Annotated in this window: 55 protein-coding genes, 2 tRNA genes and 1 pseudogene (1 of these 58 only partly in view); 31 read left to right on the top strand and 27 right to left on the bottom strand. The window is 61.8% G+C overall.

Annotated features, from left to right (window positions below; translation table 11 throughout):
• Window positions 1-95 precede the first annotated feature (95 nt).
• On the bottom strand, window positions 96-947 hold the full coding sequence (locus ABEI27_RS06235; protein ID WP_375798542.1) for a polymer-forming cytoskeletal protein: 852 nt from the start codon (window positions 945-947) through the stop codon (window positions 96-98).
• A 146-nt stretch (window positions 948-1093) separates the two neighbouring features.
• On the opposite strand from ABEI27_RS06235, the gene ABEI27_RS06230 reads away from it, so the two are divergent.
• A complete protein-coding gene (locus tag ABEI27_RS06230; protein ID WP_375798541.1) occupies window positions 1094-1291 on the top strand; it encodes a DUF5800 family protein in 198 nt (65 codons plus the stop codon).
• A 44-nt stretch (window positions 1292-1335) separates the two neighbouring features.
• On the opposite strand, the gene ABEI27_RS06225 is transcribed toward ABEI27_RS06230, so the two are convergent.
• Together ABEI27_RS06225 and ABEI27_RS06220 are read right to left on the bottom strand one after the other, a co-directional pair.
• Window positions 1336-2019, bottom strand: a complete 684-nt coding sequence (locus ABEI27_RS06225) for a dolichyl-phosphate hexose transferase (RefSeq protein ID WP_375798540.1) — start codon at window positions 2017-2019, stop codon at window positions 1336-1338.
• A 78-nt stretch (window positions 2020-2097) separates the two neighbouring features.
• Window positions 2098-2883: a ribonuclease H-like domain-containing protein gene (locus ABEI27_RS06220; protein ID WP_375798539.1), complete on the bottom strand. Its 786-nt coding sequence runs from the start codon at window positions 2881-2883 to the stop codon at window positions 2098-2100.
• Between the two features lie 103 nt (window positions 2884-2986).
• Between ABEI27_RS06220 and ABEI27_RS06215 the strand changes: the two genes are divergently transcribed.
• Complete coding sequence (locus ABEI27_RS06215; protein WP_375798538.1) at window positions 2987-3700, top strand: SOS response-associated peptidase; 714 nt, start codon at window positions 2987-2989, stop codon at window positions 3698-3700.
• A gap of 29 nt (window positions 3701-3729) precedes the next feature.
• On the opposite strand, the gene ABEI27_RS06210 is transcribed toward ABEI27_RS06215, so the two are convergent.
• The 3 genes from ABEI27_RS06210 to ABEI27_RS06200 are packed head-to-tail and all read right to left on the bottom strand — an operon-like array spanning window position 3730 to window position 6860.
• Window positions 3730-4728, bottom strand: a complete 999-nt coding sequence (locus tag ABEI27_RS06210) for an ABC transporter ATP-binding protein (RefSeq protein WP_375798537.1) — start codon at window positions 4726-4728, stop codon at window positions 3730-3732.
• On the bottom strand, window positions 4725-5708 hold the full coding sequence (locus ABEI27_RS06205; RefSeq protein WP_375798536.1) for an ABC transporter permease: 984 nt from the start codon (window positions 5706-5708) through the stop codon (window positions 4725-4727). Before ABEI27_RS06205 ends, ABEI27_RS06210 begins: the two co-directional genes overlap by 4 nt.
• Before the next feature lie 24 nt (window positions 5709-5732).
• A complete protein-coding gene (locus ABEI27_RS06200) occupies window positions 5733-6860 on the bottom strand; it encodes an extracellular solute-binding protein (RefSeq protein ID WP_375798535.1) in 1128 nt (375 codons plus the stop codon).
• A gap of 63 nt (window positions 6861-6923) precedes the next feature.
• Between ABEI27_RS06200 and ABEI27_RS06195 the strand changes: the two genes are divergently transcribed.
• The 6 genes from ABEI27_RS06195 (at window position 6924) to ABEI27_RS06170 (ending at window position 14898) form a co-directional block, all read left to right on the top strand.
• The gene (locus tag ABEI27_RS06195) at window positions 6924-7610 is read left to right on the top strand and encodes a TOBE domain-containing protein (RefSeq protein ID WP_375798534.1); all 687 of its coding nucleotides are present in this window, start codon (window positions 6924-6926) and stop codon (window positions 7608-7610) included.
• A gap of 179 nt (window positions 7611-7789) precedes the next feature.
• Window positions 7790-8878 (top strand): putative sulfate/molybdate transporter, encoded by a 1089-nt coding sequence (locus ABEI27_RS06190; RefSeq protein ID WP_375798533.1) that lies wholly within the window; start codon window positions 7790-7792, stop codon window positions 8876-8878.
• 657 nt (window positions 8879-9535) lie between these two features.
• Entirely contained in the window at window positions 9536-9724 is a 189-nt protein-coding gene (locus ABEI27_RS06185) for a hypothetical protein (RefSeq protein WP_375798532.1), read from the top strand.
• A 2051-nt stretch (window positions 9725-11775) separates the two neighbouring features.
• The gene (locus ABEI27_RS06180; RefSeq protein ID WP_375798531.1) at window positions 11776-12216 is read left to right on the top strand and encodes a DUF5805 domain-containing protein; all 441 of its coding nucleotides are present in this window, start codon (window positions 11776-11778) and stop codon (window positions 12214-12216) included.
• Complete coding sequence (locus ABEI27_RS06175; RefSeq protein WP_375798530.1) at window positions 12209-13276, top strand: tyrosine-type recombinase/integrase; 1068 nt, start codon at window positions 12209-12211, stop codon at window positions 13274-13276. Before ABEI27_RS06180 ends, ABEI27_RS06175 begins: the two co-directional genes overlap by 8 nt.
• A 365-nt stretch (window positions 13277-13641) precedes the next feature.
• Window positions 13642-14898 carry an RNA-guided endonuclease InsQ/TnpB family protein gene (locus tag ABEI27_RS06170; protein ID WP_375798529.1) on the top strand — a complete coding sequence of 419 codons (1257 nt, stop codon included), beginning with the start codon at window positions 13642-13644 and terminating at the stop codon, window positions 14896-14898.
• Between the two features lie 103 nt (window positions 14899-15001).
• Here the strand turns inward: ABEI27_RS06170 and ABEI27_RS06165 are convergent, their stop codons facing one another.
• A complete protein-coding gene (locus ABEI27_RS06165; protein WP_375798528.1) occupies window positions 15002-15151 on the bottom strand; it encodes a hypothetical protein in 150 nt (49 codons plus the stop codon).
• A 188-nt stretch (window positions 15152-15339) separates the two neighbouring features.
• Between ABEI27_RS06165 and ABEI27_RS06160 the strand changes: the two genes are divergently transcribed.
• From ABEI27_RS06160 to ABEI27_RS06145, 4 genes are all read left to right on the top strand, one after another.
• A complete protein-coding gene (locus ABEI27_RS06160; protein ID WP_375798527.1) occupies window positions 15340-16272 on the top strand; it encodes an SDR family NAD(P)-dependent oxidoreductase in 933 nt (310 codons plus the stop codon).
• A 181-nt stretch (window positions 16273-16453) separates the two neighbouring features.
• Window positions 16454-17065 carry a class I SAM-dependent methyltransferase gene (locus ABEI27_RS06155; protein WP_375798526.1) on the top strand — a complete coding sequence of 204 codons (612 nt, stop codon included), beginning with the start codon at window positions 16454-16456 and terminating at the stop codon, window positions 17063-17065.
• 264 nt (window positions 17066-17329) lie between these two features.
• The gene (locus ABEI27_RS06150) at window positions 17330-18415 is read left to right on the top strand and encodes a galactokinase (RefSeq protein ID WP_375798525.1); all 1086 of its coding nucleotides are present in this window, start codon (window positions 17330-17332) and stop codon (window positions 18413-18415) included.
• A 68-nt stretch (window positions 18416-18483) separates the two neighbouring features.
• The gene (locus tag ABEI27_RS06145; protein ID WP_375798524.1) at window positions 18484-19002 is read left to right on the top strand and encodes a phosphopantetheine adenylyltransferase; all 519 of its coding nucleotides are present in this window, start codon (window positions 18484-18486) and stop codon (window positions 19000-19002) included.
• Between the two features lie 30 nt (window positions 19003-19032).
• On the opposite strand, the gene ABEI27_RS06140 is transcribed toward ABEI27_RS06145, so the two are convergent.
• A complete protein-coding gene (locus tag ABEI27_RS06140; protein WP_375798523.1) occupies window positions 19033-19341 on the bottom strand; it encodes a transcription initiation factor IIB family protein in 309 nt (102 codons plus the stop codon).
• Between the two features lie 81 nt (window positions 19342-19422).
• On the opposite strand from ABEI27_RS06140, the gene ABEI27_RS06135 reads away from it, so the two are divergent.
• A tRNA-Leu gene (locus tag ABEI27_RS06135) sits at window positions 19423-19505 on the top strand.
• Window positions 19506-19857: 352 nt separating this feature from the next.
• Here the strand turns inward: ABEI27_RS06135 and ABEI27_RS06130 are convergent.
• The 6 genes and pseudogenes from ABEI27_RS06130 to ABEI27_RS06105 all read right to left on the bottom strand — a co-directional run bounded on the left by ABEI27_RS06130 (window position 19858) and on the right by ABEI27_RS06105 (window position 28490).
• Complete coding sequence (locus tag ABEI27_RS06130) at window positions 19858-20274, bottom strand: sensor histidine kinase (protein WP_375798575.1); 417 nt, start codon at window positions 20272-20274, stop codon at window positions 19858-19860.
• Window positions 20275-20304: 30 nt separating this feature from the next.
• Window positions 20305-21879: pseudogene (locus ABEI27_RS06125) on the bottom strand (PAS domain S-box protein); the annotation flags it as partial.
• A 12-nt stretch (window positions 21880-21891) separates the two neighbouring features.
• Window positions 21892-24324 carry a PAS domain S-box protein gene (locus ABEI27_RS06120; RefSeq protein ID WP_375798522.1) on the bottom strand — a complete coding sequence of 811 codons (2433 nt, stop codon included), beginning with the start codon at window positions 24322-24324 and terminating at the stop codon, window positions 21892-21894.
• A gap of 646 nt (window positions 24325-24970) precedes the next feature.
• Window positions 24971-26335: a hypothetical protein gene (locus ABEI27_RS06115; RefSeq protein ID WP_375798521.1), complete on the bottom strand. Its 1365-nt coding sequence runs from the start codon at window positions 26333-26335 to the stop codon at window positions 24971-24973.
• Window positions 26336-26466: 131 nt separating this feature from the next.
• Window positions 26467-26919, bottom strand: a complete 453-nt coding sequence (locus ABEI27_RS06110; protein WP_375798520.1) for an SRPBCC family protein — start codon at window positions 26917-26919, stop codon at window positions 26467-26469.
• A 116-nt stretch (window positions 26920-27035) separates the two neighbouring features.
• Window positions 27036-28490 carry a DHH family phosphoesterase gene (locus ABEI27_RS06105; protein ID WP_375798519.1) on the bottom strand — a complete coding sequence of 485 codons (1455 nt, stop codon included), beginning with the start codon at window positions 28488-28490 and terminating at the stop codon, window positions 27036-27038.
• Window positions 28491-28617: 127 nt separating this feature from the next.
• On the opposite strand from ABEI27_RS06105, the gene ABEI27_RS06100 reads away from it, so the two are divergent.
• Window positions 28618-28691, top strand: a tRNA-Lys gene (locus ABEI27_RS06100).
• A gap of 149 nt (window positions 28692-28840) precedes the next feature.
• On the opposite strand, the gene ABEI27_RS06095 is transcribed toward ABEI27_RS06100, so the two are convergent.
• Window positions 28841-29326, bottom strand: a complete 486-nt coding sequence (locus tag ABEI27_RS06095) for an Lrp/AsnC family transcriptional regulator (protein ID WP_375798518.1) — start codon at window positions 29324-29326, stop codon at window positions 28841-28843.
• 110 nt (window positions 29327-29436) lie between these two features.
• Here ABEI27_RS06095 and ABEI27_RS06090 point away from each other — a divergent pair, with 110 nt between their 5' ends.
• A complete protein-coding gene (locus ABEI27_RS06090) occupies window positions 29437-29769 on the top strand; it encodes an FUN14 domain-containing protein (RefSeq protein ID WP_375798517.1) in 333 nt (110 codons plus the stop codon).
• Window positions 29770-29793: 24 nt separating this feature from the next.
• On the opposite strand, the gene ABEI27_RS06085 is transcribed toward ABEI27_RS06090, so the two are convergent.
• Window positions 29794-30519, bottom strand: coding sequence for a ribosome assembly factor SBDS (locus ABEI27_RS06085; RefSeq protein WP_375798516.1), 726 nt, complete (start codon window positions 30517-30519; stop codon window positions 29794-29796).
• A gap of 198 nt (window positions 30520-30717) precedes the next feature.
• Here ABEI27_RS06085 and ABEI27_RS06080 point away from each other — a divergent pair, with 198 nt between their 5' ends.
• Window positions 30718-30897: a hypothetical protein gene (locus ABEI27_RS06080; RefSeq protein ID WP_375798515.1), complete on the top strand. Its 180-nt coding sequence runs from the start codon at window positions 30718-30720 to the stop codon at window positions 30895-30897.
• Window positions 30898-30916: 19 nt separating this feature from the next.
• On the opposite strand, the gene trxA is transcribed toward ABEI27_RS06080, so the two are convergent.
• Both trxA and ABEI27_RS06070 read right to left on the bottom strand, forming a co-directional pair.
• A complete protein-coding gene (gene trxA, locus ABEI27_RS06075) occupies window positions 30917-31255 on the bottom strand; it encodes a thioredoxin (protein WP_375798514.1) in 339 nt (112 codons plus the stop codon).
• Window positions 31256-31321: 66 nt separating this feature from the next.
• The gene (locus ABEI27_RS06070) at window positions 31322-31990 is read right to left on the bottom strand and encodes a 2,5-diamino-6-(ribosylamino)-4(3H)-pyrimidinone 5'-phosphate reductase (protein WP_375798513.1); all 669 of its coding nucleotides are present in this window, start codon (window positions 31988-31990) and stop codon (window positions 31322-31324) included.
• Window positions 31991-32136: 146 nt separating this feature from the next.
• On the opposite strand from ABEI27_RS06070, the gene ABEI27_RS06065 reads away from it, so the two are divergent.
• Complete coding sequence (locus ABEI27_RS06065; protein WP_375798574.1) at window positions 32137-33162, top strand: glycosyltransferase family 4 protein; 1026 nt, start codon at window positions 32137-32139, stop codon at window positions 33160-33162.
• Between the two features lie 45 nt (window positions 33163-33207).
• Here the strand turns inward: ABEI27_RS06065 and ABEI27_RS06060 are convergent, their stop codons facing one another.
• Window positions 33208-33648: a hypothetical protein gene (locus tag ABEI27_RS06060; protein WP_375798512.1), complete on the bottom strand. Its 441-nt coding sequence runs from the start codon at window positions 33646-33648 to the stop codon at window positions 33208-33210.
• A gap of 226 nt (window positions 33649-33874) precedes the next feature.
• On the opposite strand from ABEI27_RS06060, the gene ABEI27_RS06055 reads away from it, so the two are divergent.
• A complete protein-coding gene (locus ABEI27_RS06055; RefSeq protein WP_375798511.1) occupies window positions 33875-34633 on the top strand; it encodes a GNAT family N-acetyltransferase in 759 nt (252 codons plus the stop codon).
• 148 nt (window positions 34634-34781) lie between these two features.
• Here the strand turns inward: ABEI27_RS06055 and ABEI27_RS06050 are convergent, their stop codons facing one another.
• A complete protein-coding gene (locus ABEI27_RS06050; RefSeq protein ID WP_375798510.1) occupies window positions 34782-35225 on the bottom strand; it encodes an acyl-CoA thioesterase in 444 nt (147 codons plus the stop codon).
• 373 nt (window positions 35226-35598) lie between these two features.
• The gene (acs, locus tag ABEI27_RS06045) at window positions 35599-37578 is read right to left on the bottom strand and encodes an acetate--CoA ligase (protein WP_375798509.1); all 1980 of its coding nucleotides are present in this window, start codon (window positions 37576-37578) and stop codon (window positions 35599-35601) included.
• A 346-nt stretch (window positions 37579-37924) separates the two neighbouring features.
• Between acs and ABEI27_RS06040 the strand changes: the two genes are divergently transcribed.
• Genes ABEI27_RS06040 through ABEI27_RS06025 form a run of 4 tightly spaced genes read left to right on the top strand, consistent with a single transcriptional unit; the run spans window position 37925 to window position 42291 of the window.
• Window positions 37925-38554 (top strand): nitrous oxide reductase accessory protein NosL, encoded by a 630-nt coding sequence (locus ABEI27_RS06040; RefSeq protein ID WP_375798508.1) that lies wholly within the window; start codon window positions 37925-37927, stop codon window positions 38552-38554.
• Window positions 38554-40599 carry a NosD domain-containing protein gene (locus ABEI27_RS06035; protein ID WP_375798507.1) on the top strand — a complete coding sequence of 682 codons (2046 nt, stop codon included), beginning with the start codon at window positions 38554-38556 and terminating at the stop codon, window positions 40597-40599. The genes ABEI27_RS06040 and ABEI27_RS06035 overlap by 1 nt, the downstream gene beginning before the upstream one ends.
• Complete coding sequence (locus ABEI27_RS06030) at window positions 40596-41372, top strand: ABC transporter ATP-binding protein (RefSeq protein ID WP_375798506.1); 777 nt, start codon at window positions 40596-40598, stop codon at window positions 41370-41372. Before ABEI27_RS06035 ends, ABEI27_RS06030 begins: the two co-directional genes overlap by 4 nt.
• Entirely contained in the window at window positions 41365-42291 is a 927-nt protein-coding gene (locus tag ABEI27_RS06025) for an ABC transporter permease (RefSeq protein ID WP_375798505.1), read from the top strand. Before ABEI27_RS06030 ends, ABEI27_RS06025 begins: the two co-directional genes overlap by 8 nt.
• A 44-nt stretch (window positions 42292-42335) precedes the next feature.
• Here ABEI27_RS06025 and ABEI27_RS06020 read toward each other — a convergent pair whose 3' ends face one another.
• Window positions 42336-42974 (bottom strand): FAD-dependent oxidoreductase, encoded by a 639-nt coding sequence (locus ABEI27_RS06020; protein ID WP_375798504.1) that lies wholly within the window; start codon window positions 42972-42974, stop codon window positions 42336-42338.
• Between the two features lie 286 nt (window positions 42975-43260).
• Here ABEI27_RS06020 and ABEI27_RS06015 point away from each other — a divergent pair, with 286 nt between their 5' ends.
• The 6 genes from ABEI27_RS06015 to ABEI27_RS05990 all read left to right on the top strand — a co-directional run bounded on the left by ABEI27_RS06015 (window position 43261) and on the right by ABEI27_RS05990 (window position 49873).
• Window positions 43261-45015 carry a 2-oxoacid:acceptor oxidoreductase subunit alpha gene (locus tag ABEI27_RS06015; protein ID WP_375798503.1) on the top strand — a complete coding sequence of 585 codons (1755 nt, stop codon included), beginning with the start codon at window positions 43261-43263 and terminating at the stop codon, window positions 45013-45015.
• Complete coding sequence (locus ABEI27_RS06010) at window positions 45012-45875, top strand: 2-oxoacid:ferredoxin oxidoreductase subunit beta (protein ID WP_375798502.1); 864 nt, start codon at window positions 45012-45014, stop codon at window positions 45873-45875. The genes ABEI27_RS06015 and ABEI27_RS06010 overlap by 4 nt, the downstream gene beginning before the upstream one ends.
• Before the next feature lie 115 nt (window positions 45876-45990).
• Window positions 45991-47076 carry a DoxX family protein gene (locus ABEI27_RS06005; RefSeq protein WP_375798501.1) on the top strand — a complete coding sequence of 362 codons (1086 nt, stop codon included), beginning with the start codon at window positions 45991-45993 and terminating at the stop codon, window positions 47074-47076.
• 414 nt (window positions 47077-47490) lie between these two features.
• Entirely contained in the window at window positions 47491-48726 is a 1236-nt protein-coding gene (locus tag ABEI27_RS06000) for a digeranylgeranylglycerophospholipid reductase (protein ID WP_375798500.1), read from the top strand.
• A 94-nt stretch (window positions 48727-48820) separates the two neighbouring features.
• Window positions 48821-49603: an aldo/keto reductase gene (locus tag ABEI27_RS05995; protein WP_375798573.1), complete on the top strand. Its 783-nt coding sequence runs from the start codon at window positions 48821-48823 to the stop codon at window positions 49601-49603.
• A 75-nt stretch (window positions 49604-49678) separates the two neighbouring features.
• Complete coding sequence (locus ABEI27_RS05990) at window positions 49679-49873, top strand: hypothetical protein (protein ID WP_375798499.1); 195 nt, start codon at window positions 49679-49681, stop codon at window positions 49871-49873.
• A 46-nt stretch (window positions 49874-49919) separates the two neighbouring features.
• Here the strand turns inward: ABEI27_RS05990 and ABEI27_RS05985 are convergent, their stop codons facing one another.
• Together ABEI27_RS05985 and ABEI27_RS05980 are read right to left on the bottom strand one after the other, a co-directional pair.
• A complete protein-coding gene (locus tag ABEI27_RS05985) occupies window positions 49920-51026 on the bottom strand; it encodes a DUF373 family protein (protein ID WP_375798498.1) in 1107 nt (368 codons plus the stop codon).
• Window positions 51027-51165: 139 nt separating this feature from the next.
• On the bottom strand, window positions 51166-52089 hold the full coding sequence (locus tag ABEI27_RS05980) for a coiled-coil protein (RefSeq protein ID WP_375798497.1): 924 nt from the start codon (window positions 52087-52089) through the stop codon (window positions 51166-51168).
• Between the two features lie 321 nt (window positions 52090-52410).
• On the opposite strand from ABEI27_RS05980, the gene ABEI27_RS05975 reads away from it, so the two are divergent.
• From ABEI27_RS05975 to ABEI27_RS05965, 3 genes are all read left to right on the top strand, one after another.
• The gene (locus ABEI27_RS05975; RefSeq protein ID WP_375798496.1) at window positions 52411-52848 is read left to right on the top strand and encodes a DUF371 domain-containing protein; all 438 of its coding nucleotides are present in this window, start codon (window positions 52411-52413) and stop codon (window positions 52846-52848) included.
• 67 nt (window positions 52849-52915) lie between these two features.
• Window positions 52916-53737 carry an endonuclease III domain-containing protein gene (gene nth / locus ABEI27_RS05970; RefSeq protein ID WP_375798495.1) on the top strand — a complete coding sequence of 274 codons (822 nt, stop codon included), beginning with the start codon at window positions 52916-52918 and terminating at the stop codon, window positions 53735-53737.
• Between the two features lie 173 nt (window positions 53738-53910).
• Window positions 53911-54096: a hypothetical protein gene (locus ABEI27_RS05965; RefSeq protein WP_375798494.1), complete on the top strand. Its 186-nt coding sequence runs from the start codon at window positions 53911-53913 to the stop codon at window positions 54094-54096.
• A 33-nt stretch (window positions 54097-54129) separates the two neighbouring features.
• On the opposite strand, the gene ABEI27_RS05960 is transcribed toward ABEI27_RS05965, so the two are convergent.
• The 3 genes from ABEI27_RS05960 to ABEI27_RS05950 form a co-directional block, all read right to left on the bottom strand.
• Window positions 54130-54627: a hypothetical protein gene (locus ABEI27_RS05960; RefSeq protein WP_375798493.1), complete on the bottom strand. Its 498-nt coding sequence runs from the start codon at window positions 54625-54627 to the stop codon at window positions 54130-54132.
• A 63-nt stretch (window positions 54628-54690) separates the two neighbouring features.
• A complete protein-coding gene (locus tag ABEI27_RS05955; protein ID WP_375798492.1) occupies window positions 54691-55062 on the bottom strand; it encodes a methylglyoxal synthase in 372 nt (123 codons plus the stop codon).
• Window positions 55063-55125: 63 nt separating this feature from the next.
• A protein-coding gene (locus ABEI27_RS05950; protein WP_375798491.1) for a beta-CASP ribonuclease aCPSF1 crosses the window boundary here: on the bottom strand, window positions 55126-55751 show its final stretch. It continues 1294 nt past the right edge of the window; 626 of the gene's 1920 nt are visible here — the last part of the coding sequence; the start codon falls outside the window, past its right edge; its stop codon occupies window positions 55126-55128.

Raw genomic sequence — 55751 nt, 5'->3', positions numbered from 1 at the left:
CTGGACAACCGCTGACCGACGCGGGGTACAGGTTACGTCACAGGGCGTCTGGTCCCAGGTTCGTATATAACCGTTCGCGACCCTTCGCAGATGCCTCACTCGGCGTCGCGTGAGCCGTTCGGACGGACGAGGCGGACGTCGCCCTGTGCCCGGATCGTCCCGTCGATCTCCGCGCCGTCGTGGAGTTCCAGTTCCGAACACGAGACGTCGCCGAGAATCCGCGCCCCGTCGGCAATCGTGACCGCCCCGTCGCGTGTGGTCACGTCACCGTGGATCCGGGTGCCGCTGCCGACGCTGATGTCGCCACGGGCGCGGAGGCTTCCGAAGATGTTGTTGTCCTCGCCGACGGTCAGTCGCTCCGCGCGGACGTTGCCGTGGAGCCGACACCCGTCTCCGACCGTCGCGGGCGTCGAAGCTTGCCAGGCATCGTCGGAGACAGTCGACCCGCGCGGGATCACGAGCGGGTCGTCCTCGCTGTCGCCAGAGAGCGCCTGCGCGAGTTCGTCGGCAGCGTCATTCTCCCCGAGTCGGAGCAACTGCGACAGCACCACGAAATAAAAAATAAGCGTCGGGACCGGGTTCCGGATGACGATCCAGCCGTTGGCCTCGAATCCCTCCTCAATGTCCACGTCGTCACCGATGTCCAGATCACCCGAGACCATCAGTCGGCCGGCAATGTGGACCCGTTCGCCGAGATACGCGTCCTCGCCGACAAGAACGTTGCCGGCGACGTCGCACCACACGTCGAGTCGGCAGTCGCCTTCGGCCTCGATGTCGCCGCCGAAGGTGACCCGTTCGCCCGCGAGGACGTTCCGACCGCGGACGCCGAACTCGACCGTGCTCTGACCGCCGACGACGACGTCACCATCGGTCACGAGGTCGTGCTCCTCGACGGTGGTCCCGTCCGGAATCTCGAGCGCATCGAGCGGGTCTTGACCGAGTGCCACACTCCGGATCAACACACGCGACCTATTAAACGGCGCGTCAGACGCTCGTCGGACGCTCCACGGAGGGGGGAGACGCCGAACCGAGGCCGCAATCGGGGCCGATCCGTACTGATGGGCTTTTACTCTGTCGTCGATTACGCCGAGGTATGACTGTACTTTCGTTCGACGAGAGCGGTGTCGACGTTGTCTACGAAGGGACCGAGTTCAGGTTGGGGAAAGACCTCATCGAGGAGGCCACAGAGAAGCCCTATCCGGATGTGACCGACCACGAGGTGTTGAAGATAGTCGAGGAGAGCCCGTCGCTGAACGGTGAGCCTCGACGGATCAAAGACATCATTCGCTGAGGACTACCGTCAGTCGGTTCCGGTCGTTCCGCTCGTCGGTGCGGTCACTGGAACCGCTCTTCGAGGCAGACCTTCACGATCGACTTCGCGATGGCCGCGCCGCCCTCGATGGGATCGAGTTTCGTCTCCCCCGCGCGCTCGCGGTACGGGATCGGCTCCTCTCGGACCTCGTAGCCGCGCATCAACGGTCGAATCAGGAGTTCCGCAGACAGTCCCGTGTTCTCGGTCCACTCGATGTCGTGCAGGAGCTCCCGCCGGTAAGCGCGCATCCCAGTCGTCGTATCGTGGACGCGCTCGCCCATCAGCCCCGAAGCCAAGAGGGCGAACGCGACGTTGCCAAGGCGGTTGAACGTGGGCATCGCCTCGGCCCCGTGGTAGAGCCGATCGCCGGAGACGACGTCGTAGCCCTCGTTAATCAACTCCAGGAACGCCGGGAGTTTCCCCATCGGATAGGTATCGTCGCAGTCAGTCGTGACCACGACCGGCCGGTCGGGAGCGAGAACCGCCTCCCGGACGGCGTAGCCGTACCCCATCGGCGGCTGTTCGATCACGGTCGCGCCGTGCTCGCGAGCGATTTCCGGCGTCCGATCGTCGGAACTGTCAACGCAGACGATCTCCGCGCGCCCGCCAGTGACCGACTCGATGTCCCCGAGAACGCTCTCGATGGCTGCCTCCTCGTTGTATGTCCCCATCACGACCGCCAGGTCGTCGAAGGTGTACGCGGTCATTGCCCGCCGTTTCGTCCGGGGGTATTTGTATTTTTAGGTTCGCCAAAAATAGCGGCGACGCGACAGGGGATCGATCGGTCAGGACCGGGGATCAGGAATGCCCGCAGGTTCGCCGGCGACAGCACCCAGTGAGTCGTCGTGGAGGCGTCTGGCGACCACGTCGGCCAAGTTCTGGAGGTTCTCCGTGTCCTCGCGGTTGTACGACACCAGCGTGTCGAGCGCGCCGTCGTCGTCGTCGCGGGCGTACTGGTGCCAGAGCCGCACGGCGTCTCTACCAGAGAGATCGGGTCTGTCGCGGTCGATCCCGACCTCCCGCTCGATGGCTTTCAGCCCGCCGGTCAGATCGACGCGACGGCAGGGATACATCAGATCCAGGTGTGGCGCCTCGATGGATACGTCGAAGTTGTCCTCGAGGAACGGCACATCGAACTGCTTACCGTTAAACGAGACGACGAGCGGGGCGTTGCGGAACTGGTCACGGAGGGACTTGCCGGTGAGATTCTCGCCGCGGACGAGCGTCGTGGTCTCGCCGCCCCGCGTGACAGAGACCGTAGTCACGTCGTTGCGGGCGGCGTCGAGGCCGGTCGTCTCGATGTCGAAGAAGACCGCCCGGTCCCTGAAGTTCTCATACAGCCGCCAGTTCTCTCTCGTCGGAAAGCGCTTACCGAAATAGTGTGCGTCGTCGTCGTCGAGGTGTTCGAGCGCCTCCGCAAGGAACGATTCGACCCGGTCGCCCGTCTTCGGCCCAACCGGTGCCCGCGCGGGGTTGAAATCCTCCCACGTCAGAATGCCCGCCTCCCACAGCGACCGCTCTCGGGTCTCGCCGACACCCTCCGCGGGGACGAAACTGTTCTCGATACGCATACGAAGAGGAGAGAGCGGTGGATGCCTAAGCGTGTCGGAGACGGCGTCCGCGGTGCGTCCTCGGCCGGTTCCGTTTTGAACCCCCGGGACCGAGTGACTAACTATGTGCGGCCGCTACACCCTCTTTAGCCCGACCGAGGAACTGGAGGCACGCTTCGACGCCGAGTTCCGCGGCGCGAGAACGCCTCGGTACAACTGCGCGCCGGGGCAGTCACTGCCAGTCATCAGAAACGACGCGCCCGACACCTTCCAGCAACTCAAATGGGGGTTGGTCCCGTCGTGGGCCGACGACGAACGCGCCGGTAACGACCGCATCAACGCCCGCGCGGAGACAATCGACGAGAAGTCCAGTTTCGCCGAGGCGTACGAACGTCGTCGCTGTCTCGTCCCGGCGGACGGCTTCTACGAGTGGGTCCAGCAGAACGGGGGAAAACAGCCTTACCGCGTCGCGTTCGCGGACGATCGCCCCTTTGCGATGGCGGGCATCTGGGAGCGCTGGGAGTCCGAGCACACCCAGACGGGACTCGGCGATTTCGGTGGCGGCGACAGCGATGCCGACGCCAACCCCGACGTCGTGGAGTCGTTCGCGGTCGTCACGACCGATCCAAACGACGTCGTCGCCGACTTACACCACCGGATGGCAGTCGTCCTTGATCCCGAAGAGGAGTCGACGTGGCTCCAGGGATCGACCGAGGAAGCCGCCCGTCTTCTGGACCCGTACCCCGGCGAGGCGTGGGACGCGTACCCGGTGTCCACCCGCGTGAACAGCCCCGGAAACGACGATCCCAGTCTGATCGATCCCATCGAGGCCGAGTGAGGAACGAGTGGGAGTGCACCGTCGGCCGTTCAGCAGGGGTGGACTCGGTCGCGCGGAAACGTCACCGACACGTCGCTCCCGACTGACGGCGGACGGTCGGCGAACGCCTCGACGGTCACGTCGTCGAAGGCCAGCGTCACGCGGTTGGTCGCGTCCTCGCGGACGACCCGCTGAACTGTCGCGCGGAGGTCGCCGTCGCCGTCTTGGAGTCGGAGCGCCTCGGGTCTGATGGCGATCTGTCCGCTCGTGCCGTTCTGGCGCGTAGGGTTCTCGGTGCCGGGCCCACTGCCGTTCAGAAGCGACTTGAGTTCGGGCGCCGACGAGAGATCGACGACGTTCGACCCGGTGAACTTCGCAACCATCGACGACTTCGGGCGCTCGAAGACCGCCTCGGGCGTCCCGCGCTGGACCACACGGCCGTCTGCCATCACGATGATCCGGTCGGCGATCGCGCGTGCGGTCGTTCGGTTGTGAGTCACGTAGACAGACGTGACGTCGGCGAGGACGTCCACGAGGTCATCCCGCAGTGACTGCCGTGTCGGCACGTCCAGCGCGGCCAGCGGTTCGTCCAAGAGTAACACCTCCGGACGGACGGCGAGGGCGCGAGCGAGTGCGACGCGCTGTTTCTCTCCCCCCGAGAGGGTCGGCGGACTCCGGTCGGTCAGGTGGCCGACGCCCAGTTCTGCGAGCAGTTCGTCGGCATCGCGTGGTGCGTCGCGATAGCGCGCGCCGTACTCGACGTTCTCCCGCACGGTCATATGCGGGAAGAGCGCGTAGTCCTGAAACACGAACCCGAAGTCGCGCTCCTCCGGTTTGCGGTCGGTGATGTCCTCGCTGTCGGCGGTGACCGTTCCCTCGTGGCCGTGGAAGCCGGCGAGCGTCTCCAGGAGTAGTGTTTTGCCGCTCCCACTGGGTCCGAGGATGACGAGCGTCTCTTCGTCGCCGGCTTCGAGCGCGGCGTCGACGGTAAACGGCTCTGCGCCCTCGGCGGTGAACGTCGAGGTGAGTTCGGCGCTGAGGTGAGTCACGGCATTCCCCCCGTTGCGTCGTCGTTTGTCAGGTATCGAACGATCAAAAAGATGACCGCAGAGACCGCCAGCAGGAGGAACGCGACGGCACCGCTCTCCTCTAAGCCACCCTGGAGGTACGTGTTGTAGACGAACACCGGCGCGTGCTGGGCCGTCACCTTCTCGCCCGCTAACGGGTAAAAGAACGTGACGCTGTAGGCCACGACTGCGACCGCACCGAACTCCGAGACGGCCCGTGCCCACGCCAGCACGCCCCCGGTGATCATCCCGCGAGCGGCCAGCGGGCCCGTCACGCGCCGAAACGTCTCCCATCGGTTCGCCCCGTGGATCCGGGAGGCGTACTCGAGGCGGTCCTCGATCGCTTCGAAGGACTCCCGCGTAGCGTTGACAGCGTACGGTGCGGCGACGAAGGTCATCGCCAGCACCATTCCGACCATCGATCCGAGCACCGAGACGTTCGGGAACGCCCCGCTCTGCCCGAAGCCGAACAGAATCAAGATGCCGGCGACCGAGTGCGGGACGACGAGCGGGAGATCCACTAGGCTCTCGACGAGGGGTTGTCCGGGAAACCCTTCCGAGAGGAGGTGCGCGAGCGGAACCCCGAATCCGAGGCTCAGCAGGGCTGCCAGAAGCGGTCCGTAGACGCCCAGATACAGGACGCGATGGACATCGGGGTTCAGCGCTTTCTCGACGACGAGTGCTGGCGTCTGACGCGCGACGAACATAAACAGCGGCAGTCCGAGCGCAACGACGAGCACACTACCGAGCGTCGCGGTCGCGACAGTGAACGACGAACCGTCCAGAACGTACGCCGTGACCGCCGTGCTCCCGATCATAAAGTACGCGTACCACGTCGGGCGTCCGGTCGTGTAGGCGACGGCAAAGGCGACTCCTTGGAGGACCACGAATCCGACGACGAGCGCGACGCTCGTCATCCCGCCGGAATCGACCTCAACACTGGGTCCGGTCTCTGTTGCCATCAGAACCTCTTCATCGGGGTCGGCTCATAGTTCCAGCGGGCCGAGCGTTTCTTGGGCACTGGCAACGTTCATCACGCGTTCAGGGACCGCGTCTTCGGAGGCGCCTGGGACGACGACCGGATCGACCGGCACGAGACCCAGATCTTTCAGGATCTGCCGACCGGGTTCTGTCGCGAAGTACTCGACCCACTGGGCTCCACGGCCGGGTGCATCGGCGACGTTCGGGACTGTGAGGCCATAGGCGATCGGCGCGCCGATGAACGTCCCAGAGTCGGTTTCGACTTCGGCCTTGGCGTAGTGCTTCGCGTACTCACTGGTCGCCTGTGAGAGATCGACTTCGGGCTGGAGGTCGATGTACGGGAGGCCGGAGTTCGCGGAGATCGACTGATAGTAGATCACGTAGTCCAGTTCGCCCGATTCGAGTTGGCCTTCGAGGTTCGTCTCGGTTCCCGTCGGAACGGTAGAGTTCTCTCGAAGCGCTTGGTAGGTGGCATCGTCGTAGAGGCGCTCGCCCTGGAATTCGATCGCGCCGAGTTGCTGGGACATCACCGCGCGATACCCTCCGGGGTCGACAGCCGGATCGGAATGACCGATCGTGACGCCGTCGCGGGTCAACACTTCCCACCAGTTATCGGCCGAAATCTCGTCGGCTCCGGGGGAGTCCTCACGATACTGAATCGACATCGAGTTGGTCGTGAAGATGGCGTACCAGTCGCCGTACTCGGGGAGCACGCGGTTCCGGATGAGCCGGAAGTCCGAGACTCCGAGGACGTCGGCCGAACGGCCCTGCTGGGTGATCTTCTGTGTCGAGGCGACCGACCCCTTCGCTTCGCGGTTCACGTCCACGTCGTATTCGTCCTCGAACTGCGGCTCGGCCTCGCTGAACGGCGGCGCGAGCGACCCCGCGTGGAAAATCGTCATCGAGTCCGACATCGGCGTTGCGGTTGCAGTGCCTGTCTCCGTCGCTGTCGACATCGAGTCGGGTTCCTCAGACGCTGTGGTTTCCGTCGATCCCGAACTGTCACCTCCACCCGAACAGCCGGCGAGTGCGGCGATGCCGGTCGCTCCGGCAATCGTCAGGAATTTTCGGCGGGATGTGATCGGTTGTTCGGTCCGTTTCCGAGTAGCGTTATCAGACCGTTGTTTCGACATAGATACAACCGCGTTTTACCAGAGTGGATATAATGCTTTTGCTCTGGACTCCGAAACGGGTGTATGGACACGCAATCCACGTTCGACGCGTATCTCAGCGCCGGTGACGTCACCCTCGGCGCTCGGGACGTCGAGTTACTGCGCGCGATCGACCGCGAGGGATCGCTCAACAACGCCGCCGAGACCCTCGGCCGGTCGTACGCACACGCACAACGGCGCATCGTCGAACTCGAAGAGGCGTTCGGTTCACTCGTGGAACGCCGACGCGGCGGAGCCGGCGGCGGGGGAAGCGAACTCACCGACAACGCGAGAGACCTCCTGGCGGCGTTCGCGCGAACCCAATCCAGTTTCGAGGGCGTAGCTGACATCGCGGAGACTGTCCTTTCGGGCGATATCGTGGACCGCGACGGCGAACTGGTGACCGTCGAGACGGAGGCCGGGCACGTCCGTGCCCTTGTCCCCGATGGATCGGGCGCAGTCGAGCTCTCGATCAGGGCGGACGCCGTCACGCTGACCGACCCCGAGGACACGCCGGTGCCGGAACACACCAGCGCTCGCAACCGGTTTTCGGGGACCATTCGCGAGGTCGCGTTGGGCGAACGGATCGCTCGCATCGCGGTGGACATCGGCGGCGACCAGCCGCTCCTGGCACTGGTCACCGAGGACAGCCGAGAGAAGCTCGGGTTGGAGCCCGGCCACGACGTCGTCGTCTCGTTCAAGGCCACGGCGACTCGGGGAATTTCGGTCTGACTACCGTCCCCGCTCCCGGTGACGGCGCGCCGGTGTGTAACGACATTCTGTTACCTCTCATCAGGCGTCAACTGCCACAATTAGTAGTCGACGATAGAAATCCGACGACAACTGGGTTCTCACCCTTCGCCACAGAGGATACAAAGAGATTTTATACCGCCGGATTCTGCTACCGACCGATGGACGTCTTCGCCCGGATCAGCCACCGAGAAGGGATCGACTTCTCGTGGAACGAACTGACCGGGGCGTTAGGGGATTCGGTTACGGTTCTCCCGATTGCCGTCAGTGTGGCGGCGCTCACAGAACTTTCGCTCGCGCACCTCCTGCTTGGCTTTGCAGCTTTCCAGATCGTCTGGGGAGTCCACTACGGACTTCCCATCTCCGTCGAACCGATGAAGGCGCTGGCCGCCTTGGTCATCGCAGGGTCAATCGGGCCGTCAGAACTCGCCGTCGCTGGCCTCCTGGCCGGCGGCGTCCTGTTTGCGGTCGGATCGACCGGGACGCTGGCCCGAATCGAACGGCACGTCGACCGGCCGGTGATTCGCGGGGTGCAACTGTCCGTCGGCCTCGTGCTCCTCCGGACGGGGGTCGAGTTGAGCCTAGGCGGCCCCGTCCTCGCCCTCGTCGCAGTCGGCGTCGTTATCGGGAGCCTCGCTCTCGGTCACAGACGCGCGAGTACGCTCGCTGTCCTCGGGGCGGGGGTTGCTGTCGCCGTCTGGAGGGCTGGACTCCCTACCCCGCAACTGCCAGCCCTCGTCGTCGCAACGCCAGACCTGTCGGGGGTCTCGACCGAGGCTGTGGGCGCGACCATCGGCCAACTCGCGATGACCGTCGGAAACGCGGCCGTGGCAACGTCGCTTCTGTTCTCGGATTACTTCGACAGCGAGGTCTCCGCCGACGAACTTGCGACCAGTATGGGGATAATGAATCTCCTGGCGATTCCCTTCGGCGCGATGCCGATGTGTCACGGTAGCGGAGGAGTGGCGGGAAAGTACGCGTTCGGCGCGAGAACCGCCGGCGCGAACCTGATTCTGGGACTTCTCTACGCGCTGGCCACAGTTCTCGCAGTCGGCGTGATTGCTGCATTTCCGATGTCGATGCTCGGCGTCGTCCTCGCGGTGATTGCCATCGAACTGGCTCGGACTGGCCTCGCTACCGACGACTTCGCTCTCACCGTCGCTGTCGGCCTCGTCGGCGTCCTCGTGAACGTCGGTGTGGCGTTCATCGTTGGAATCGCTGCGGCTCAGATCCGAAAACAGGCGTTGTGACCGAACGGGGGGCAATCTCCGTGGTTGCGGATGCCAAGATTGCTGAAGGGGAGTTGGTTCCGGTGTCAGAAACACTCGGTCATTCCGTTCCTGCTCGTCCGGACCAGTACGCACCCGGGAAACTCTGCCCGCATATTTCTCGGGTGGTGGATACAGGCATCTGATTGACGCTATGTGAAACCGATTGCCTGGATTTTCGCAACGACCCAATCTGGGAGCGCAATCAGGCCACCTCTAACACCGTCGAAAGCCAGAGGATAGACGAAGGCGACAACGGCAGTGCGGACCAGGTCCGGTCGGACAGTTGCGTCGGCGACGACACTGTCCGTCACGGCTATTCCAGCGAAGCCCACTGTGCTCGCGTCGCCCGGCGTAATTTGGACGTCGAAAACGAAGACGAACGCGAGCGTAATGGGGTATGCCCCGAATACGACCCGTGCACCGGCCGCCGGTGGAAGGATACCAGGAAAGCGGCGCTGAGAGACCCACGTAGCGACACCACCAGCGATGGCGAAAAGAACGGGCAGAACGAGCAGCAATCCGAATGCGGTACAAACGCAATCACCCAGAAGGCACTTTTGACTATCACAGCATTATGTTGATAGAGCTATGGACGGTGGGGCCGTGCAGTAATCGCTCCGACGTCTGACCGCAGTCGTGGTGATTCCACTCTCGATGCTTCTCATCGAATTTGGCATCCATCTCCGCGAGCAGCACGGAACTGTCATCGGGTGGAATTCACAGGTGATTGCCGGTTCACAGGTACTCGGTGGAATTCTCGTTATCGGGGCAATCGGATCCCTCGTGATGAGCATTGTAGATTCGATGGTCACCACCACCGAGTAGTGCTCTTCCGTCTGCATACTTCTGTGGCTGCTCCGAACTCAGTCTGCGTACGTCCCTTGTGCTAAGCAATCTGCGTTGTTGCCTTTATTAACAATTAACTGGGTAAATCGAAGGATCGCACCTGCGGTCAGGTGATTATCGACGGAAGGGAGTGATAGAAAACGTACCGGTTCACGTGAGACGATGTGACAGAGTATGGTGTTGACCCAGGTGCACTGTGTGTACTGAGAGATTCTTGGACTACCTGAGTGGCGAACGAACGACTTCGTTCGGGATCGCTCCCTATTCCAGGTCCGACCTTCCGGAGAGTCATTGGTATCCCTCACGCTGATTTTCCGTCCTCATCCCGGTGAACCGGTCGCAGACGTAATTCCGGTAGGCTTCTATTCGGAATCCATCATTATGTCGCGGTCTCCAGGCTGGAAAGTGGCCAAGCCCGCTCACCATACCCGAACTATTCCCAACTACGGGAGTTAGTTTGATATAGCGATATACAGTTTACAAGTCTCGTGCGGGACTGCTCTGTCCCGGGACGAAAGTCCCAACAGAAAACCACGCTGAACTTTGACAGCGATTTGTGGCGCATTCATCCAAGGGTCTCGCCACACCGCACTCCGGTCAGTGGTTTCCTGAGTGTACCCTCAGGAGGCCCTCCACAATCCAACTCAGATCGTGATCAGAATCGCAACTCGACATCAGCGACAGAACCCAGAGTAAGACGACACTCCAAGCAAAGACGGACGCTTGGCCTAATAAAAGACCGCCGGTGAATCAGCGTTAGATTTATGTAGGCAATCCCGATTAATCGGGTCTGCGGATCGGTTGAAACTGATGAGTCTGCTATAGAACTCTTCAAGCGGGATAATTTCGGACGAGAGACGACAGATTAGTTGAGACGTAGGCCCGCCGATCGAATTTCCGAACGACGCCCTCTCCAACTATTCAGTTCCACTCTCCGAGCGGAAACCTTTCCGAGCAATCACAACTCCAGACAGAAACAGGACGGTGCCTACAATGGAATACTCGATTTTTAGCGACGGGGCTTTTTGTGGACTCACAGGGTGCGACTGCGCGACGACGAAGTCCAGAGCCGTCCCGAGTCCAAGTACGAGCAAGCAAACCCCAGTGAAGGCCATCACGAGTCCCACAGCAAGCCACCGTTTGGGAGAATTTAGAGAATAGACTGCTGACACATACTTAATCTCTTTTTCAGCGGCAGGTGCTTTCTCTCCATCGACGGACTTAGCGGAATCGCAGTACAGTATGAGAACTAGTGCATAGTACCCTCATACTGCCGAGACGAATGCCTGAAATGTCCCAGAGACGAGGATCGTCTCCATATTGCATCTGCATACAGAGAGGTGCCTATCTCAACGAAGTGGGCGATCAAGCGAGCCTTTGTTATATCAGCTCACCTCGGGTGTTCAGTAACGAGGACTTGCCCGTCCGTACGGCGAGCAACAGAGGGTGTACCGCTATCGAGAGCCTATTCTTCCGACGGTACTCTCCGAATACTTCTGGACACTCTTAATTCGTGAGCGCACTCAAGAGATCTCGATGAGTGACGCCCGAACCGACATAGTCTTCGAGTCCTGCTCTGGATCCCGCGACGATCAACACGGGGTATATATTGAAGAGCAAAGAGATCAGATCTATTCTCGTGGGGGTGAGTTTTGCTCGGGTGACCGGAGGGGTCCGAGACGAACGCTGAAAAAATATCGCTGGGCCGAACTCAAGGACGTTCCATCACCGAGTGGGATGAGATCTGACGATTCTGCAACCCGGTTTTGATGACCTCCACCCCCGGGGCTGCAAGTCGAAGAGCCGGGTGTGGAAAGCTGTCGCTCTCAGGGGAACTGGGAGTGGCCGATTCGGGGGCTCGGATGATCGAAAATAGTTATTTGTGTAAATAAAGTATATCGACAAAATTACTGTTAATCACACATCTAAAACGAGATATTCGGCGCTTAGAGAACATCAATTACACATCTAAGGTGAATTATCCTGGTTTGTACAGTATATTCAAGTGGGCCCGGTTCACACACTCTGGTATGTCGACAGAGGGCTCCGAGGCGGAACGAAAGACGGTGATGACGTACATCCCGGCGTATCAGAAAGAACGCTGGAAGGAACACGCCGATCAGTTGGGGATGAGTCAGAGTGAATTTCTGCGGACGATGGTACAGGCGGGACGCCGGAACTTCGAGATTCCGGACCTCCCTTCTGCAGAAGGAGAGCAGACCACCCGGTCCGACAACTCGCAGAACTCAGAGAAGAGCGCGCAGCAGGGAGAAGAGTTTCGCGAGCGAGTGCGGGCCACACTCTCGGCCTCGGAATATCGATCGTGGGACGAACTGCTCGCGGCGTTGACTGACGACATTGAGGACCGACTGGACACGACGCTGCAGGATCTCCAAGCCTCGAACGAAGTGCAGTACAGCGGCCGACACGGTGGATATACGCTGGCAGGCCCGGCGCATCCCGATGAGTAGTGAAGCGACCGACCTCCAGCGAGAGGACCCCGTGTCGTACTTCCTGGAGGATATGACGTACCACGGGAAGTCGGACCGAACGCGAGCAGCTTACGAACGGGTGTTACGCCGCTTTGAGGCCTTTCTCTCTGATCCCGACCGAACCCCCAGCAACGCCTCAACATCCATCGAAGACGCGTCGTATCGCGACTGTATGGCGTGGATTCACACGCTCCGCCGTTCGGAGATGGCCGACAGCACGATCGCCACGTACGCGTCGTATCTCCATCGGTTCTACGCGTACTTGACCCAAGTCGGTCGATTCGAGTCGAATCCGATGACACTCGTAATGGAGGAGATGGACGAGGCAATCGACACTAACCCGTCTCGTCGTGAAATCTCGCTTTCAGCGATGCGGTCGTTTCTGCACGAGGTGCAACATCCACTCGACCACGCGGTCATCTGTACGTTGCTCAAAACGGGGATGCGAGTCGGCGAACTCTGTAATCTGGACCTTCGAGACATCGTCCTGGCTGATCAGACACCGGTATCGAGCGTCGCAGACGGGATGATCTCACCGCGGACCCAGTTGGACGGCCGTGGTCCCTCGCTTTATGTGGCTGCTGAACCCACAGCGGGTGCGGTCGTTGCTGGTGAGACACGGAGCGCGTCGAACAAACGCAAGCGATCGACCATCGTTCCGGCAGACGACGAACTTGAAGCCGTGATGCGACGATGGCTAGCCGTTCGTCCGGCGACACGGTCGCCGGCGTCGCCGTTATTCGTGAGCACGTCAGGCAGTTGGGGAGAGCGCCTGACGCCGGATATGGTCCATCATATCGTTGAAAGACACGCCACCGACGCCGGTTGGCATCGATCCGGTGGTGGGGCCGACGAAAATGTCACGCCGCACTACTTCAGACACTTCTTCACCACGCATTTGCGAGACCGGACAGGTGACCGCGGGATCGTCAAATACCTGCGCGGTGACGTGGGCGGTGACATCATCGACACGTACACCCACAACTGGGGTGATCGGGTTCGTGAGACCTACGAGGCGAACATTTACTCGCTCTACTGAAGCAATCGGCTGTCCGATAGCCGTCGTGTAAATCATATATTGCTATATAGAATGATTGTGTCGATGGTGAATCAGGGCGACATCATAGACTGGAGTCTTATCGGGTTCGTCGGCGTAGGCACTCCCTGAGCATTTTCGGCTCTCCAGCGTGTCACAGCAGCGTGAGACTACATTTCGCTAATTTCGCTCGTGGCCTCGTCCTCTCCAAGGCTTTTATAAAGTGCAAGGAGAATACCCGCGCCTTTAAGCGCGGGATGAATCCGACACTCTGACCGGCAATCGACCAACGACACACTATCCGGATATTTAATGCCCATCGTTGACTTTAATTTTCTTTCTCACATAACATATTATGAAGCAGTTCGATGCTGGAGACGACCCGCACCTACGTCGCACGCATCACGAACCACAGTCAGGTCCGTGACGACCTCGACGAGTGCGGGTTCTCTGCATCCAAACTGTGGAACGTCGGACGCTACTACATCCAAGAACGGTGGGACGAAGACGGTGAGATACCCGACGAAGCCGAACTGAAATCGGAGTTGAAAGACCACGAACGCTACAGTGACCTCCATTCGCAGTCAAGTCAGCGAGTTCTCGAAGAACTTGCTGAGGCGTTCACCGGCTGGTACAACTCCGACGACGGCAACAACCCACCGGGCTACCGGAAACGTGGCGACCGACACCCACGCTCCACCGTGACGTGGAAGAAACGAGCCATCAGGCACGATACGAAACACGGCCAGCTCCGCCTCTCGAAAGGCTTCAACCTGAAACAGTCGCGGTCTGACTTCATCCTCGTAGAGTACGAAACACGCCCCGACGTAGAAGTCAAGAACATCCAGCAGGTGCGTGCCGTCTGGAACGGCGATGGGTGGGAACTCCACCTCGTCTGCAAGAAAGCCATTCCAGTCGAAAACGCACCCGGCGACAAGACAGCGGGTATCGACCTCGGAATCGGCAACTACCTCGCCATCGACTACGAAGACGGCCCGAGTGAGTTGTATCCGGGGAACACGCTGAAAGAAGACAAACACTACTACACCCGCGAGGAGTACCAGACCGAAGGCGAGAACGGCCCGTCAAAGCGTGCTCGGAAAGCTCGTCGGAAACTCTCCCGACGCAAAGACCACTTCCTACACACCCTATCGAAACACATCGTACAGCGATGCGTGAAAGAAGGCGTAGGGAAGATAGCGGTTGGCGATCTCAGCGACATCCGCGAAGACGAGAACGGTGACTCACGGAACTGGGGTGCGTCGGGGAACAAGAAGCTTCACGGGTGGGAGTTCGACCGCTTCACCCGCCTCCTCGAATATAAAGCAGAGGAACACGGTATCCTCGTTGACCGCGTAGACGAGGAGAACACCTCGAAGACGTGTTCGTGTTGCGGGCAGATTCGGGATAGCAACCGCGTGGAGCGTGGGTTGTACGTCTGTTCGTCGTGCGAGACGACGATGAACGCGGACGTGAACGGTGGAGTGAACATTCGGCGAAAGATAACTCAGAGTCCCCCGACGGGGGATATGAGTAACGGCTGGTTGGCACAGCCCGGAGTCTTCCTGTTCGACCGCGAGAGCGGACGGTTCACACCGAGAGAACAGGGAGTCTGCAAACCGTAATATCCCAACGCTCGGGATTCACCCGCCTATAGGCGGGTGAGGATGTCAAACGATGGGAGCACTCTCACTCGCCTCCGATGTGTACCGAGAACCGGTACCGGATTCACCGTTCAGCGAAGTACTCCGCTGCCTGGCTTCCGGAACCGAGTTCCTCGAACAAACCGTCGTCACACCGAACACACTGCAACGGCGCTTCGACGTCCGCATAGACAGTCTCACAGCCGTTGCAGACGAAAAATCGTAGCCCGAGCACAACTGATACGATGATGGCGACGAGCAAAACCGTGTCGGGCCGCCAGTCCGAATCGCCACTTCGTCACGGTGCGCCCCCCACAACGTCCGGAGATGATCCGTCCAGATGTACGGGTTCTCCGCCTGCGCACGTCGATCAACGCGGGCCGCGGTGGGTGCCGTTTTGTCGGTTGAGCCACTGCAGGTAGTATGAACGAGTCACCGGAATCGATCGCAGGGGTCGCCGACATCGACTGCACCGAAATGCGAGCGCTCGTGACAGGGTCGACGAGCGGGATCGGTCGTGCGACCGCACTGGCGCTGGGTCGTCTCGGCGCCGACGTGTTCGTCCACGGCCGGGACGCCGAGGCGGGCAGAGAGGTCGTCGCGGACCTCTCTGGGCTCGGTGTCGACGCATCGTTCATCGCAGCCGACTTCGCGAGCGTCGAGGCGGTCCAGGACCTCGCGGCGACCGTCCGCGACAGGAGCGACGGGTTGGATCTCCTCGTCAACAACGCCGGTGGCCTGTTCCGTGAAGGTCGGCTGACCGACCTCGGCGTCGAGGGTACCTTCCACGTCAATCATCTCGCACCGTTCTTACTGACGACTACCCTCTTGGACCATCTGAGAGCGGACGGCCGAGTCGTCACGACCGCCTCGGCGGCTCACCGGGGGATCGGTCTCGACCTCGAACGGGTCGAACACGTCGACAGTCACTCCAGCAGGTGGGCCTACGGCCACTCGAAACTTGCAAACGTTCTCTTCGCCCGGGAACTCGCCAGACGGCTCGACGCCGCCGGCCACGAGGTCACGTCGAACAGCCTCCACCCGGGCGCGATACCGGGAAGCGACTTCAGCCGGTTCCTGCCCGGTCCGCTTCCGTCTGTAGCCAGACTGTTCGATGCGATACCCGGAGTCACGTCCGTCTCAGAGGGTGCTGCGGAGGTGCTTTTCAGCGGGATCTCGCCTCGAGTGACAGGCATCTCCGGGCGGCACTTCGCCGATCGAGATCTGGCGACACCATCGGATGTAGCGCGCGATCCCGACGCCGCCCGGCGGCTCTGGGAATGGAGCGCGACCCGTCTAGGAATCGACGAACCGTTTGCCACCTCGGTACGGGGCTCCTCGGCGAGCGAAGGGTGACTCTCTGGGGCTCGACGACCAAATCCAGGCTCGGGAGCCACGTCGGGATCAGGAGCGGTGACCGACCGGAATCGTCGATCCCCGGACCGCACGAAGTGATTCAACCACGGCTCGCTGTACCACCCTGTGGCGTCTTCGGGACGCCGAGTCGCCTATACCCCTTCCGCACGTACGAGCGACTATGACTGAGTTGCTCTCGGATTCCGAGCGAGCAAAACTCGATGCGGGCCCGGACGAGACGTTCTACGACAGCCCGCGCTTCGTCACGCACGCCGACAGCGGGTTCCTTAATCGACTCACTGACACGTACGCGTCGGTGTTGTCCGACGGCGACCGGGTCTTCGACGTGATGAGTAGTTGGATATCGCACCTCCCCCCGGGCGAGTACGAACGCGTCGTCGGCCACGGACTCAACGCTGCGGAACTCGAGGACAACGACGCACTCGACGAGTGGTTCCTTCAGGACCTCAACCACGAGCAGACGCTTCCTCTCGAAGACGAGAGTTTCGACGCCGTGGTGTGTGCCTTGTCTGTCCAGTACCTGCAGTACCCGGCGACAGTGTTCGCGGAGTTCGACCGCGTGCTCGCCCCGGGCGGAGTGCTCGTGGTGAGTTTCACGAACCGGATGTTCCCGACCAAGGCCGTCAGTGCGTGGCGGAATGCCGATATGAATGGACGGGCCGATCTCGTCGAATCCTACTGTGAAGCCGGCGGACTGTCCGTGACAGACGTCGTCCGGGACCGGCCCGAGCGCGATCCCTTCGTCGCCGTTGTCGCACAGCCGCTCCACTGACGCGAGGATCGTCACTGACTGGGGGCAGCGATCCAACTCTCTGATCGCCTATCGGTGTTTGGGTGGGGATGGCCGGACATAGCGAACTGCCTCTCAACGGGCCAATTCGCTCTGCAGTCTATAGTAGCGTTTGCAAGTCTTCGCTCACTCGATCGCACGACTACGTGCGGTCGGCTGTGCAATCAGTTGCAAACGCTACTATAGCTGTGACGACGCCGACAGTCTCACAAGGTTTATTCTTTCGAGTGCGGAATTTCGGCAAAGATGGACACGCACACCCACCGGGTGGTCTCTCCGGGCCGGGTCAACCTCATCGGCGATCACACCGACTATACCGGCGGATTTGTGCTCCCGGTGGCGACTGACCTGCATACGCGTCTGGAGGCGTCGCCAGCGAACGAGGTGACCCTCTACTCCGAAGCGGCAAACGATCGTCGCTCGTTCGCGGTCGACGATCAAGAGGCGAACGGGGACTGGACCGATTACGTGAAAGGCTGCTATACAGTGCTCCGGGAGGAAGGGTACGCTCCTGGAGGGTTCGATGGTGAACTCAGCGCGACGCTCCCGCTGGGATCGGGGTTGAGTTCATCGGCCAGCCTCGAACTGGCCGTGGTCGCGTTCCTGAACGAAATCTACTCGCTCGGACTTTCACGGGAACGAATGGCTCAGATCAGTCAACGAGTAGAAAACGACTTCGTCGGCGTCTCCTGTGGGATTATGGATCAGTTTGCGGTGGCCCTCGGACAGTCAGGTCATGCCCTCCACATCGATACCGGGAGCCTGGCGTACGATCCGATTCCGATTCCAGACGACGTTCGCCTCGTCGTCTACCACACCGGGGTCGAACGCAGCCTCGTTGAGACGGCGTACAACGAGCGCCGGGAGACCGTCGAGGGCGCACTCGAATCTCTGGGCGTCAATTCGTCAACTGAACTGGGTGAAGAAGACGTGACAGACGCCGGGTCACTCTCGGAACTCCAGCGGCAGCGGCTGGGGTACGTCGTCCGAGAGAACAAGCGAGTGCTTCGCGTCGCTGATTCGCTAGCCGGGAATGACCTCGAAACGGTGGGATCGATTCTCACCGCCGCACACGCTGACATCGCAGTAAACTACGAGGCCAGCTGTCAGGAGTTGGACTTCGTCGTGGATCAGGCCGTTGATCGCGGTGCTTACGGGGCACGACTCACGGGAGCAGGCTGGGGCGGCGCTGCCGTCGCCCTCGTCGATGCCGACGACGCGTCAGTGTTCGCTCGGTCGTTACACGAGCGTTACCGGGCCCAGTTCCCCGACTACGAGTCGAACTATTATCTCGTTACACCATCGGACGGCGTTCGCGTCGAGCGGCAGTAGCGGGTGGGTGGAGCGGTGATTCGATCCGGACCCGCCCAGTTTAAGTCGCGGGAGAACCTCCCCCGGATATGCACGTCGCGCTGGGCGGGACGTTCGATCCGGTCCACGACGGCCACCTCGCGCTCTTCGAGCGAGCCTTCGAGTTGGGCGACGTCACTGTGGGCCTGACGAGCGACGACCTTGCGCCGAAGACCCGTCACGTCGACCGCTACGTCCGCGCGTTCGAGGATCGAAAGCGCGACCTCGCGGCCGAACTGGAGCCGCTCGCCGAGAGCCACGACCGGGGGTTCGAGATCCGCAAACTCACCGACCCGACCGGGATCGCGACTGAACCCAAGTTCGATTACCTGATCGTCTCGCCGGAGACCCGCAACGGAGGCGAGCGAATCAACGAGATCCGTCGCGAACGCGGGCACGACCCGCTGGAGATCGAGGTCGTCGACCATATGATGGCCGACGACGGCGAGCGAATCTCCTCGACACGCATCGTCAAAGGAGAGATCGACCGCCACGGCAGCGTCACGCCCGACCGCGAAGGTCGTGGTGCCAAACGGCCAACCGCCGATGGTACGGAACGGTCGGATTAGTCCGGATTCGGGGCCGCAATCGACCGGGGATCACCACGACGGCGGCCGGAATCCCGCATTTTCGAGGATGGGTTTCCAATGTTGTTGCACGCTGAGACGGCTCACGTCCATCACGTTGGCGACCCGCATTTGAGACCGTTCTTCCCCGGCGATCAGCGCGCCCGCGTAGAGACTCGCGGCAGCAATGGCCGACTTCGAGCGGTCCGCCTCGGGCACCTCCGAAAGGAACAGATCCGCCGCAACGGATCGGGCCTCCGACCCCAGGTCCAGCCTGTCGGCCGCACGTTCGATGCGGGTCAACCAGGTTTCGTTGGCGACCCGATCACGGGCACTGTACATACCACTGTTCGGGCGTCGGTCTACAAGAATCCACCGCGGGAGCGATAGGTTGATTTGGGCCTTGGCTGTAGTGAAACCTGCGCGCGGGTAGCCAAGCGGTCAAAGGCGCAGCGCTTAGGACGCTGTCCCATAGGGGTCCGCAGGTTCGAATCCTGTCCCGCGCATATTCTGTCCGAGCGACAGCGAGGACGATATCGTTCCGAAGGATTCGAATCAGGGAGCGTCGCGAGTAGAGCGACCGTGGTTCAAGTCTGATCCCGCGCACTTGACCCGTTCGCCGTCTCGTGGGTTTGCTCGTGTAAGCCGAGTCGGCACTCAACACAGACGGGTGCGGTTGTGTTCTTCGACCTTCACTTCGTATTAGAGACGAATTCCGCGCACCTCGGACCGTGAACGAGGAGAGAAGCAGGGTTGAAAAGCACTACTTTGCACGTCGATACAGAAACCTGCAACTCAGGATTGACACACCTCTGCCCCAATGTTTATAAGACGTTACAATGGAGTGAACTCGGTGTCTCAGTGATCAGCAAACTCGACGCCGGTGACCTCGAACCGTGCACCGCCGGCATCGCTTTCGGTGACGCGGACCGTCCACCCGTGGGCCTCCGCGACCTGTTTGACGATACGGAGCCCGAATCCCGTCCCGTCTGTCGCAGTGGAGTACCCTGGCTCAAACACCTCTTCGCGCTTGTCTTCTGGAATTCCCAGGCCGTTATCCTCGACATAGAACCCGTCGGCTACCTCACCCACCGTCACCGCTATCTCCGCCCCACCGTGTTCAACGGCGTTCCGGTACAGATTCTCCAACAGTTGCTGAAGACGGGTTGGGTCACACCGGACTGTCTGGTCGGTCTCGGCGTTGAGTGATGCAGAGGGGCTCTCGACCGTCCGCCAGGCGGCCCCTGCGATCTCATCGAGAGCGACCGGTTCCACGTCATCCACTACCTCTCCTTGGCGGGCCAGGGTCAAGAGATCATCAATGAGGTCGTTTATGCGAGTGTGGGCCCGTCTGATCCGTTCGACTTTATCCGTATCACACCCCGAGTCAAGCAGTTCCAGGCTTCCCTGTGCCACATTGAGCGGGTTCCGAAGGTCGTGACTGACGACGCTGGCGAACTCCTCAAGTCGGTCACGCTCTCGACGGAGTTCTCGCTCACGGCGTTTGCGCTCGGAAACGTCCCGCAACACGCCGACCGACCCGTTGAAACTGTCACCCTCGTAGGGAAGCACTCCCATATGATCCTCACAGACGATTGGGTCACCGTTAGCGGGCTGGATCTTTGTCTCGAACGTTACCGTGTCCGGTCCGTCGTCCGAGAGGAGATTACCCAACTGTTGCTCCGCCTCTCTCACCGTCTCCTCGTCCTTAATCAGCCCGGGAGTGCTTCCCAGGATCGTCTCTTTGGGGTAGCCTGTCAACTCGATTAACTCGTTATTTATATACGTGAATTGGCCGTGTTCGTCGATGACGTACACTGCATCGTTCAACGACTCAGCGATCGTTTTGATTTGGGCGAATTCACGCTCGAGTTCGCGTCGATCGGTCACGTCCCGAAGAATACCGTCGAGGTACGTGCGGCCCGCCTCCTTGTTCAGCGTGAGTGTCGTCCGAACGAACCGACGGTTTCCATCTAGCGTTTCGAACTCGACTAATTCGTTTTCAACCTGGCCCGTTTCCCGAAGCCTATCGAGCAGGTCCTTGCGCTCGGAATCCTCCTTGTACAGTTCTTCCGCCTCCACTCTGCGGAGTTGAGCACGGGACTCCGCATCGTAGATATCCGTCGTTGCTTCGTTCATATCGATAATCTCCCCATCGACCGTCGTCCTGAAGACACCGACAGGGAGGTTCTCGACGAGTCGCTCGTACCGCTCGAGTTCCCGCTCGCGCTCTTTCCACGCGGTGACGTTCTGTGACACTGCCATAACGTGGGTGATCTCCCCGTCATCGGTTCGTACAGGGACCATCTGAACCCGGTAATCCTCACCGTTGTACTCCTGTTCGAACGTGCGACTATCCCCGGTGAACGCTTTCCCGATGTGATGGACGAGTTCTGAGGCGATTTCCGGGGGATATCGGCTGTGTGGCGTGGTCCCTTTTATTTCGTCGGGTGACAATCCGGCGCTGGATAGTTCGCTCCCCCCGGCACGGACGACCCGAAGATCTGCATCGTAGAGGAACACCGCCCCGTTTGGGAAGTTGTCCACAAGCGTCTGGTACTGCCCCTTGACCTCGCGGAGTTCTCGTTTACGCTCTTCCTGTTCGGTGATGTCTTCGAACTTCGAGAAGACCGTCTCCACGCTGCCGTCGGAATCAGTCACCGCGCGATTGTGCCACTTGCATATCCTCGTCTCGCCGTCCTGTCGGATATTCTTGTTAATCGCTTGGGTGCCACCGTCAGCGCTGAGGAGTTGCTCTACGACGTCCCCCACGTAATCGCGGTCCTCCTCGGCGACGATAGTCTCCCACGGTTCGCCGCGTAACTCCTCTTCTCCGTATCCGAGGACCTCCTCGGCTCGTTCGTTCAACTGCTCGAACCGGAACTCATCGTCCTACTGGACGGCTCCAAGAGGTGATTCGCTGAAGAATAGCGACAATTGCCGTTGCTTTCGACTCACAGTCTGCTCGCGTTCAATCCGGTCGAGCGCAGCCGTCAGATTCCCCGCAAGCAGTTCACCGACCGCGAGCTGCTGTTGATCGAACGCGGCCCGCTCTTCGGACCCCGCGATCAGAACACCGTGATCGGCAAGTGGGAGATAGACGTGCCCTCTGAGGTCGGTCTCCGGATTGTGGACGTCCGGGTCCTGGCGGGCGTCCTCCACGACAGTAGGCTCCCCGCGTTGGTACACGCGCCCGGCGATGCTGTCTGCCACAGGAAGAGTAGGTGCCTCATTGAGCACCGATGTGAGAGCATCAGTCTGTGCCACAGACGTCAACGTATCACCGGCTTCACAGAGATGAACAGCATTCGCTTGGAGGCCCAGAATATCCTTAGCGGCCCTGACACCGATCTCGGCGACCTCGTTCTGTGTCTCCGCCGTCAGAAGGTCCTTCGAGGCGTCGTTCAATTCCGTTAACTGCTGCTTGCGGCGTTTCTCCTCTGTGACATCCTGGATATATCCACGTACGACGTGACCGGATTCGGGTGTGTCTACCCGCTCACCGCGTACAGCGACCCACCGCCGTGCCCCCTCTGTCGTGGTGATTCTCGCGTCCATCTCATACGGCTCGCCCGTTTCGAGGCACGCATCGAACCGGGTTCTGAGTCGTTCTCTATCCTCCGAGTGAAAGAACTCGAACGCCTCGTCCAGTGACAGGCTAGATTTGGGGTCCACGCCGTAGATGCGCCGCGCGCCGACAGTATTTGTCACGTCACCCGTGTCCGCATCGTACTTCCAGGCGCCGATCCCGGCAAGTTCCTCCATCTCCGATAAGAGATCCTGTGTCCGCTCCAGGTCCCGTTCGCGTTCCTTGCGCTCGGTAATGTCCTCCTGCGTTCCGAGATACCGGACGAGTTCGTCGGTGTCGTCGTAGATAGGAGTGACAGTCAACCGGTTCCAGAATTCAGTGCCGTCCTTCCGATAGTTGCGTAGTTCGACGGAAATGGACTCCTCATCGTCGATGGCATCGCGGAGCGCAGCGACCTTCTCGGAATCTGTGTCCTCGCCCTGAAGGAACCGACAGTTGCGTCCGAGCGCTTGCTCGGGGAGATACCCGGTCATCTCTTCGAACGCGCTATTGACGTAGACCAGAGGGTCGTCCTGCTGAGAGGCGTCGGCAAGTGTGATCGAAACGTTGGCGTCGTCAATAGCCTGCTTAAGACGGCTGAGTTCGCGCTGGCGTTCCTCGCGGGCGGTCACATCACGAGTCGCGCCGACGATGTACTCAACCGAACCATTGAGCACAACCGGCGCGATTTTCGTCTCCCACTGCATCTCATTTCCATCGAAACGCAGTTGCTCGGTGTATTCGAGCGGTTCACGATGCTCGACGCAGTTGCGATACCTCCGCGCGACGGTCGCTCCCTGTTGCTCACCGAGGATCTCCCGTGGCGTTCGGCCCTTTAATTCGTCGGTTGACTGTCCCGTCGTTCTCTCGTACGCCGGGTTTACCCGTTCAAGAGTAAATTCTTCGGAAACGTCGATCAGAAACAGCGAGTCCTGCGTATGCTGAAACAGTGTTTCGATCTGTTCGAGTTCTTCCCGACGCTCTCTGCGCTCAGTGACATCGTGGATGGCACCTCGAAGTGTGGTAACGTCGCCGCTCTCGGTGACTGGCACGATTCTTACATCTACGAGACGTTCGTCGCCGTTCGACGTCTGGAGACGCCAGGTGCCACGTGTCTGCTCGCCGGATTCGGCTGCCCGAGTAATAGTCTGTCTGACGGCCGCTCGGTCACCCGGGTGAAAGAATTCTATCGCTTCCTCCTGTGTGAGACAGGTGTCGTCGGACAACCCAATGAGCCGACGGGTGCCGTCAGTCAGCAGGAGCTCTCCGCTGTCCACGTCGAGTTCGAAACCACCGGTATCTCCAGCAAATTCCGACAACCGCATCAGTTGCTCCTGTCTGTCGGCCCGTTGCGTTTCGCGTCGTGCGTGGACAGCGTTGCGAATTCGGTTGGCCAAGAGTTTGTACTGGTCGGTGCCGGATCCCTTCTGAAGATAATCGGTGACGCCCGCAGAGATCGCATCACTGGCAACGGCTTCGCTCCCTTTACCGGTGAACAGAATGAACGGTAAATCAGGATATTCTTTCTGAACAGCCTCGAGAAATTCCAGGCCGTTCTTGCCGGGCATATTGTAATCCGAGATGACGCAATCGGGCGGCCGATCACTGACTATATTTAATCCCTCTTCGGCGCTGGTGGCTGTCTCAACAGTGAACCGGTCATCATCACGTTCGAGGAACGTCTTAGCCAGATCTGCGAAGTCAGGTTCATCATCAACGTGGAGAACGTGAATGCGCTGATGGGGGTCGGTGGACATAAATTTCGATTAGTTCCCTTGTATAAAATAATTTGGCAGAATTATCAGGCTCGAAATCTCTCTCCTTACTGTCTGAGCCCTCTCTTATCCACGATTTCGTCGCTTTTGCCGGCTGTTATGATGGGATCTGTAATGGCCTCCACGGCAATTCACGGCGCCCCGACGGAGTTCACTGGCTTCCCCGTCGCTCATCCTGACCGTATTCCTGCTTTCCCACGCTGTAATCGTGAATACCGTCCCGCATTTCCACGATAAGTCCACAGAGGCGATTGTGAGTTCTGTTGAGATTGGCCCGAAATCGGAGTTCCCTCGGAGTGCTCAGACAGATCGGGGACGAAACAACGCGATATCTGTCAGGTTACACCAAATTTGGCTCCCATTCGATTCACCGAGACGTCGGTACGTCGTTCAACTATAGTAGCGTTTGCAACTGATTGCATAGCCGGTCGCACGCAGTCGTGGGATCGAGTGAGCGAAGACTTGCAAACGCTACTATAGTCAATTCGGGATTTGTGCCGCCTGATCAAAACTCACGTGACTCCTTTATGAAGGTGATCTACATTCGTGGGCGTCGTGGAGGAGCAGGGTTCGTTGAGGATATTTATTCTGAGATGGCAAGCGATCCGCTTCCAAACGTTCGATCCCTTTAGCGGGGAGATGACGTGAGGACTGCGTCCGTCATCCAGCAGCCGTCGTAGCGGCCCCCATCTATCCGCTGCATATAGAATTCGTATCGGCCCGTTACCGTACCGTTCTCACGCGTCACGACGTCGACCGTGGCGGCGTCGTCGCTGAGTCGCTCCGGTTCGTACTGGACAGTGTCCCACGAGAGCATCGCGGAGTACGTCGGCCCGGTGATCACCTCGCGGAACTCGGAGAAACTGTCGATCGCCCGGCGATTCGTCGGCGACGCGAACCGGCGAACCGTCTGAATCCCCTCGTTCGATTCGTTGTCGTTGTAGCGCAGCGCGTTCATCTGGATCTGTGTGACGAGGAGGAACGACCGATTGCACGTCGGCTCGGGACGGGTGTTCCGCACAGCCTCTGCCACGGGGGTATCGGACGACGCTACCGATCCACCACGGATGACGACGCGTTTGATCCGATCGATGCTATCGTTCTCCGTGGTATTCGATAGGTTCACCGCTTCGGCCTCCATCCCGGCACCTGTAGAGGTTCCGGGTTCGGCCGTCGTCGGTTCGGCCGCCGTGACGGTCGATTCAGTCGGTGGCGAAGTGGCACCCGAAGCACCGCCGCCGGATCCCGAGAGCGCCCCCATCGCGTCACCGGGCGAGAGGCCACCGACAGCGGCTGCGCCGCTGACAGCGATGAAGACCACGAGCACGACGGCAGCGACCCGCCTGGGTGTCGTCCAGCCTGCGAGTGCCGGCGAACGGCGCTGGTCGGCGGTGGCGGAAGTCGAATCCGCAGTTGAGGAGGACGTCGAGGTGCCCGCTCCGGCGGCCACTCGGGGACTCGGTGGCCGTCCCCGCGCGGCGTTTCCAGTCAGTCCCGACGGCCTCGGGTCGGCGGAGCCACTCGCAGTAACGGCACTTGTCGCCGTTTCTTCTGTCGCGTTTTCTGGCGATTCTGCGGTCTCAGTCCCGGGTGATACGTAGGCTGACGACCGGGCCGGCATCCCGAGAAATTCTTCGCATAACGACTCGGCTTCGTCAGGAGAGAGCGCGTACAGTAGCCGCCTTCGCAGGTCGTCCGGTGTCAGAACAGACACCTCCGACTCCGATCCCAGGAGGTCGTCGGACGGCCCGTCGCCCGACCGTACCACCGCATCGAAGTCCCGGTCTGTGTCCGCTGCAGAGTCCGGTAGACCGGCGAGAAGCGACGTCCGATCAGTCTCGTCGTGGACGGTGACGACAGGGCCGTCGACCTCAACATACACGCCTGCCTCCGCACCCCGGAGTGCGCCAATAAACGCAGCGAACTCGTCGCGGTCGAGTCGGCCGACTGCGCTAGCGAATTCCTCGGGTGAGACGGGCGAGACGTCTGTCATTAGCGAACCACGTGTGAGTATGCAAGCTTAGGGACCCACTCATTTGCCGCTTGCGGCCGGGAAGGTTCGGGCGCTGGCGGCGCGCGCTACACGTTCAGCATCACTCGTCGGAGTGGCCTCCCGGGCGTCTTTCAGGCGGATCTGGCGTCCTCATCGACCGCGACACGTTTGGCGAGTTGCCGAAGGATCTGTTTCAGTTCCCGACGGTTGTCCCAGTTCGTCACGGGTCGGAGAAGGAGTTCCGCAACCTGCGGGAGTCCGAGGTCGTATTCGGCAGTATACCTGACGCGGGTCCCCCCCTCAGTCGCCTCGAACTCCCACTCGATCCGACCTTCGATGTCCCCCGTCAGATCGAAGACGATCCGCTCGGGCGGATCGTGGACGGTCCCGTGAACTTCGCCGTCGAACTCCAGCCCCAGCAACTGATACGTATACGACGCACGCTTGCCGCCGTTGTCGAACGTCCCGAGGGTTTCCACGTTCGAGAGGCGAGGGGAGATCCGCGCTTGGTTCTCCGGGACGTCCATATACTCAAAGACCGCTTCGGGCGGACGGCCGATCACGATTTCGGCAGCGTTTCGCATACTCTCGAATCTGTGCCCGGTGTAAAAAGTGCCTGTGGATGCGGGCACTCGATGGACTCGGCCAACAGTGCGAGGATCTGTCGAGGTGATAGTGCGGAAGTGGCGGCTTGACGCGGTTAGGTACCGTTCCCGCTTTCGGTGCTCTCGACGCCCATCGCTTGGAACAGTTTCCGCCGAACCGCTTCCTCGGTGAGTTGCAGGAGCGTGTCGCGGTTCTCGTCGCTGGTTTCGATCCCCGTGAAGATCCCGAGCGGGATCTCCACGTCGCCCTGCGTGGAATGTCCGCCCGTCTCGCCGATTCCGGTGAAGGCGTCATCGAGAATCTTCCCGATGTTTATCCGGATATCTTTCGAGCGTGCCGAGAGAAAGATCCGGTCGTCGGCGATTCCGAATACCGCCGTCGTCGTGATCCCCTCCAGTTTGAGCAGGTGTTGGGCGGCCTGACCGAGCGCGTCGCGGTCACGGATGAAGCCAGCGTTCGAGACCAGGTGACTGCCCTGAACCTCGCGGTTCTGGATCGCCTCTGCGAGAACGTCGAGCGTCTCTGGGGACATCGACGGTGACTCTACCTGTTCGAGCGTGTCGTGGTTCGCAAACGGGTGGAGGTACGCGGCGGCAGTGAGGTCGGCCGGCGTCGTCTCACGCTTGAAATCCAGGGTCTCCGATCGAATTCCGTACAGGAGCGCCGTCGCGACAGCCTCACTCGGTGAGAGGTCGAACTCCTGGAGGTACTTCGTGAGGATGGTCGAGGTCGACGAGACGTTCGGCCGGACGTCGGTGAACGCGGCTTCGATTCCCTCCTCGGGTTCGTAGTGGTCAATGAAGATGTCGACCTCGGAATCCATATCCGGATCGCCCGACTTCATATGATCGACGAGCGCGACGGCGCCATACTCCGAGAGCGTCTTCCCCTCAGAGAGGGGCACCAGTTCGATGCCAAGGAGGTTCACGAACGCGCGGTTCTCCTGATGGCCGATGTCCCCATCGTAGTTGATGACGGCGTCGACGCCGTGCTCTCTTGCAATCGCTTGCAACGCGGCCGCAGAGGCGATCGAGTCGGGATCGGGGTTGTTCTGGGTCAGAACGGCCAGCCCCCCGGATGCGTCCTCGAGTATCTCCGTGAGTTGGCGGGCTTTGTACTCGAGTTCGCCCGACTCTAGCGACCGAAGCGCCGAGTCTGCGATGACCTCGGAGGGGTTGATGACGACGTCAGCGCCGAGTTCCGCCAGTTCGTCCTCCGAAACCGGGTCAGAGGCACGGACCACGACGAATCGGTCGTCGCCTTTGTCGCGGATTGTCGAGACAGCCGCCTTGTTGGCCTCCACGTCCGACGAGAGGATGAGCACGACGTCTCTGTCTGCAACGGCGTCCACGACGTCGGGATCCGAGATATCGATCTGCTTGGCGTTCAGGTCCTGATCACGAAGTGATTCGACACGGCTCTCGTCTTTGTCGAGGATAAGAACGTCCTTTCCGTCCTCGACGAGTCCCTCTGCCACCGCGTAGCCCACGCTTCCACATCCGAGGATGGCATACGACGACATCGACGAGATTGTGACCCCGGCACTCATAGTGTTGCGACTTCCGAACGGCCGCCACTTAACAGCACTCGTTTGGTTGGATGCGCTGACAAGCGGACCGCTGGCCCGGCCGAAAGGAAACATCTTTAATCGCGCCACCCCGACGATAAGTTGCCTTGGGCCGGTAGCTCAGTCCGGCAGAGCGTCTGACTCTTAATCAGACGGTCGCGCGTTCAAATCGCGTCCGGCCCGTATTCTGGCTGCGAGAACGCCTCAAAAAACGGGTGTTTCACCCGTCGAGAGTTGAATCAGAGAAACGTCGTTCAGAGCGTCGTTGCGCCGCTATCTCGTAACCCCATTTGCCACGTCTGTGTTCGAATCGCCGGCGACTGCCTTTTTGATCATTCGCCGGCCAGTTCTCCTAGAAGCGTCTCCAGTTCGTAGTTCTCCAGCGCCCGCGTGCTTCGTCTGAGTGACGAAACGACGAAGGTCGAGTTCGTCCGGCGGATCTCCTCGATCGTCTCCAGATCGGTGATGAGCCGTTCGACCATCTCCTGATCGGGCAGGTGTGCGATCACGACGAAGTCGGTCTCTCCCATCGTGAAGTACGCCTGTGACACCCCCTCGACGTCGAGGATCTTGTGTTCGAAGTCGTGGTGTGAGCCGTTGTAATCGGTGAGGAGTTCGACGATGACAGTCACGCCGAGTCCGACCGCATCGAGGTCGATGTCGTAGAGGTCGTTCTCGATGATCCCCGCCTCGCGGAGGTTGTTCAGTCGGTAGTGGATCGTCGAGACTGGAATGTCGGTTTCCTCGTGAAGCCGCTCTGGACTCCCGGTTCCGAGATCCGAGATGGCCTTCAGGAGGCGAATGTCGCGTTCGTCCATAGTTCCGATGGGGTTCCGTTTCGCCCCGGAGAGGTTGTATGTTGCGCTACTCCGGCCGGGACCCGTCGCAGTCCCACAAACGACTTATACCCCCGCCGGAGAGGGGACGTATGGTCGATCCGCTACAGTTCTCGCTCGATCCGACACAACTCGGCTTGGAGTTTGGGAGCGGTGCACTCATCGGTGGGATCATCGGGTTCGCGGCGAAGAAAGTCGCGAAAGTGATCGCCGTCATCGTCGGGTTGGAACTGGCACTGTTCAAATTCCTCGAGTCCCGCGGCATCCTAACTGTCGATTGGGAGCGCCTCACGTCGGGCTTGGTAAAGACGACGCAGACCGCCGCCGACGGGACGCCACCGGACTGGATCTCGACGATTCTCTCCACGCTGTCGATCTCTGCGGGATTCACCGGCGGCTTCCTGGCTGGGTTCAAGAAGGGATAGTTCGCCTGCCGCCGCAGTGCGGTGTCAGCGGGTGCTGAGTTCGTCTTTCTCCTTGATAATCTGAGTTTCGGCCTCCCCGGAGGTGTGCTCGTTGACCAGATCGTAGAAGTCGTTCTGCATTCCAGCGGGGAACGTGACGACCCCCACCCACGACCCGTCCGGTTGCCATTCTTCGCGTTCCAGATCGCCATACTCTCTGACTTGCGCCTGTGTCTTGCCAGCGTACTCGGCTGGGATCTGAACCGCGACTGTCACCTCGTCGAAACGGATCGGGATCACGGGTCTGAGCGCGTCAAGAGCGTCGTCTACTTGCGATTCGACGGGTTCCATCGGATCGACGCGGAAGCCCGCTTCCTCGAGCGCGCGCTCGATTCGTTCCGGCGGATGCGGCGCGTTGTCCATCTGCGGGTTTACCGCGTTCCGCGCGATTCGGTTGATGAGGTTCCTGCGCTTCTGCTCCTGCATCTCGCGGCGCTGCTCGGCCGTGATCTGGATCTCGCCCTCACGGATCACTTCAGGGATGATTTCGAGCGGTTCTGTCGTTCCGAATACGGTTTCCAGATCCTCTTCGGCCGGGCGGTCACCGCGGGACGCGTCCTCGAACACGTCATCGGCGGCGATCACGTCTTCGAGGTCGTCTTCGAACTCGCCGCGTTTGATCGAGAGTGCGGCGTCGGGGTCGACGAGTACCTCGAACCGCTCGCCGTGCGATTCGAGTCGTGCCGTCACGGCCTCGTCAAGTGAGATCATATTTTTACTTTCGGGTTCAGGAATAAAAAGCCTCCCTGCACCGAATTCACTCGCACTCTGCGAGCGGAGTCGGCTAAAAGATATCGACAGCCAACTCCGACCACGGTCGGCGGCATCCGGCGTTTAATCACTGATTATACACTCTGTCTCCGTGGTAACTCACGATTAGTTATACCACAGCAGTATGTACGAACTCCTATGACCCGCGCCGCCGATGGTGGACCCTCCGAGTCCGCGTCCGCTTACCACGTCGTCTGTCACGACTGTCAGACCGAGTCAGTTGCCTTCGCTGAGGACGAGGCCGAGGCACAACTCTCAGAACACCGGTCCGAAACCGGTCATAACGTGGAAATCGCACTGCTTGCAGACAGCGGCTGAACGTCTTCGCGACGGCAGATTACGCCGACAGTTCTTCGATGACTGCGAGAAGATCGTCTTTGTCCTGCACACCGATCACGCTGTCCTGTTTCGATCCGTTCTTGTAGAACTCGAGCGTCGGCACCGAACGAACGCCGGCGTTTTTAGCGAGCTCCTGTAATTCGTCGATGTCTACCTTGAGGACGGCTGCGTCGGTCTCCGAGGCGAGCTCCTTGACCGTCGGTTCGAGCATTTTGCACGGGCCGCACCACTCGGCGTGGTAGTCCACCATAACGACATCGTGGTCCGCTACGAGTTCATCGAACTGCTCTGCGTCTTCGACGTGAATCGGCGCGCCGGTCGCTTCGGGCGTGCTCATACCACACATACTCGGGGCAGCCTCTTACCTATTTCGAGGCTTGGGCCGACGACCGCACGACCGCCCTCACCGACCGTCGACGTCGTACTCGAGGAGGACGCCGTCGCCGATGCGCGTGGTCGCCCGGAGCGAGAGCGACGGAAATCTCTCCTCGAACCCGTCACCGTCCACGAGCGTCGGCGCGTCACGACCCCCAATGACCAGCGACCCGACGTAGACCGAGAGTTCGTCGACGAGCCCCGCCGCGAACAGCGAATAGATGATCTCACCGCCACCCTCGATCATCAACGCCCTGATCCCATCGGCCTCCAGTTCAGAAAGTGCCGATTCGAGATCTACGCGCCCTGTCCCGGCGGCGAGGGCGGTGGCACCAGCGGCTTCGAGGTCACGACGGCGCTCGTCGGATATCGACTGTGACGTGAGAAGATATGTCTCCGCGGCGTCGTCGAGGATCCGCGCGTCCAGTGGGGTTCGTCCGGTCGAATCGACGACAACGCGGGCGGGGTTTGGATCGTCGTCGCGCTCACGGCGCCGGTCACGGAGTTCCTCGTCATCGAGCGTGAGGTGCGGGTCGTCCGCGAGAACCGTACCGACACCTACGAGAATCGCATCGTTGTCAGCGCGGAGTCGGTCCACGCGGGTGAAGTCCGCCGATCCGCTGATCCGGACCTGTTCGCGGCGACGGCTCGACAGTTTCCCATCGGCGCTCATCGCGGCGTTGACGACGACGTGCATACCGTGTTATCGACCCGACCGGACAAGCGGATTTCGGTCAGGCACGAACGGATTACCGCACGATCTATTACAGTTTCTCGACAGAACGGGCAGGACTTATGTGAGGCACCGTGGTCATTTACACTCATATGGCGCCGAAGGTGCTGATGCTCGGGTGGGGGTTTCCGCCCAACGTAAGCGGTGGGCTCGACACCCACGTGGGGGAGTTGTTCGACGGAATGCGTGGCCGCGATGTCGACGTCGAACTCGTCCTCCCGGCCGAGTACGCACCCGAAGGCCGCGATGGAATCGTCGGGGTGCCGACCGGTGACGGAGACATCATCACCCGCGTCGGGCGGATGAGTTCGACGTTCGCCGAGCGAGCCGAAGAGGCCGACGTGATCCACACCCACGACTGGTTCGGCTACGGCCCGGGGTCGCGCGCGAAGTCGAACACCGACGTGGAGTGGGTGACGACATTCCACTCGCTGTCGACTGACCGGAACGTCGATCCGCCGAAGCGCGAGGTCGAGACCGAACGTCGACTCACCGAGCGGGCCGATCACCTGATCGCCGTGAGCGAACTCACTGCGAACGACGTCCACGAGCAGTACGGCGGCGACCCCACGGTCATCTACAACGGGTTCTCCGAGTGTGAGACGACGGGCCGCGACTACAAGACCGAGCTCGGCATCGACGGCAAAATGCTGTTTTTTGTCGGTCGTCACACCGACCAGAAGGGCATCTCGCACCTCGTCTACGCACTCGAGAAACTCCGGCGAGACGACGTGACCCTCGTGATGGGTGGATCAGGCCACCTCACGGCACAGTTGAAGCGGTTCGCGGAACTGCTCGATATGGAAGACCGGGTCGAATGGGTGGGATACGTGCCCGAGGAGGAACTGGGCGACTACTACGCGTCGGCGGACCTGTTCGTCTCCCCATCGCTCGCGGAGCCCTTCGGCATCACGATCACCGAAGCGCTCTCGGCCGGGACGCGCGTCGTCGCGACCAGAAGCGGCGTCAACGAAGTCCTCAGCGATGAGTGCGTCGTCGAGGTCGAGCCCAACTCGGAGTCGATTGCCGCGGGTATCGAACGTGGGCTCGAACTGGGGGGCGCGCCGGAGTACGATCCCATCACCTGGGACGAAGTCGTCGAGGAGACCGTCTCGTTCTACGAGGACGTCGTCTGAGGCCCGCCCGTCACAATGGCAGTTTCGAGGCTGTCGGCTCAGATACTACCGCAGGAGACGGACGTCGTCGGCCGGTTCCGGGTGCCGGATCCGGTACCCATCGGCCGTCGATATCATCCCTTCGGTCGGCAGTTCCTGTCGGGCGGCTTGATACGGACTGTCGCTCTCGATGCCTCGATATGGGGTGGAACTCTCTGCACCCTGATACGGGTTGGAACTCTCCGCACCCCGGTAGGGACTGGCACTTTCCGCGCCTCGATACGGGCTGGAATCTTCCGCACTCGGCCCGTCGCCACCTTTCGCCTCGCGCTCGAAGTCTTCTGGCGGAAGGTAGATCCGCTCGCCCATCTCGGACCGGACGATCACCGCTGTGTCCCGATCGCCGCGCATCGTCACGACCGTCTCGCCGTTCTCGATGGTAACCGAGAAGGTGACGCCCGCCTCGTCGTCACCTCCGCCGCCGTCGACCTGGTTGTCGGTACTCATAAGCACATTGTCGACCGCGGGCTACTTAATCGCTGGTAGTACTATGCTCCCGCTCCAGTTGCCGACGGCCGTTCTGAATCTCCGATGAATCGTAGGAGCCGTAGATCAGCGGCAGAATTTGACAATCAGCCATAGATTCTGCGGCTAGCCCGTTCGGATTGCGAAAGGATCACACCTCGACCGAGATTTCCCCGAATGTCAAGTGGGGGGATGACCATATATGTATATGGACATTCGCGATGCTACAACGGAAGACGTAGCGGAGATCCGTCGTGTCGCCGCCGAATCCTTACGGGCCTCGTACGGCCACGCCATCCGCGAGGATACGATCGACGCTGCCGTGGAAAAGTGGTACAGTACCGAACGGGTGACCAACTCACTGAAGGAGGACGCTGAAGTGTTCGTTCTCGCCGCAGACGAGAGCGGCGTCGTCGGCTTCGCCCAGAGCGAGATTTCGGAAGGTCGTGAGACGGTCGGATACTTAGACTGGTTGCACGTCGTGCCGGAGCACCGGGGTGAGGGCATCGGCTCGAATCTGCTCACCAGACTCGAACAGGAACTGATCGAGGCCGACGTCGACCGACTCGAGGGGCGCGTCCTCACCGAGAACGAGGCGGGCGTCACGTTCTACGACGAACAGGGATTCAGCGAGGTCGGCGAGCGGACGGTCGAGATTCGCGACGAGACGTTCACCGAACGCGTCTACTCGACGTTTCTCGACAGCGGCGAGGACGAACCGACGGGACTGGACGAGCAGACGACTGACGATGGCACCCCCGTCCACGTCGCGTACGACGAGTCCGTCCGCGGCTCCGATGCGCCCTTCTTTGCGGTCTATCTCGACGACGACCGATCGGAGCGCTACGGGTGGATGTGTGGCGCTGACGACAGCCTGGACATCGCGATGGACACGATGGAACGGTTGGAGTGCAACGGCTGTGGGAATCGCCGGAAACCCGTCCGTTGGGACGCCGCCTATCTGTAGCCGCCTCCCGTTCTGCTGACGATGATGTCCCCTTCGCGACCTACTCGTTAGAAGATACTGGCTAGCGGCGCGCCCGACGGCTGTTCATCATCGTGTCATTTCGAGGTTCTGGTCCAGGGCTCCGTCCCAGGATCTTGAACCGCTCGAATTACTCGTTCGTATCGGCCGCACGGCCGCTCTCTCGGAGTTCGCGGTCTCTGTCTGTCGGGGCCGTCAACTCCGGGACTGAGACGGGGGAGCCGTCCTCGTCGACCGCGACGAAGACGAAGCACGATTCACAGGTCCGCTCACGCTGGCCCGTTCGGGGGTCCTCGCGGTCGACCACAATTCGAACCCCGATGCTCGAACGGCCCGCTCGATACGCCCACGCCTCGACGACCGCAATGTCTCCACGAGGAATGGGTCGGCTGAAATCGAGTCCTTCGACCCGAGCGGTGACACAGGTCTCGCCAGCGAACCGCATCGCCGACATCGCACCAACCTCGTCCATCAACTTCATCACCACCCCACCGTGGGCGGTGTCGTAGTTGTTCGTCATGTCGGGCTGTATTCGGGCACGGTTTTCGATGTACGTCTCGGACGGAGTCGACATACTGTTTCGAGGAGTCACAGCGACTTAGTCCCGTCCCGGTCGTGTGCCACTGGTCGCTCGCTGCATCTCTGGTGGGTGCTGTGATCACCGGTTGGAACCCCCGACTGTAGTCGCGTTCGGCGCCGGAAACGCGACCGCGAGCTCTCTTCAGGTGTCGGGGGATTCGGCACTATACACCATCGGAGACCTGGCGCTGTTGAGTATCGTGACCGGCAGCAGCGGCATCGCTCTCGGGTTGTATACGCTCGCAAAACGCTACTCCGTCGGGCGGTCGTTCAGAGAGGCATTCTCCGACGAATAGCCGAACCGAGAGAGGCCGACCGATAGCAACGGCTGGGGCCAAAACCCGTTGCCAGCGAGGGCGCGGGGCGACTCAGTCCTGAACCTTCACCTGGATGTCCTCGACGATGTCGGGGTTCCGCAGCGTCGTCGTGTCGCCGAGTTCCTCGCCGTTGGCAATCTCCTCGAGCAGGCGACGCATAATTTTGCCCGAGCGCGTCTTCGGGAGTTCGGGCGTGAAGATCACCCTCTCAGGCTTCGCGATCGGCCCGATGGCCTCGTTGACGCCTTCGACGATCGCATCGTGCATCTCGCCGGTCCCCTCGTAGCCGTCTTCGAGGATGACGTACGCGTAGACGGCTTCGCCGGTGACCTCGTGGTCGCCGCCGACGACAGCCGCTTCGGCGACGCCCTCGACGCCGACGATGGCGGATTCGATCTCCATCGTTCCCAGCCGGTGACCGGAGACGTTGAGCACGTCGTCGACGCGGCCGAGAATCGTGATGTACCCGTCGTCGTCGATCTTCGCGCCGTCCTCGGGGAAGTACACCCACCTGTCGGCGTCCGGGTCTGAGTACTCGTTCCAGTACTCCTCGATGAACCGCTCGTCGTTCTGGTACAGCGTTCGGAGCATCCCCGGCCACGGCCTGCTCACCGTGAGGTAGCCCGCGTGCCCGGCCTCGATCTCCTCACCCGTGGCGTCGACGACGCGCGCGTCGATACCCGGGAGCGGCGGCCCCGCCGACCCCGGTTTCATCGTGTTGATGCCCGGTAGGGTTGTGATCATCATCCCACCGGTCTCAGTCTGCCACCAGGTGTCGACAATCGGGCACTCCTCGTTGCCGATGTGCTTGTAGTACCACTTCCAGGCGCGGGGATTGATCGGTTCGCCGACCGTCCCCAGCAGTCGGAGACTGGAGAGGTCGTGTCTCTCGGGAAACTGCGAACCCCACTTCATAAACGCCCGGACCGCCGTCGGTGCGGTGTAAAAGACGTCCACGGCGTACTTCTCGACCAGTTCCCACAGGCGGTCGCGTTCGGGGAAGTCGGGTGTCCCCTCGTACATTACGGTCGTCGTCCCGAGCGAGAGTGGACCGTAGACGATGTAGGAGTGGCCCGTAATCCACCCAATGTCAGCAGAGCACCAGTAGGTATCCTCGGGTTCGAGGTCGAGGACGGCGTGAGACGTCCACGTCGTGTACGCGAGGTAGCCGCCGGTGGTGTGCTTGACACCCTTCGGCTGACCCGTCGTGCCCGAAGTGTACATCAGGAAGAGCATATCCTCGGCGTTCCGTTCGACGGGTTCAACGCGGGCACTCTGATGCGCTTCTACCAGGCCGTCCCAGTCGTGTTGGTTGCCTTTGAGGTCGTGTCCGAAACCGTCCTCGCCCAGGCGGTCGACGACGACCGTCGCATCGACCCCGTGTTCAACGCTCGACAGCCCGTCGTTGGCTTTCTGGAGATGATCGAGCGGCTCCCCGCGACGGTAGTAGCCGTCGCACGTGATGAGATATCGGGAGTCCGCAGCGTTCATCCGAGTCGCGAGCGCGTCCGCCGAGAAGCCGGCGAAGACGACCGAGTGCGGCGCGCCGATGCGTGCACACGCGAGCATCGCGATCGGGAGTTCGGGCACCATCGGCATATAGAGCGTGACAACGTCGTCTTCCTCGACGCCGAGGTCCCGCAGTGCCGCAGCGAACTCGTTGACCTCGCGGTAGAGGTCCTGATAAGTGTAGGTCCGAGTTTCGCCGTGTTCGCCCTCCCACTGGATCGCTGCGCGGTTCTTGTCGCCGTTCTCCACGTGTCGATCGACGCAGTTGTACGAAGCGTTGAGGGTGCCGTCGGCGAACCACTCGTAAAACGGGCCCTCGGACTCGTCGAGGACCTCGCTGTACGCCGAGTCCCAATCGAGCATATCGGCCGCCTGCGTCCAGGCGTGGGGCCAGTCTTCCTCGAACTCCTCGTAGATCGACTCGTCGGCGACGTTCGCCTGTTCGACGAACGAAGCCGGGGGTTCGAACGTCTCCTGTTCGACGAGTCGTGCTTCGAGATCAGGTTCTCCGTCGTCGGTCATATACGTTCATAACATTCGAAGGACCCGATATAAATCCTCCCGCCACCGCCGACCTGCGGCCGGGCGGTCGGTCCGGTTACGCCCGGCCACAGGTACCTCGGCGAATACACAAGCAAGTCGATCCTCCACGACCCCAAATTGTTTTATATAATTTTCTCACCACTATTTATCGACGAATTATAGTAGCGTTTGCAACTGATCGCACGCAGTCGTGCGATCGAGTGAGCGAAGACTTGCAAACGCTACTATAGATACAGTATTAGCTATTATCTGCCGTTATTTGAACTGTTCTCAACTGACTGGAATCGCCCACGTTATTATATCGGTCGGAGCAATAGCGACACGTATGAAGCGGACACACTTCCCGAGTGACAACCGGAGCGACGGTTGGCCCTCCACCTATCGGCGTCGGGTACTCCTCGCTGGGGCAGGCGCGACGACGCTGGCGCTGGGTGGGTGTCTCGGCGGAGGCGAATCGGGTGATGGCAGTGGTGACAGCGACACGCCAGCCGCGATCACGATCCCGCAGGGGGCGACCTGCGACGTCTGCGGGATGACGATTCGTCAACACCCAGGTCCGACCACCGAGATCTTCTACGCCGACGAGCAACCGAGTGGTCACGAGAACCCCGCGCGGTTCGACAGCACTTGGGAGGCGTACCGGTACGAATTCCAGCGCGACGAGCAGGGGTGGCACGATGTGGCGTTCTACGTGACGGACTACTCGACCGTCGAGTACGGGACGTTCGAGGACGGCGGCGACACGTTCATTTCCCGACACTACGAGGCGTCGTCGTTCGTCGCGACGAGCGAGGTGACCTACGTCGTCGACAGCGAGGTGAAGGGAACGATGGGCCGTGATCTGATTGCATTCGGCGAGCGCAGCGACGCAGAGTCGTTCAAGTCCGACCACGGGGGGTCGCTCACGACCCACGACGGCGTCACTCCCGAAGTCGTCGCGGGACTCGGGAAGTAATGGCGCTGCTCTCCCCGACCGGGACGGCGTGGCTGACAATCGGGGTCGGCGTCGTGCTCGTCGTCGCCAGCGTCTCGTTCGCCTTGACTCCGGTCGGTAGCGAATCGCTCAATCCAGTCACCTTTGAAGACACCGTGAGTATGGGCGGAACGGGCGTCGACACCCGCAGGGCGGAAGCCGAAGGGTTCCTACTGCCCCGTGCGGAGGTGTTCTACTCGGGGTATCGCTACGTGGTCGGTTACGTCGGCATCGAGACGGCAGCGAGCGAACTCGGTGACCAGAGCGCTCGACGGCAGTTCGGCGACCCACTGGCCGTCTACGTCTCCGACTTTTCCACCATATCCCCGACGGTGACCGACGACGGGTACGTCGTCCCCGAACGTGGACAAGCCGTCGGATGGACACCCGTCGAGAGCGCACACTTCGTGATCGACAGCGACGCGCGTATCCCCTCCGGTCCGATCGTTCTGCCCTTCTCCGACCCGGAAGATGCAGAACAATTTGCTGCCGCCCACGGTGGCCGGGTGGTAGACTGGGCCACGGTCACCGCTCGCGCTGGCGATCCGCTCCCGGCCAAACTGCGTGCCTTCGAACGGTCGATCGACGAACGGCACGCGTGGGCAACTCGGACGGCGGAAGCGGCCGCAGCGAGACGTGATCGACCCGTGAGCGTCGTCGTCGGCAACGAGTCTACACAGGCTTCAGGGCCAGCGCCGAACGATGCGCAGACTGCGCCGACAATCGAGGCCGGAGTCGCGGCCGCCCCACCGGACACGACAGTTTACGTCCCCGAGGGGACGTACGAGGTAGACCGGATCGTCCTCAACCGATCTGTGACGCTCGCCGGCGCCGGCCCGAGTCTCCATACCGGCGACGGGACGACGATTCGTGGCGACGGCAATGGGAGCGTCGTCGTGGTGCAGGCAGACGGTGCGTCCGTCGTTGACCTCAGCGTCACTGGGGTTGGAAACGTGGGCAGTCGCGGTCGCGAGCGCCGCAACGAATCGGTGGACTGGGACACGACGGTCCAGTTGGCGTACGGCTACGGTGATGCGGGAATCGTCCTCGACGGGGCGACCGGGGCGTCGGTCGCAGGCGTCAGGATAACCACGCCCGCGAGCGGCGTGATCGTCCGCGACAGTTCCGACTCCGTCCTCACGGGACTCACGGTGCGAGGCGCCGAAACCGCTCGAGAGGGCTTTATGAGCGTTGTCCTCATCGGCGCGCCGAGCGTGGTCGAGGATTCGACGTTCCGCGGCGGTCGAGACGGCGTGTACACGCACCGCGCGGACGGGAGCGTGATCCGCGACAACTACGCGGATCCCGGCCGGTATGGCGTCCACGAGATGTACACCTCCGATTCGCTTGTCGCGAATAACACCGTCAGGAACGCCCAGACCGGCATCATCGTGATGACGCGACCAACCGACAACATTGTGGTATCCAACGACGTTCGACAGAGCACGTACGGGGTCATCCCCGCCGGCGGCGGGTCGTACTACGCCCGCAACGTCGTTGTCGACAACGACTACGGGATCGGCATCGCCGGCGATCGTAACGCCTTCGTCGGGAACGTCGTCGTCGACAATCGCGTGGGGGCGCGGGCCAACGAGATTCTTCCGGCGAACTGGGTGATCCGCAATGACTTCGCCGCCAACGACCGCGCCGTCACGTCCGACATCGGCCCGTTCCGGACGTGGTCCCACGGTGGCGTCGGCAACTACTGGGGAGCGTTACCGATCGCTGACGGCGACGATAACGGCGTCTACGACCGTCCATACCGACCGACGGGGACGGTCGATAGTCGGATCGGTGCCGTCGGTGGCGCGACGACGCTCGCACAGTCACCAGCATCCGTGACACTCAGGCGGGTGCAGGGCGCAGTCTCCGGCCTCAGACAGTCTGGCGTCGTCGACACCCACGCCCGAACGCGCCCGTTCCATCCGGCGGTACTCAACTCGGTTCGCAACGGAACTGACCCGACGAATCAAACGGTCGGGCGCGTGGTTGCTACCAGTTCGACCGCCGGGGGTGTCTCGGCGTGAGCGACGACGAATCGCCGCCGATGGCACTGCGCGCGGCGGGCATCGATCAGGCATTTGGTGACGTCGAAGTGTTGTCTGGCGTCGACCTGACGGTCGACCGCGGCGAAATCGCGGCCATCGTCGGCCCGAACGGTTCCGGAAAATCGACGCTCTTGCGGATTCTCGCCGGCGTCAGTCCTGCTGACGGCGGCACTGTCGCGGTCCCGGAAAGAGGCGGCGCGCGAAACCTCGGATACCTCCCGCAACGGCCGGCGTTCCGGAGCGGGTTCACTGCCCGGGACACGCTCGAGTTCTACGCATCGTTCCTCGATGGTGTCGACGAAGACGACGTCGACGCGACGCTGGACCGCGTCGGACTCGCCGGGGTTGGCGACCGCGCGGTCGGTTCGCTCTCGGGTGGGATGACCCGCCTACTCGGCCTCGGGGAAGCGGTGTTGGGAGACCCTGCCGTGTTGATTCTCGACGAACCGGGAAGCGGACTCGACCCTGCGATGGTCGAGCGCCTGTTCGGGGTCGTCGGCGACCTCGCGGCGGACGGGACGGGCGTTGCCGTCGCCTCTCACGAACTGCCGGCCGTTGAAGCGCACACTGATACGGTCCACGTCCTCAGTGAGGGCGATTTCGTGCGGCGCGGTCCACCGCAGGCACTCTTAGAGCAGACAGGAACGGAATCGTTCTCTGCGGCGTTCCTCGAAATCGTCAGACCGGAGGGCGCAGTATCGACAATCAGCGCCGGTGTCGGTCGCGATGGGGAGGTGACGCACGATGGGTGACGGCGGCCAGGAAGCAGCGCCTGAGCGGGCAACGGGTGGACTCGTCGAGGGTCAGACGGCGGCGGGCGTATTCGACAGCGTCGATCAAGCCGGTTCGGACCTCTTGGTGGTCGCGACCCGCGAACTCCGCACTATCGCGCGGACGCCAGCGTTGCTCGCCCTCTCGGCGGCGTTCGTCGTCAGCGTCTTCGGCGTCGCCCGGGCAGGGACGGGCGGCGGGGGCGGGTTCGTGCCGCTGACGCTGGATCTCCTCACGTTCGTCGAGGTGCTGATTCCGCTTCTCGCCGTCGCCTTCGGATACCGCTCGATTCTCGGTGACCGTGAGACCGGGGAACTCGATGTGCTGCGTACCTTCGACGTGTCGCGGACGGCCTACGTCGGCGGCGTCTACCTCGGCCGCGCGCTGGCGCTCGTGAGCCTGGTCGTCGGGACGCTCCTCGCCGTCGGCCTCCTAGTCCCGTTTCTGACCGCGGACATTCCGACGTTCCTGGCGATTAACGCCGCAGCGGATTCGGGTGTCCGGTACGTCCGGTTCGTCGCGCTGGCCGCCGGCTTCACGCTCACCGTTCTCGGTGCGACCGTTGCAATCTCCGCGGCTGCTCGAACCGTCCGGACAGCCTTCGCGTTGGCGGCGGCACTGGCAGCGGCGCTCGTACTCGGCATCGACACCGCGCTCGTGACCGGTCTCGCGGCCGGCGTCATCCCGGAACGTGGACTGTCGGCGCTCCTCGCACTGAGTCCGAACAGCGCATTCCGCGGCCTCGTTCTCTCTACAGTCGTCGGGGTGCTGGGTGGGACGACGGTCACCGCAGGTAATCCGCTTGCGAATGCCGGTGGACTCGGCCTCTGGTGGCTTTCGAGCCTCGTAATCGCCATCTGGCGGGTGTGGCCCGTAGTCGACAACCGTAGAGGAGAGTGAGAGAAGAGTTACGCCTCGCCGGCCACTCCCAGTTCCCCGCGCAATCAGCCGAAGTTCTCGAACTTGGCCGTGTCGGCGTCGATGTTGGCGGCTTCGAGGGCGACCGTCGCGTCGTCGACGAACTCGGCGAAGCCGTAGACGAAGATCTGCTCGTCCGCCTCGCCAGTGACAGCGTCGCTTACTGCCCCGGTAATGTCGCCAGCCGTGACCGAGGCCGGCACCCCGGCATCACGGAGGGCGCTCAAGCGTTCCTCGTGCGCGGGCGCATCAGACTGGTAGACAATCGCGGCTTCATTCCCGTCGGCGAGTGCCGCCTCGGCGATACCGACGGCGGGCCCAACACCGGGCCCACCAGCGAGCACAACCGCCCGTGACTCGCCGTCGTAGAAACTCCGTCCGAACGGCCCGGAGATGTCGAGCGTGTCACCGGGATCGAGCGCGAGAAGAAACCGACTGAACGGGCCCGCCTCGTCGGGATCGACACCGACCGTGACCTCGAAGGTGCCCTCGACAGACGGCGACGAGAGCGTGTAGAACCGAGCGTACTCCTCGCCGTCGACCGTCCCCAGAAGTTTCACGAACTGCCCTGGTTGGGCTTCGAACCCGTCGGGCGACTCCAGTTCGAGAGCAATCGTGTCGGGTCCAACGTCGCGGACCGCACTGACAGCGACAGTTGCGTCCATACAGATGGTAATGGTTCCGCAGAGAAGGCCTTTGCCTTCCAGACTGAACGCCGCCACTGACACGGAAAAAAGCGCATCGCTAGTGGTCGGGAGGTTCTGTGACCCCGTCACTACCGGAAAAAACATTTGAACATATATATTGCCAACAGTAGCAAAAAATAATATTTAAATCGGGGATAGCCCGGAACAAACTGGACATACAGATAATTTCTACCGGTTCAGGCCGTTTCCTTTTTCAAGGGCTTTCAGAAGGTTTTTCTTACGGCCAAAGTAAATCCTAAGCCACATGCCTGCGGACTTCAACTGGGCCATCGGCGGAGAAGCCGGCGATGGCATCGACTCGACGGGAAAAATCTTTGCCCAGGCACTCTCCCGCGCCGGGCGGCACGTGTTCACGTCGAAGGACTTCGCGTCCCGGATCCGTGGCGGGTACACGGCGTACAAAGTCCGGACCGCCGTGGACCAAGTCCAGAGCGTCGTCGACCGGCTCGACGTTCTGATCGCGTTGACCCCGCGCACGATCGAGGAGAATCTCGACGAACTTCACGACGGCTCCGTGATCATCTACGACGGCGAGCGCACGACAATGGAGAACGTCGAGATTCCCGAAGGGATGACCGGACTGGACGTGCCCCTGAAACGACTCGCCGAGGAGGCTGGCGGCGCAATTATGCGCAACGTCGTCGCGCTCGGCTCGGCCTGTGAGGTCGCAAACTTCCCGATCGAGAACTTGGATAGCGCGCTAGAGAAACGCTTCGGTTCGAAGGGTAAGGCGCTCGTCGAGAACAACAAAGACGCCGCCCGGAAGGGTCAGGACTACGTCGCGACCGAGTACTCGCACGAATTCGAGTACAACCTCGAGACGACGGACTCGGACTACGTCCTCCTGAATGGTGACGAGGCCATCGGGATGGGTGCAATCGCCGCTGGCTGTAAGTTCTATGCCGGCTATCCGATCACGCCCGCGACGGACGTGATGGAGTACCTGACGGGTCGTATCGAGCGGTTCGGTGGCCACGTCCTCCAGGCCGAGGACGAGTTGTCGGCGATCAACATCGCGCTCGGCGCGGCACGGGCCGGTGCGCGATCGATGACGGCGACGTCCGGCCCCGGTATCGATCTGATGGCCGAGACGTTCGGCCTCGTTGCGACGAGCGAGACGCCGCTGGTCGTGGTCGACGTGATGCGTTCGGGTCCTTCGACGGGGATGCCGACGAAACAGGAACAGGGGGATCTGAATATGATGCTCTACGGTGGCCACGGGGAGATCCCGCGGTTCGTCCTCGGGCCGACGACGATCTCGGAGTGCTTCTGGAAGACGGTTGAGGCGTTCAACCTCGCTGAGAAGTACCAGACGCCGGTCTACATCGCCGCCGACCTCTCGATGGCGGTCACCGAACAGACGTTCCCCCCTGAGGCGTTCGATATGGACGAGGTAGAGATCGACCGCGGTAAGGTCGTCGATGAGGAGGCAATCGAGGAGTGGCAGAATGAAAAGGGCCAGTTCAAACCGCACGCGATCACCGACGACGGCGTCTCGCCGCGAGCGTTCCCCGGGACGACCGAGGGCGCGCATATGTCGACGGGCCTCGAACACGACGAACTCGGCCGCCGGACCGAAGACACCGGGATGCGGGTCGAACAGGTGGACAAGCGCACGCAGAAGGTCGACACCGCCCGCGAGGTCGAAGACTGGTCCCCACGGGAGTTCGGTGACCCCGAGTCGTCGAACCTCGTCATCTCGTGGGGATCTAACGAGGGCGCAATGGAGGAGGCGATCGAACTTCTCGAAGCGGAGGGCGTCGACGTGCGCTTCCTCTCGGTGCCGTACCTGTACCCGCGGCCGGATCTGAGTAGCGCGGTCGAATCCGCTGAGAAAGTGATCGTCGTCGAGTGTAACGCTACCGGTCAGTTCGCCGACGTGGTCGAACACGACACGCTCTCGCGCGTCGACCGCGTGAACAAGTACGACGGCGTGCGGTTCAAGGCGGACGAACTCGCAGATCAAATCCACGCCGCCCTGCAGGAGGTTCCTCAATGAGCTCAGACGTTCGATTCACAGACTTCAAATCCGACAAGCAACCGACGTGGTGTCCCGGCTGCGGTGACTTCGGGACGATGAACGGGATGATGAAAGCGCTCGCCAACACGGGCAACGATCCCGACAACACATTCATCGTTGCCGGGATCGGCTGTTCCGGCAAGATCGGGACGTATATGCGCTCCTACGCGCTCCACGGCGTGCACGGGCGTGCGCTCCCGGTCGGGACGGGTGTCAAACTCGCGAACCCCGAGTTGGAAGTGATGGTCGCTGGCGGTGACGGCGACGGGTACTCTATCGGTGCGGGCCACTTCGTCCACGCCGTTCGGCGGAATGTTGATATGTCGTACATCGTGATGGACAACCGGATCTACGGCCTGACCAAGGGACAGGCCTCGCCGACCTCGCGAAAGGACTTCGAGACGTCGACGACGCCCGAGGGCCCCCAGCAACCGCCCGTCAACCCGCTTGCGCTCGCGCTCGCATCGGGCGCGACGTTCATCGCGCAATCGTTCTCGACGGACGCCCAGCGGCACGCCGAGATCGTTCAGGAAGCGATCGAACACGACGGATTCGGTTTCGTCAACGTGTTCAGCCCCTGTGTGACGTTCAACGACGTCGACACCTACGACTACTTCCGGGACAACCTCGTCGACGTCGCCGAGGAGGGCCACGACCGAACGGACTACGACGCCGCCAAAGAGAAAATTCTCGACGCCAGCAAGGAGTATCAGGGCGTCATCTGGCAGAGCGAGCAGTCGATCCCGTACAGCGAAAAGCACCACGTCGACGCCGATATGTCCCAGATCGATGAGGGCGCCCCTGAGGGCGCGATGGACCTGGTTCGAGAGTTCTACTGATCGAGGCCGCTCGGACCGCAGGCCGACCGGCTTCCCGTTCGGCGACCGGTTGACGGAATAATGTGTAGTATTCCGCCACCCGTCTTTTTATGACTCGACACGTAGCGACCTTATGATGCGTCGAACGTTCCGCTGGGTCGTGGGTGCGTCCGCACTATTCCTCGCGGCGACCGGGTCTGCTGTCGCACATGTCGATTACGTTACCGAGGAAACCACCCCCGGCACGGTGGGAGAACTGTTTGCGGCGGTGTTTTCGTCACCGCTCGCGCTGGCTCTGCTCGGCGGCGGCGGTATCGCCGTCGTGGCGGCGACTCTGGGATACCTCCGGTTCTCCGGGTCGCTACAGGACATTGAAGTGGCGCGGCGGACACTCGCGTCGTACCGACCGTACCTGCCCTGGATGCTCCGGCTCTCGATCGGTCTGCCGCTCGTGGGGGCGGGGTTCGCCGGGTACCTGTTCTCCCCGAGCGTCCCGGCAAGCGCGCGATTGCTACAGGTCGGCATCGGATTCCTGTTGCTCTTCGGACTCGCGACGCGACTGACCGCCTTGGCCGGCCTCCTGACGTACGGGTGGGCGCTCTCGGGACAGTTTCCGGAACTGCTTCTGGCCGGCGAGTACGTCGCCGGGTTTCTCGGGATCTTCATCGTCGGTCCCGGCCAGCCGAGCGCCGATATGATGCTTCGGCGGATGGTGGCGACCGAGGGGACCATCCTCAGTCGGTTCCAAGGCCTTCCGAAACCTGAAGATCTGCTGTCAGCAATCGGCCTCACGAAGGCAGCGGCACCGCTCTCGATCAGAGCGTTCTTAGGGGCGAACTTCATCTACCTGGGGGTAGTCCAGAAGTGGCTGCAACCGACACAGGCGGCTGCCGTCGTCACGAAGTACGATCTCACGGCGGTCGTTCCCGTCTCACCGGAGCTGTGGGTGTTCGGTGCCGGCCTCACCGAGGCTGCGGTCGGCGTGCTCCTCCTCACCGGCACGCTGACCCGCGGGGCCGCCGCCGCCGCGTTCCTCATCCTGACGACGACGCTGTTCGGCCTCCCGGACGATCCAGTCTTGGCGCACATCACGCTCTTCGGGCTCTCATCGGCGCTGATGGTCACCGGGGGCGGGCGGTTCTCGATCGATGCCACAGTCGTCCCCGCGATTCGCCGTCGGCTCAGCGCGGGAGTCACGAGTACTGATCCTTCCTCGGTATAACCGGGACTGCTTACACAGAATCTCCTGTCTTTCCGCGGTGGTTCTCGACGCGGACACGCCCTGTCACGGCTGCCGATGTCTGTGAGCGGACTAAAATCGACGACCAAATGAAGGCACGATGACAAGAAATAGTGGGGGACTGCGTTCCCTGACACCGCCGGCAGTCGGAGCGTGGACGGCGCTCGGGGAGTCCGAATCTATCCACCGCGGTATTCCGCCCTTTCGTGGGCGTCAGGAACGTTCCGGCGCGTTTTTTACCCGCGCGCCGATTATATGTAATAACAGTGATTGCGGACGCCGCGAGAATCAATCGAGAGTGCGGGCGGGCGAGCCATAACGCGCAGTACGGCGTCCGTGCGACCACGGCACCGGCACACCGGTGTCTGCGGCCAACGTACACTACGGAAACATCATATGTCTGAGAACTACGATGTCGTCGTTGCCGGGGCAGGCCCGGCTGGAGCACAGTGCGCGCGCGACCTCGCACAGCGCGAGTACGACGTACTCGTGCTGGAAGCCGAACCGGAAGACCAGTTCCCGAGGCAATCGAACAAGTCGACGGCGGGAACGTTCGCGTCGATGACGGGCGCGTTCGGCGTCCCAGACGACGTCGTGATGAACTACACCGACGAGGTCGTCCTCGAATCCCCCAACGAACACTTCGTGCAGCAGCAACCGGGTGCGGTTCTCGAGTTCGCCGACTTCAAGCGGTGGCTGGTCGCGGAGGGACGAGAGCACGGCGCGGAGTATCGCTTCGACGCCCGAGTGAACAACCCAATCGTCGAGAACGGCGACGCCGTCGGCGTCCAGTACGCGGGTGACAAAGAGGTGTACGCCGATATCGTCGTAGACGCCACCGGACCGGCGGCACCACTCGCGAAGAAACTCGGGGTCTGCGACCTCGAGCGGAGGAACCAGGCCGTCGGCATCGAGTGGGAGATGGAGGGAATCGATATGAACCACCCCGGCTACGCGGATCTCACGGACACGATGATGCTGCGCCTCGATCACGAGTACGCACCGGGCGGATACTCGTGGATCTTCCACACCGGCGACGACACCGCCAAAGTGGGCCTGTGCTACATCCAGAACGAGAGTTACCAGGAGTACGGTGACACCTCCAAGAGCATCGACGACCATCTCAACCACTGGCTGGAGACCGATCCCCGATTCGCCGACGCACAGCGCCTCACGGACAAACAGCAGCACCGGGGGAGCGCACACATCCAGATGCCGGACGAACTCAGCACGGGCGGGTTTATAGCCATCGGCGACACCGTGCCGACCATCGACCCGCTGTGGGGCGAAGGCATCCACAAGTGTATGGAGTCTGCGCGCGCCGCCGCCATCACGGCTGATCGCTGCCTGATGGGGTCACAGCAGGACACCTCCGCGGACGCGATGGCCATCTACGACGACCTGTGGCACGCCCGGGTCGCTCCGGATATGCGAACGCGGTTGACGATGACGCAGTTGCTGTATCTCGCACCGAACGAACGCTACGATCGCCTGATGAGCGATCTGAACGAGATGGGCATCGATACGCTCAGCGACGCCAACGACGGTAGCATTCGGGGGCTCTCGAAACTCGTCCATCTCGACGACGCGCCGCTTCTCGCTCGGTTCGCCAAGCAGCGGCTCGCCGAGTGACGTGGTACGCCGCTTTCCAAACGCATAACGGCACGACGAACCTCCATCAAGCGTGGATTATCACGAACAGCGGCGCGTCGAACGCACCGACGGAATGCCGATTTTCGGGCTCGGAACGTGGCAGAACGACGATCCAGCCGCCTGTGCGAACACGGTGAAGACCGCGCTCGAAGCGGGATACCGTCACATCGACACCGCACAGGCCTACGGTAACGAGCGCGCCGTCGGACAGGGCCTCGCCGCCGCCGACGTCGACCGCGAGGAAGTTTTCCTCGCGACGAAGGTGTGGATCGACAATCTTGGGTATCACGACATACTCGAATCGACCGAGGCGAGCCTCGAACGCCTGGGTGTCGAGTCCTTCGACCTCGTGTATGTCCACTGGCCGTCGCGGACGTACGACCCTGCAGAGACCTTCCGGGCGCTCGACGAACTTGTCGAGGCGGGGAAAATCGACCGCCTCGGTATCAGCAACTTCCTGCCGGAGCACGTCGATGAGGCGGTCGAACACGCCGACGCACCCGTCTTTGCGAACCAGATCGAACTCCACCCGTTGCTGCCGCAGAAGGAACTCCGCCATCACTGTGCGGAGCGCGACGTCGAGGTGGTTGCGTATTCGCCGCTCGCTCGCGGCAGGGTGTTCGAGGTCCCCGAGATCGCTCAAATCGCCGAGAAGCACGACGCCAGTCCCGCTCAGGTGTCGCTGGCCTGGCTCCGCGAGAAGGGCGTATCGGCAATCCCGAAGGCGACCGGCGAAGACCACCTGCTCGACAACCTCGCGTCAATCGGACTCGAACTCGACGCGTCGGACGTAGCCGCGATCGACGCCATCGACCGGACCGAACGGACGGTCGATCCGGGCTTCTCCCCGTGGTGACGGGTCGGGGGCAGGTGGACGGCCAAAGACGAAGAGGGTAACCGACTTGTCCTCCGGGACCCAACGAGTACCCGTATGGACTTCACACTCGGGACGACGGCCGGTCTCCTCGTCGCGCTCGTCGCCGCTGGAACCGCGGTGCTGATCGGCTCCGGCGTGATGGCGATGGGAACAGTACTGATGATGGTGACACCTTCGATGTTGATTTTCGGCCTAATCTGCGTCGCGATCGGTGTCAAGCACGGTGAGTACCGTTCGGGCACGGTATAGCGGCACGCCGACAAATCTTCTGACTGTGTCGCAACGCGGGTGACATTCACTGCACGACGTCGTCGATCGACTCGCCGTTCACGCTGGCAGCGATGCGAACGCCGACGACACTCACGACGATGCCGGCAATAATGAACGCCGCGAGTCGCTGCCGGGGCGTCACGAGGTAGCCGAACAGTTGTGGACTCGGTAGCGCGCGCTCCCGCTGCAGGAACCACCCGGCGAACCCGCGGACAACCAATCCGAGCGAAACGACACCGAAGGGAAGATTCAGGTAGGGCGTACTCACCCCGTCTGAGCCGATGAGTTCGTCGAGTAATCGACCGGCGCTTCCGGTCAGTGCGGCCAGCGCGAGCCACGGAACGGCACTGTAGGTGAACTGCATTGTGCGGATGACGACCGATTCGGGGCCGACCTGTGGCGTGACCGAGAGCGCACCCAGGAAGATTCCGACCAGACCGAGGCCGAGACTGACCGCGTAGGTGACGACTGATACCCGCCCGGAGTAGAGCGCGTCGCGCACCCGCTCGGGGACCTCAGAGAGGTACTCGTCGATTGCGAGTCCCTTGTACAGTAGCGCCGCACCCAGAACGCCCGCGAGTCCGGCGAGCGCAAAGCCTGTCGAGAAGAACGTGAGCAGGATCGGTAACAGGAGCAGCGTCGCGCCCAGCGGGACGAGAACGGTGGTCCGTAACTCCTCGTCGGCGAGAAACTGCTTGAGCAGGTAGTACGTGGATTCGATGTCGTGAGCCTGCCGCACCACCACGCGGTCGACCGAGTCGACGCGGAGCCGACTCTCGACAACGGGAACGACTCGCTCGTCGCTGGCCGAATCCAGGACCACGACGGCCGAGTCGAGGTCGTGGTCCTCGATGAGCTCGTCGAGTTGAGCGGACAGGATCCGATCCGCCCCGACCAGCGAGTCGCTCCCACCGGCGACGACGGCGACGATCGTCTCTTCGCATTCGTCACGGAGGTCGCGCGCAACGCGGAGCGCCTCCAACAGGCAGTTCACGCTCGAGTCCTCCGGGTCCGCGAGGCCGACGTCGGTGACGAGCGACTTGACGGCTTCCCAACCAACCACAGGGAGTTCTATCCCCGCCGCGCGCCCGATATCGTTCGAGCGGTCCACACAGAGGACAAGCGTGGTCACGGTTGTGCGAACGGTATATTCGGTTAAAATCCTCCCGGTCGCCGTAGGCGCCGTCGCAACTCACCGCGAGCGGCGTAAAAAGAACCGATAGAGAGTGCGTTGAAACCGGTCTATCACCGATTTCGGGCGTCTCCGGCGTTTAGAGCAGCCCCGTCTTCTGGAGCTTCATCAGATCCTCGGTGTCGAGGGTCTCGCCTTCCTTGAATTTCTGGTAGATCTCCTCGGCCTCTTCCTTGGCGGCTTCGCGCTCCTCCTCACGCTCGTCCTCGCGCTCCTGCTCTTCCTGCTTGTCGAGCTCGCGCAGCCGCTTTTGAACGCGGACGAAGTCCTCGTGGTGGCGGTCGGCAGCCTCCTGGGCCTCGACGAACAGCTCGTGCATCGCGTCGGCCTCGTCACGGATGTCGTCGGCCTCCCGGTAGGCCTCGATCATCTGATTGTGGTGCTCCTGAGCCTCGTCGGCGAGTTCGGTCACCTTCTGGTGGTGTTGAGACGCTTCCGAACGGACCTCTTCGGCCTCCTCGATGAGCGCTTCGAGTTCACCGCTGTCCTCGACTTTTTCTTTCTTCTGACGGAGTTCTTCGCGCTTGTCCTCGATCTTCTCGATGAGTTCGCGCTCGTCTTCCGTCGAGAGTACCTCTGTCTGCTGGCGGAATTCGAGTTGCTCGATCTCCTCTTCGAGCTCTTCGATGTCTTTGCCGTCGTCGAGCTCGAGGTCCTCTTTCATCTGCTCGACTTTGTCGAACAGTTCGTTGGCCTTCGCGTTGAGCTCGTTCCGGCTCTCTTTGTGCTCTTGGACCTGCTCGTTGAGCTCGTCGCGCTGCTCGCGGTGCTCCTGCGCCTCGTCGACCTTCTCACGTGTCTTCGCGTTCAGGTCGTCGCGCTCGGAGGCGCGTTCGGAGGCCATCTGGTTGAGTTCGTTTCGTCGGTCTCGGAGCTGGCCGGCCACCTTGATGAGTTGGCCTTTCGAGCCGCTTTCGAGCTTCTCATCGGTAAGCTCGATGTTATCCGTTTCTTTGAGTTCCTGTACGTCGTATTCCTGAAGAACGTCTTGCTTCGTCACCATACGTAATCAATCCTCGATACCATCACCGCTCCGGACCGTGGCGGCTGCTCGTCGAGCGCTGCCGACCGTGGATAAGAATTCCCGATCATTCTGCGTGCTGTGCCGCCGGAACGCCGGAGGCGCTCTGGTGTTTTCATATTGCTGGCTACCGGATATAAATCTACCGGTGGTCAGAACGCCTGAAAACCGCTCTCACACCCCATACAGGGCCTTGTGAGTGGTTATCAGCAATCGTGGCTAGTATATAAAAGAGGGTGGTAACAATTCGCACACAGAGCCGGGAATCGAGCGTGACTTACGCTGTCATTCATCAGAAAACCTATGCGCGAAATCATCCGCGCGTGCGGGCACGAACACGTATCTGCGGAGCACGGGAGCACGTTCGAGGTGACCAGCGACGACTGGCTGACGCCGGCCGGCGACTGCATTCTGGCCGTCGAAGCAGACCGCGTGCCCGCGGACTTCGACCCCGCGTTCGTTGCGGCCTGCCGCGACCCTGAGGCCACGATCACCGCCACGATCACTGTCACCACCGCCGACGGCGACACCCACGTCGAGACGGTCACCGGCCGCGGCGACCCGGACCTCTCGTTCGAGAACGACCGAAGCCACGTCGGCCGGACCTCGGAGTACGTCGACAATCGGACGATTCTCGTCGGCGCCGACGCCGCCGCCGCCGACTTCGATCGGGAACTCGTCGCGGCCCTCGCGGACGGGGCGGACCTCCGACTGGAACTCGACGTCGAAGACGGGGACTGACCAGCGCGACCGGTAAGTGGGTCCCGGGGCCAGACGGCTTTTTTGCCACCGGTGACTACCGGTCGGTATGCCTGAAGAACCGCAGGAGAACATCAGTGGAGGCGAGACAGCCTCCACCGCCGCGAGGTTCACTACCAGCGAGGCGGAAACCCGCGCCGAGGCAGTCGTCAATGATCTTGGCGAGCGCTACTGGCAGAAGACCTACGGCGGCACGAACGCCTTCGAGTCGCTGGTGCGGACGATCCTCTCACAGAACACCAGCGACGTGGCGAGCCAGCCGGCCCACGACGCGCTGATGGAGCGATATGGCGCCGACGATTCGGACGCCGATCACGACCTGGCGGCCGCGCTCGCGAGTGCCGAACAGTCAGCCCTCGCCGAGACGATCTCTTCGGCGGGCCTCTACAACCAGAAATCGTCGATGATTATCGGTGCGGCCGAGCGAATCTGTGACGAGTACGGCGGCGCGGACGAGTTCGGTGCGTTCGTCAGAGAAGAGCCGGCAACGGCGGTTCGCGAGGCGTTGCTCGACATCCACGGCGTCGGTCCCAAGACCGCAGACTGTGTGCTGCTGTTCGCTGGGGGTCGTGACGGCGTCTTCCCTGTCGACACGCACGTCCACCGGATCGCCCGCCGGATGGGACTCGCTCCCGCCGACGCCGACCACGAAGCCGTGCGAGAACACCTGGAAGCCGACATCCCGGGCGAGAAGTGCGGCTTCGGTCATACGGCGATGATCCAGTTCGGTCGGGAGTTCTGCTCGGCACGGGAGCCCGCCTGTCTGGACGATCCCGAGGCGTGCCCGCTCTACGACCATTGTGACCGCGTCGGGGTCTCCCCCGAGAGTGGAGCGGTAGTCGACCCATCGAAAGGTGCTGCAGAGGAGTGAGCGTTCTCTGGACGCCGCTTTTGATTTCGCTTGCGGGTAGAGGAGAACAACAGCCAGACCCACCGACGATGAGGCGCCGATGGCTAGCGCGTCTGTACGGAACGGAAACGGTGTGTGATACGATTGCAGACGCAAGGTGCGTTTATACTCGAATCCGGTGTCTGTGGTAGTGTATGTCAGACGAAGTTACCTGTCCGGAATGCGGGACGAGCATCGATTCGACGGACGAACTCGAAGTCAGAGAGGGTGTCCCGGAGGTCGAAGCCGACGACGACGGGTCGTTACACCTCTATGAGAGCCGCGATCTCTTTCTCTGTCAGGACTGTCGGAAACCGCTGGGGGTGTCTCGGACATCGTAGAGAGTCGGGAGCAATCGAGCGGATCGGCTCAGGTCAGCGTTGACAGGTGCGGGTCTCGACACCGGAGACGGGACCGCCAGTCGGTTCGTACGTCGAGTCGTCGAAGGAGTCGGCGAACATCGGCAGGGAGAGTCGATAGTCGAAGAGTATCACGAATGAGTCCCAGACGGCGCTGGCCGACACGTTCTGCTGGTCGGCCTCGAAGAGGACGCCAGTTCGCAGTTCGACGATGTCGGCGTCGAGCGCAACGCCGCGCGCTGACAGGCCGAGAGCACTCGGCGGTGCGGGCGAAGTAAAAAGCGACGTGTGGATTGAGACGTTGATGTGGGGGTTCCCGTCGCCGATTGTGAGGTCGTACCCGTCCGGCGGGAAGCACCGCCGCGCGTCCTCATCCGCCGTATCCGACCTATCGCCACCGGACTGGGCCGCGGCCACAGGTGTTCCAGCGAGGGCGAGCGCAGACACCAACGCGAGGGCTGAAAGAACCGTGAGGGCCCGACCGACACCGTCTGGCGCCTTCGACGGAGACATACTGCTCCGTTCCGCCGGTCTGCGATTAAGTCCCGCGGTTCGGTTCTCAATGTTGAGAATCTCTCACATCTGCCGGACCAGTTCGTCGAGGACAGCGTCGGCACTGGCGAGGTTAGTCGCCAGCGGGACGTCGTGAACGTCACAGATTCGGAGGAGCGCGGTGATGTCGGGTTCGTGCGGTTGTGCAGTCAGCGGATCCCGGAGGAACACGACCCCGTCGCAGTGACCATCGGCGATCTCCGCGCCGATCTGCATATCACCGCCGATCGGCCCAGACTGCTTGCGATCGACGTCCAAGCCCGTGGCCTCCTGGATTCGTTTGCCGGTCGTGCCGGTCGCCATAATTTCCATCGCCTCGAGGTCTGTCAGGCGATCTTCGACGAAGTCGATGATGTCCGGCTTCTTCTCGTCGTGAGCGATCAGCGCGATTCGCATACTGTCGTGTGAGCGCGCTCGGACAAGAAGGTTCGTCACCGGCGCAGTGCCGGAGTCGAGCCCTCACCTGAACCGGAACGTCTCGAGGTTCTTCGGCGCGAACGTCCGCAGGTGGTGGTCGTGATACAGGCCCGACGAGAGGTCCTGCACGGCGCGTTCCTCGCCGTGGACGCACAGGATCTTTTCCGGACGGGGGTTCATCGTCTTCACGAAGTTCTCGAGTCCCTGTCGGTCGGCGTGGCCGGAGAGGCCGGCGACAGTCTCGACGTCCATCGACAGATCGACCGTCTCCGGGCGGCCCACCCCGCCCCGTGTGAGTTGGAGTTCTCGGCGGCCGTTCTGGATCTGGTGCCCGAGCGTCCCTGGGGCCTGGTAGCCGACGAACAGGAGCGAGGAGTCGCTGTCGTCGCTGAGGTAGCGGAGCCACGACTGGATCGGGCCGCGTGAGACCATCTCGGTGGTCGAGAGCACGATTGACGACTCGCCTTCGGCCACGTCCCGCCGTTCGTCGTCGCCCCCGTCGATGCGGTTGAAGATGTCGGCCAGGAAGGGATTGTCGTCCTCGTCGAAGATCCGGTTCCGGAGTCGGTCGCGGAGGGACTCGGGGTACGTGGTGTGGACGGCGGTCGCCTCCCAGATCATCCCGTCGAGGTGGACAGGCATCTCGGGGATCTCACCCTCGCGCATCG

The sequence above is a fragment of the Halobellus sp. genome (assembly GCF_042218505.1).
GTDB lineage: Archaea > Halobacteriota > Halobacteria > Halobacteriales > Haloferacaceae > Haloquadratum.
This window is presented reverse-complemented; position numbering and strand designations above follow the sequence as displayed.

Excerpts from the sequence above, each read along its gene's own strand:
- ABEI27_RS06110 (WP_375798520.1), bottom strand. The coding sequence starts at position 26,919 with ATGCGAAACGCTGCCGAAATCGTGATCGGCCGTCCGCCCGAAGCGGTC.
- ABEI27_RS06050 (WP_375798510.1), bottom strand. The coding sequence starts at position 35,225 with ATGTCGACTCCGTCCGAGACGTACATCGAAAACCGTGCCCGAATACAG.
- ABEI27_RS06220 (WP_375798539.1), bottom strand. The coding sequence starts at position 2,883 with ATGCGTATCGAGAACAGTTTCGTCCCCGCGGAGGGTGTCGGCGAGACC.
- ABEI27_RS06155 (WP_375798526.1), top strand. The coding sequence starts at position 16,454 with ATGACTGAGTTGCTCTCGGATTCCGAGCGAGCAAAACTCGATGCGGGC.
- acs (WP_375798509.1), bottom strand. The coding sequence starts at position 37,578 with ATGACCGACGACGGAGAACCTGATCTCGAAGCACGACTCGTCGAACAG.
- ABEI27_RS06020 (WP_375798504.1), bottom strand. The coding sequence starts at position 42,974 with ATGGACGCAACTGTCGCTGTCAGTGCGGTCCGCGACGTTGGACCCGAC.
- ABEI27_RS06120 (WP_375798522.1), bottom strand. The coding sequence starts at position 24,324 with ATGTCCACCGACCCCCATCAGCGCATTCACGTTCTCCACGTTGATGAT.
- ABEI27_RS06095 (WP_375798518.1), bottom strand. The coding sequence starts at position 29,326 with ATGGACGAACGCGACATTCGCCTCCTGAAGGCCATCTCGGATCTCGGA.
- ABEI27_RS06230 (WP_375798541.1), top strand. The coding sequence starts at position 1,094 with ATGACTGTACTTTCGTTCGACGAGAGCGGTGTCGACGTTGTCTACGAA.
- ABEI27_RS06115 (WP_375798521.1), bottom strand. The coding sequence starts at position 26,335 with ATGACAGACGTCTCGCCCGTCTCACCCGAGGAATTCGCTAGCGCAGTC.
- ABEI27_RS05995 (WP_375798573.1), top strand. The coding sequence starts at position 48,821 with ATGCCGATTTTCGGGCTCGGAACGTGGCAGAACGACGATCCAGCCGCC.
- ABEI27_RS05965 (WP_375798494.1), top strand. The coding sequence starts at position 53,911 with ATGTCAGACGAAGTTACCTGTCCGGAATGCGGGACGAGCATCGATTCG.
- ABEI27_RS06035 (WP_375798507.1), top strand. The coding sequence starts at position 38,554 with ATGGCGCTGCTCTCCCCGACCGGGACGGCGTGGCTGACAATCGGGGTC.
- ABEI27_RS06080 (WP_375798515.1), top strand. The coding sequence starts at position 30,718 with ATGACCCGCGCCGCCGATGGTGGACCCTCCGAGTCCGCGTCCGCTTAC.
- ABEI27_RS06060 (WP_375798512.1), bottom strand. The coding sequence starts at position 33,648 with ATGAGTACCGACAACCAGGTCGACGGCGGCGGAGGTGACGACGAGGCG.
- ABEI27_RS05980 (WP_375798497.1), bottom strand. The coding sequence starts at position 52,089 with ATGGTGACGAAGCAAGACGTTCTTCAGGAATACGACGTACAGGAACTC.
- ABEI27_RS06140 (WP_375798523.1), bottom strand. The coding sequence starts at position 19,341 with ATGTACAGTGCCCGTGATCGGGTCGCCAACGAAACCTGGTTGACCCGC.
- ABEI27_RS06205 (WP_375798536.1), bottom strand. The coding sequence starts at position 5,708 with ATGGCAACAGAGACCGGACCCAGTGTTGAGGTCGATTCCGGCGGGATG.
- ABEI27_RS06150 (WP_375798525.1), top strand. The coding sequence starts at position 17,330 with ATGGACACGCACACCCACCGGGTGGTCTCTCCGGGCCGGGTCAACCTC.
- ABEI27_RS06160 (WP_375798527.1), top strand. The coding sequence starts at position 15,340 with ATGAACGAGTCACCGGAATCGATCGCAGGGGTCGCCGACATCGACTGC.
- ABEI27_RS06025 (WP_375798505.1), top strand. The coding sequence starts at position 41,365 with ATGGGTGACGGCGGCCAGGAAGCAGCGCCTGAGCGGGCAACGGGTGGA.
- ABEI27_RS06190 (WP_375798533.1), top strand. The coding sequence starts at position 7,790 with ATGGACGTCTTCGCCCGGATCAGCCACCGAGAAGGGATCGACTTCTCG.
- ABEI27_RS06170 (WP_375798529.1), top strand. The coding sequence starts at position 13,642 with ATGCTGGAGACGACCCGCACCTACGTCGCACGCATCACGAACCACAGT.
- ABEI27_RS06195 (WP_375798534.1), top strand. The coding sequence starts at position 6,924 with ATGGACACGCAATCCACGTTCGACGCGTATCTCAGCGCCGGTGACGTC.
- ABEI27_RS06215 (WP_375798538.1), top strand. The coding sequence starts at position 2,987 with ATGTGCGGCCGCTACACCCTCTTTAGCCCGACCGAGGAACTGGAGGCA.
- ABEI27_RS05960 (WP_375798493.1), bottom strand. The coding sequence starts at position 54,627 with ATGTCTCCGTCGAAGGCGCCAGACGGTGTCGGTCGGGCCCTCACGGTT.
- ABEI27_RS06040 (WP_375798508.1), top strand. The coding sequence starts at position 37,925 with ATGAAGCGGACACACTTCCCGAGTGACAACCGGAGCGACGGTTGGCCC.
- ABEI27_RS06055 (WP_375798511.1), top strand. The coding sequence starts at position 33,875 with ATGGACATTCGCGATGCTACAACGGAAGACGTAGCGGAGATCCGTCGT.
- ABEI27_RS06200 (WP_375798535.1), bottom strand. The coding sequence starts at position 6,860 with ATGTCGAAACAACGGTCTGATAACGCTACTCGGAAACGGACCGAACAA.
- nth (WP_375798495.1), top strand. The coding sequence starts at position 52,916 with ATGCCTGAAGAACCGCAGGAGAACATCAGTGGAGGCGAGACAGCCTCC.
- ABEI27_RS06105 (WP_375798519.1), bottom strand. The coding sequence starts at position 28,490 with ATGAGTGCCGGGGTCACAATCTCGTCGATGTCGTCGTATGCCATCCTC.
- ABEI27_RS05955 (WP_375798492.1), bottom strand. The coding sequence starts at position 55,062 with ATGCGAATCGCGCTGATCGCTCACGACGAGAAGAAGCCGGACATCATC.
- ABEI27_RS06145 (WP_375798524.1), top strand. The coding sequence starts at position 18,484 with ATGCACGTCGCGCTGGGCGGGACGTTCGATCCGGTCCACGACGGCCAC.
- ABEI27_RS06005 (WP_375798501.1), top strand. The coding sequence starts at position 45,991 with ATGCGTCGAACGTTCCGCTGGGTCGTGGGTGCGTCCGCACTATTCCTC.
- ABEI27_RS05975 (WP_375798496.1), top strand. The coding sequence starts at position 52,411 with ATGCGCGAAATCATCCGCGCGTGCGGGCACGAACACGTATCTGCGGAG.
- ABEI27_RS06225 (WP_375798540.1), bottom strand. The coding sequence starts at position 2,019 with ATGACCGCGTACACCTTCGACGACCTGGCGGTCGTGATGGGGACATAC.
- ABEI27_RS06175 (WP_375798530.1), top strand. The coding sequence starts at position 12,209 with ATGAGTAGTGAAGCGACCGACCTCCAGCGAGAGGACCCCGTGTCGTAC.
- ABEI27_RS06070 (WP_375798513.1), bottom strand. The coding sequence starts at position 31,990 with ATGCACGTCGTCGTCAACGCCGCGATGAGCGCCGATGGGAAACTGTCG.
- ABEI27_RS06180 (WP_375798531.1), top strand. The coding sequence starts at position 11,776 with ATGTCGACAGAGGGCTCCGAGGCGGAACGAAAGACGGTGATGACGTAC.
- ABEI27_RS06015 (WP_375798503.1), top strand. The coding sequence starts at position 43,261 with ATGCCTGCGGACTTCAACTGGGCCATCGGCGGAGAAGCCGGCGATGGC.
- ABEI27_RS06000 (WP_375798500.1), top strand. The coding sequence starts at position 47,491 with ATGTCTGAGAACTACGATGTCGTCGTTGCCGGGGCAGGCCCGGCTGGA.
- trxA (WP_375798514.1), bottom strand. The coding sequence starts at position 31,255 with ATGAGCACGCCCGAAGCGACCGGCGCGCCGATTCACGTCGAAGACGCA.
- ABEI27_RS06085 (WP_375798516.1), bottom strand. The coding sequence starts at position 30,519 with ATGATCTCACTTGACGAGGCCGTGACGGCACGACTCGAATCGCACGGC.
- ABEI27_RS05990 (WP_375798499.1), top strand. The coding sequence starts at position 49,679 with ATGGACTTCACACTCGGGACGACGGCCGGTCTCCTCGTCGCGCTCGTC.
- ABEI27_RS06090 (WP_375798517.1), top strand. The coding sequence starts at position 29,437 with ATGGTCGATCCGCTACAGTTCTCGCTCGATCCGACACAACTCGGCTTG.
- ABEI27_RS06065 (WP_375798574.1), top strand. The coding sequence starts at position 32,137 with ATGCTCGGGTGGGGGTTTCCGCCCAACGTAAGCGGTGGGCTCGACACC.
- ABEI27_RS06010 (WP_375798502.1), top strand. The coding sequence starts at position 45,012 with ATGAGCTCAGACGTTCGATTCACAGACTTCAAATCCGACAAGCAACCG.